54 protein-coding genes (2 of these 54 running past the window's edge) are annotated in these 57,671 nt (G+C 39.2%); 39 read left to right on the top strand and 15 right to left on the bottom strand.

Going from position 1 to position 57,671, the window contains the following annotated elements; translation table 11 throughout:
* From EQJ87_RS07080 to gltX, 10 genes are all read left to right on the top strand, one after another.
* Positions 1-134, top strand: partial view of a lectin-like domain-containing protein gene (locus EQJ87_RS07080; RefSeq protein WP_130123964.1) — the 3' end only. 2,173 nt of this gene lie to the left of the window's left edge; the window shows 134 of its 2,307 coding nt (coding positions 2,174-2,307); the start codon falls outside the window, past its left edge; it ends in the stop codon at positions 132-134.
* A 1-nt stretch (position 135) separates the two neighbouring features.
* Positions 136-774, top strand: a complete 639-nt coding sequence (locus EQJ87_RS07075) for a hypothetical protein (protein ID WP_130123963.1) — start codon at positions 136-138, stop codon at positions 772-774.
* A 12-nt stretch (positions 775-786) separates the two neighbouring features.
* The gene (locus EQJ87_RS07070) at positions 787-1,929 is read left to right on the top strand and encodes a hypothetical protein (RefSeq protein WP_130123962.1); all 1,143 of its coding nucleotides are present in this window, start codon (positions 787-789) and stop codon (positions 1,927-1,929) included.
* Between the two features lie 66 nt (positions 1,930-1,995).
* Positions 1,996-2,541, top strand: a complete 546-nt coding sequence (locus EQJ87_RS07065) for a hypothetical protein (RefSeq protein WP_130123961.1) — start codon at positions 1,996-1,998, stop codon at positions 2,539-2,541.
* A 2-nt stretch (positions 2,542-2,543) separates the two neighbouring features.
* Positions 2,544-3,830 carry a glycosyltransferase family 2 protein gene (locus EQJ87_RS07060; protein WP_130123960.1) on the top strand — a complete coding sequence of 429 codons (1,287 nt, stop codon included), beginning with the start codon at positions 2,544-2,546 and terminating at the stop codon, positions 3,828-3,830.
* Positions 3,827-5,950 carry a DUF6056 family protein gene (locus EQJ87_RS07055; protein ID WP_130123959.1) on the top strand — a complete coding sequence of 708 codons (2,124 nt, stop codon included), beginning with the start codon at positions 3,827-3,829 and terminating at the stop codon, positions 5,948-5,950. Before EQJ87_RS07060 ends, EQJ87_RS07055 begins: the two co-directional genes overlap by 4 nt.
* Positions 5,947-6,873 carry a glycosyltransferase family 2 protein gene (locus EQJ87_RS07050; protein WP_130123958.1) on the top strand — a complete coding sequence of 309 codons (927 nt, stop codon included), beginning with the start codon at positions 5,947-5,949 and terminating at the stop codon, positions 6,871-6,873. Before EQJ87_RS07055 ends, EQJ87_RS07050 begins: the two co-directional genes overlap by 4 nt.
* Before the next feature lie 112 nt (positions 6,874-6,985).
* Positions 6,986-7,537 (top strand): cysteine hydrolase family protein, encoded by a 552-nt coding sequence (locus tag EQJ87_RS07045; protein WP_130123957.1) that lies wholly within the window; start codon positions 6,986-6,988, stop codon positions 7,535-7,537.
* Positions 7,534-8,028: a cysteine hydrolase family protein gene (locus EQJ87_RS07040; RefSeq protein ID WP_130123956.1), complete on the top strand. Its 495-nt coding sequence runs from the start codon at positions 7,534-7,536 to the stop codon at positions 8,026-8,028. The genes EQJ87_RS07045 and EQJ87_RS07040 overlap by 4 nt, the downstream gene beginning before the upstream one ends.
* Before the next feature lie 128 nt (positions 8,029-8,156).
* Positions 8,157-9,605: a glutamate--tRNA ligase gene (gltX, locus tag EQJ87_RS07035; protein WP_130123955.1), complete on the top strand. Its 1,449-nt coding sequence runs from the start codon at positions 8,157-8,159 to the stop codon at positions 9,603-9,605.
* A 124-nt stretch (positions 9,606-9,729) separates the two neighbouring features.
* Here the strand turns inward: gltX and EQJ87_RS07030 are convergent, their stop codons facing one another.
* From EQJ87_RS07030 to EQJ87_RS07020, 3 genes are all read right to left on the bottom strand, one after another.
* Positions 9,730-10,578 (bottom strand): transporter substrate-binding domain-containing protein, encoded by an 849-nt coding sequence (locus EQJ87_RS07030; RefSeq protein ID WP_130123954.1) that lies wholly within the window; start codon positions 10,576-10,578, stop codon positions 9,730-9,732.
* Positions 10,579-10,706: 128 nt separating this feature from the next.
* A complete protein-coding gene (locus tag EQJ87_RS07025; RefSeq protein WP_130123953.1) occupies positions 10,707-11,417 on the bottom strand; it encodes a gamma-glutamyl-gamma-aminobutyrate hydrolase family protein in 711 nt (236 codons plus the stop codon).
* Position 11,418: 1 nt separating this feature from the next.
* Complete coding sequence (locus EQJ87_RS07020; RefSeq protein WP_130123952.1) at positions 11,419-13,710, bottom strand: Xaa-Pro dipeptidyl-peptidase; 2,292 nt, start codon at positions 13,708-13,710, stop codon at positions 11,419-11,421.
* Positions 13,711-13,882: 172 nt separating this feature from the next.
* Between EQJ87_RS07020 and gla the strand changes: the two genes are divergently transcribed.
* Positions 13,883-14,752 (top strand): aquaglyceroporin Gla, encoded by an 870-nt coding sequence (gene gla, locus EQJ87_RS07015; RefSeq protein ID WP_130123951.1) that lies wholly within the window; start codon positions 13,883-13,885, stop codon positions 14,750-14,752.
* Positions 14,753-14,809: 57 nt separating this feature from the next.
* Here the strand turns inward: gla and EQJ87_RS07010 are convergent, their stop codons facing one another.
* Positions 14,810-15,595, bottom strand: coding sequence for a CPBP family intramembrane glutamic endopeptidase (locus tag EQJ87_RS07010; protein WP_130123950.1), 786 nt, complete (start codon positions 15,593-15,595; stop codon positions 14,810-14,812).
* Positions 15,596-15,705: 110 nt separating this feature from the next.
* On the opposite strand from EQJ87_RS07010, the gene EQJ87_RS07005 reads away from it, so the two are divergent.
* The 5 genes from EQJ87_RS07005 to murC all read left to right on the top strand — a co-directional run bounded on the left by EQJ87_RS07005 (position 15,706) and on the right by murC (position 23,077).
* Positions 15,706-16,482 (top strand): CppA C-terminal domain-containing protein, encoded by a 777-nt coding sequence (locus EQJ87_RS07005; RefSeq protein ID WP_130123949.1) that lies wholly within the window; start codon positions 15,706-15,708, stop codon positions 16,480-16,482.
* 70 nt (positions 16,483-16,552) lie between these two features.
* On the top strand, positions 16,553-17,509 hold the full coding sequence (locus EQJ87_RS07000) for a serine hydrolase domain-containing protein (protein WP_130123948.1): 957 nt from the start codon (positions 16,553-16,555) through the stop codon (positions 17,507-17,509).
* Between the two features lie 133 nt (positions 17,510-17,642).
* On the top strand, positions 17,643-20,747 hold the full coding sequence (locus EQJ87_RS06995) for a DEAD/DEAH box helicase (protein WP_130123947.1): 3,105 nt from the start codon (positions 17,643-17,645) through the stop codon (positions 20,745-20,747).
* A 193-nt stretch (positions 20,748-20,940) separates the two neighbouring features.
* A complete protein-coding gene (locus EQJ87_RS06990; protein ID WP_130123946.1) occupies positions 20,941-21,549 on the top strand; it encodes a hypothetical protein in 609 nt (202 codons plus the stop codon).
* 196 nt (positions 21,550-21,745) lie between these two features.
* Positions 21,746-23,077, top strand: a complete 1,332-nt coding sequence (gene murC / locus EQJ87_RS06985; protein WP_130123945.1) for a UDP-N-acetylmuramate--L-alanine ligase — start codon at positions 21,746-21,748, stop codon at positions 23,075-23,077.
* 87 nt (positions 23,078-23,164) lie between these two features.
* Here murC and leuD read toward each other — a convergent pair whose 3' ends face one another.
* From leuD to argR, 6 genes are all read right to left on the bottom strand, one after another.
* Entirely contained in the window at positions 23,165-23,752 is a 588-nt protein-coding gene (gene leuD, locus EQJ87_RS06980) for a 3-isopropylmalate dehydratase small subunit (protein ID WP_130123944.1), read from the bottom strand.
* Entirely contained in the window at positions 23,752-25,125 is a 1,374-nt protein-coding gene (leuC, locus tag EQJ87_RS06975; RefSeq protein ID WP_130123943.1) for a 3-isopropylmalate dehydratase large subunit, read from the bottom strand. The genes leuD and leuC overlap by 1 nt, the downstream gene beginning before the upstream one ends.
* Before the next feature lie 41 nt (positions 25,126-25,166).
* The gene (leuB, locus tag EQJ87_RS06970; RefSeq protein WP_130123942.1) at positions 25,167-26,195 is read right to left on the bottom strand and encodes a 3-isopropylmalate dehydrogenase; all 1,029 of its coding nucleotides are present in this window, start codon (positions 26,193-26,195) and stop codon (positions 25,167-25,169) included.
* Entirely contained in the window at positions 26,192-26,977 is a 786-nt protein-coding gene (locus EQJ87_RS06965; RefSeq protein ID WP_223804518.1) for an HAD family hydrolase, read from the bottom strand. The genes leuB and EQJ87_RS06965 overlap by 4 nt, the downstream gene beginning before the upstream one ends.
* A gap of 2 nt (positions 26,978-26,979) precedes the next feature.
* Complete coding sequence (locus tag EQJ87_RS06960; protein ID WP_130123941.1) at positions 26,980-28,542, bottom strand: 2-isopropylmalate synthase; 1,563 nt, start codon at positions 28,540-28,542, stop codon at positions 26,980-26,982.
* Positions 28,543-28,976: 434 nt separating this feature from the next.
* A complete protein-coding gene (gene argR, locus EQJ87_RS06955) occupies positions 28,977-29,435 on the bottom strand; it encodes an arginine repressor (RefSeq protein WP_130123940.1) in 459 nt (152 codons plus the stop codon).
* A gap of 67 nt (positions 29,436-29,502) precedes the next feature.
* Between argR and argS the strand changes: the two genes are divergently transcribed.
* The 10 genes from argS (at position 29,503) to dinB (ending at position 43,012) form a co-directional block, all read left to right on the top strand.
* Positions 29,503-31,197 (top strand): arginine--tRNA ligase, encoded by a 1,695-nt coding sequence (argS, locus tag EQJ87_RS06950; protein ID WP_130123939.1) that lies wholly within the window; start codon positions 29,503-29,505, stop codon positions 31,195-31,197.
* A 299-nt stretch (positions 31,198-31,496) separates the two neighbouring features.
* On the top strand, positions 31,497-32,729 hold the full coding sequence (gene arcA, locus EQJ87_RS06945; RefSeq protein ID WP_130124613.1) for an arginine deiminase: 1,233 nt from the start codon (positions 31,497-31,499) through the stop codon (positions 32,727-32,729).
* A gap of 172 nt (positions 32,730-32,901) precedes the next feature.
* Entirely contained in the window at positions 32,902-33,969 is a 1,068-nt protein-coding gene (argF, locus tag EQJ87_RS06940; RefSeq protein ID WP_130123938.1) for an ornithine carbamoyltransferase, read from the top strand.
* Positions 33,970-34,197: 228 nt separating this feature from the next.
* Positions 34,198-35,778, top strand: coding sequence for a basic amino acid/polyamine antiporter (locus EQJ87_RS06935; RefSeq protein ID WP_130123937.1), 1,581 nt, complete (start codon positions 34,198-34,200; stop codon positions 35,776-35,778).
* 91 nt (positions 35,779-35,869) lie between these two features.
* Positions 35,870-36,814 carry a carbamate kinase gene (gene arcC, locus EQJ87_RS06930; protein ID WP_130123936.1) on the top strand — a complete coding sequence of 315 codons (945 nt, stop codon included), beginning with the start codon at positions 35,870-35,872 and terminating at the stop codon, positions 36,812-36,814.
* A 221-nt stretch (positions 36,815-37,035) separates the two neighbouring features.
* A complete protein-coding gene (gene arcC / locus EQJ87_RS06925) occupies positions 37,036-37,980 on the top strand; it encodes a carbamate kinase (protein ID WP_130123935.1) in 945 nt (314 codons plus the stop codon).
* A 234-nt stretch (positions 37,981-38,214) separates the two neighbouring features.
* Complete coding sequence (locus EQJ87_RS06920; protein ID WP_130123934.1) at positions 38,215-39,345, top strand: aminotransferase; 1,131 nt, start codon at positions 38,215-38,217, stop codon at positions 39,343-39,345.
* Positions 39,346-39,535: 190 nt separating this feature from the next.
* On the top strand, positions 39,536-41,029 hold the full coding sequence (locus tag EQJ87_RS06915; protein WP_130123933.1) for a basic amino acid/polyamine antiporter: 1,494 nt from the start codon (positions 39,536-39,538) through the stop codon (positions 41,027-41,029).
* A gap of 91 nt (positions 41,030-41,120) precedes the next feature.
* A complete protein-coding gene (locus EQJ87_RS06910; protein ID WP_130123932.1) occupies positions 41,121-41,612 on the top strand; it encodes a prolyl-tRNA synthetase associated domain-containing protein in 492 nt (163 codons plus the stop codon).
* 290 nt (positions 41,613-41,902) lie between these two features.
* The gene (gene dinB, locus EQJ87_RS06905) at positions 41,903-43,012 is read left to right on the top strand and encodes a DNA polymerase IV (protein WP_130123931.1); all 1,110 of its coding nucleotides are present in this window, start codon (positions 41,903-41,905) and stop codon (positions 43,010-43,012) included.
* Here dinB and EQJ87_RS06900 read toward each other — a convergent pair.
* Positions 42,954-43,613: a prepilin peptidase gene (locus EQJ87_RS06900; protein ID WP_130123930.1), complete on the bottom strand. Its 660-nt coding sequence runs from the start codon at positions 43,611-43,613 to the stop codon at positions 42,954-42,956. The two genes, dinB and EQJ87_RS06900, sit on opposite strands and share 59 nt — an antisense overlap.
* 166 nt (positions 43,614-43,779) lie before the next feature.
* Between EQJ87_RS06900 and EQJ87_RS06895 the strand changes: the two genes are divergently transcribed.
* Complete coding sequence (locus tag EQJ87_RS06895; protein ID WP_130123929.1) at positions 43,780-44,226, top strand: Dps family protein; 447 nt, start codon at positions 43,780-43,782, stop codon at positions 44,224-44,226.
* Positions 44,227-44,420: 194 nt separating this feature from the next.
* Here the strand turns inward: EQJ87_RS06895 and EQJ87_RS06890 are convergent, their stop codons facing one another.
* The 4 genes from EQJ87_RS06890 to EQJ87_RS06875 all read right to left on the bottom strand — a co-directional run bounded on the left by EQJ87_RS06890 (position 44,421) and on the right by EQJ87_RS06875 (position 47,386).
* A complete protein-coding gene (locus EQJ87_RS06890; RefSeq protein ID WP_130123928.1) occupies positions 44,421-44,807 on the bottom strand; it encodes a rhodanese-like domain-containing protein in 387 nt (128 codons plus the stop codon).
* A 45-nt stretch (positions 44,808-44,852) separates the two neighbouring features.
* Positions 44,853-45,818 carry an ROK family glucokinase gene (locus tag EQJ87_RS06885; protein WP_130123927.1) on the bottom strand — a complete coding sequence of 322 codons (966 nt, stop codon included), beginning with the start codon at positions 45,816-45,818 and terminating at the stop codon, positions 44,853-44,855.
* Positions 45,819-45,853: 35 nt separating this feature from the next.
* The gene (locus EQJ87_RS06880; protein ID WP_130123926.1) at positions 45,854-46,069 is read right to left on the bottom strand and encodes a YqgQ family protein; all 216 of its coding nucleotides are present in this window, start codon (positions 46,067-46,069) and stop codon (positions 45,854-45,856) included.
* Between the two features lie 165 nt (positions 46,070-46,234).
* Entirely contained in the window at positions 46,235-47,386 is a 1,152-nt protein-coding gene (locus tag EQJ87_RS06875; RefSeq protein ID WP_130123925.1) for an MFS transporter, read from the bottom strand.
* Between the two features lie 120 nt (positions 47,387-47,506).
* Between EQJ87_RS06875 and EQJ87_RS06870 the strand changes: the two genes are divergently transcribed.
* The 12 genes from EQJ87_RS06870 to EQJ87_RS06815 all read left to right on the top strand — a co-directional run.
* Positions 47,507-48,253 carry a LytTR family DNA-binding domain-containing protein gene (locus EQJ87_RS06870; RefSeq protein WP_223804517.1) on the top strand — a complete coding sequence of 249 codons (747 nt, stop codon included), beginning with the start codon at positions 47,507-47,509 and terminating at the stop codon, positions 48,251-48,253.
* Between the two features lie 326 nt (positions 48,254-48,579).
* Complete coding sequence (locus EQJ87_RS06865) at positions 48,580-49,350, top strand: hypothetical protein (protein WP_130123924.1); 771 nt, start codon at positions 48,580-48,582, stop codon at positions 49,348-49,350.
* Between the two features lie 20 nt (positions 49,351-49,370).
* On the top strand, positions 49,371-49,775 hold the full coding sequence (locus EQJ87_RS06860; protein ID WP_130123923.1) for a hypothetical protein: 405 nt from the start codon (positions 49,371-49,373) through the stop codon (positions 49,773-49,775).
* Between the two features lie 52 nt (positions 49,776-49,827).
* Positions 49,828-50,286 (top strand): hypothetical protein, encoded by a 459-nt coding sequence (locus EQJ87_RS06855; protein WP_130123922.1) that lies wholly within the window; start codon positions 49,828-49,830, stop codon positions 50,284-50,286.
* 187 nt (positions 50,287-50,473) lie between these two features.
* Positions 50,474-52,318, top strand: coding sequence for a translational GTPase TypA (typA, locus tag EQJ87_RS06850; protein ID WP_190289086.1), 1,845 nt, complete (start codon positions 50,474-50,476; stop codon positions 52,316-52,318).
* Positions 52,319-52,452: 134 nt separating this feature from the next.
* Entirely contained in the window at positions 52,453-52,704 is a 252-nt protein-coding gene (locus EQJ87_RS06845) for a DUF3165 family protein (RefSeq protein ID WP_130123920.1), read from the top strand.
* An 88-nt stretch (positions 52,705-52,792) separates the two neighbouring features.
* Positions 52,793-53,767: a class I SAM-dependent methyltransferase gene (locus EQJ87_RS06840; RefSeq protein ID WP_130123919.1), complete on the top strand. Its 975-nt coding sequence runs from the start codon at positions 52,793-52,795 to the stop codon at positions 53,765-53,767.
* A 111-nt stretch (positions 53,768-53,878) separates the two neighbouring features.
* Positions 53,879-55,066: an acetate kinase gene (locus EQJ87_RS06835; RefSeq protein ID WP_130123918.1), complete on the top strand. Its 1,188-nt coding sequence runs from the start codon at positions 53,879-53,881 to the stop codon at positions 55,064-55,066.
* Between the two features lie 135 nt (positions 55,067-55,201).
* On the top strand, positions 55,202-56,083 hold the full coding sequence (locus EQJ87_RS06830) for an Rgg/GadR/MutR family transcriptional regulator (RefSeq protein WP_130123917.1): 882 nt from the start codon (positions 55,202-55,204) through the stop codon (positions 56,081-56,083).
* A 70-nt stretch (positions 56,084-56,153) separates the two neighbouring features.
* Positions 56,154-56,804: a hypothetical protein gene (locus EQJ87_RS06825; protein WP_130123916.1), complete on the top strand. Its 651-nt coding sequence runs from the start codon at positions 56,154-56,156 to the stop codon at positions 56,802-56,804.
* On the top strand, positions 56,804-57,241 hold the full coding sequence (locus EQJ87_RS06820) for a hypothetical protein (protein WP_130123915.1): 438 nt from the start codon (positions 56,804-56,806) through the stop codon (positions 57,239-57,241). Before EQJ87_RS06825 ends, EQJ87_RS06820 begins: the two co-directional genes overlap by 1 nt.
* 261 nt (positions 57,242-57,502) lie before the next feature.
* A protein-coding gene (locus tag EQJ87_RS06815; protein WP_130123914.1) for an acetate kinase crosses the window boundary here: on the top strand, positions 57,503-57,671 show its beginning. Its footprint extends 1,052 nt past the window's final position; the window shows 169 of its 1,221 coding nt (coding positions 1-169); the start codon lies at positions 57,503-57,505; its stop codon lies beyond the right edge, outside the window.

The following is a 57,671-nucleotide window of genomic DNA, read 5'->3' as shown; positions in this document are numbered from 1 at the left end:
CTGGGGGAGCAATTGGTGGAATGGTAATTTCAGGAGTTCTTTGGACACTGATTCAAAAATTCTTGCCAGCTGGTTTATTTGCCTTCATTATCGGAGGAAAAAGACGCAAGAAAAAGGATGAGGAGGATAAATAAAATGAACAATTATTTTATTCGTCTTATGGACGCCTTGGAAAGACTCGAGCGCAACCTCTTCAAAATCAATGACCTCAAAAGAGAATTTGAGTATCAAGTGAACAAGCTGGTCAATAGACAAGCTTTATTCACAGCGCTTGTTCTTCCTATCGTGATACTTACTGTCTATACTTTAAATGGAAGTGGGATGTTTTCTAAAAATGTTCTTCACGAATCTGCAAGTGTGGTTGGTATCCGGATGTTTGGTGCAGGTTTTATCACATGGACTATTGGAGTACTATTGGATTTCTTCTTTAAATATTTGTTTTATAGAGACTATCTTCCAAATGGTAAAACAGAACACCAAAAAAAATTGATGCCTGCCTATGCACAGAAAAGAGAAGAAATTATTAAAAGTGTGCAACCTATCATTAAACAAGAGATTGAACCTTTAAATATTCCTGAAGAGTTTATTGACGTTCCAACAGTCAGTGTTTTGATGAACTATGTCAATGAGAAAAGGGTTGATACGCTTGATGAGGCTGTAGAATTATTTAAAAAAGAAAATACCTTGGCTTATCAAGAAAATAGACAATCACTACTTGAACGGTTCAAAGAAGCTGAACACGAAAATTTCTTAGTGGGGATTGAGGAAAATTAAGGAGTAACAAAAATGAATGCTAAAAAAGTAAAGATAGGAGTTCTATCACTTATAGCTATTCTGGCACTGGTCAGTCTATCCTTTAGTATGATAAAAGGAGCAAAGGCAGGTACAGATTCAGATATTCCAACTTACAGCGGTGTGGGAAATGGAGGTGCACTCTCTGTTCAAATCGGTGCGGCTAATTATCCTTACAATATCGCAGATTCAAGTTTGAGTGCTACTCAAGCAAGAATGACAGGGCAAAAATTGACCTCCAGTGCATCAGCAACAGATTCAGCTGGTAACTCACTAAACTTCAATGCAAGCTACAACAGTGGACTTTCAACCTCCGATGGAAACATCACGACCTCAAATATCAAAAGTGTGATTCAAGCATTAGATTTAACAATCAATGGAGTTGCCTTGACCCAGTATGTCAAGAGTCCAATAATCGTCAATGGAATCAAGTATTCGGGTTTTCTTGAGTCTGCCGAAGGCGCAACGATTCCTTATTGCACAATTTTGGTGAATGATTCTTTGCCGATGAATATTTATAATGCCAGCTCTCTGTTTATGACTCTTCCAGGTTTTGACTATGTGGGAGATGGTAACCAAGGAGTTGGAGCAATGGCTGATTTCAAAATGAGTACTTCTGATTTTGTTCGAGGGGCAACAAACTGGATTGGCTTATCAAACCTTAATCAAGCGCAGGATCAAATCAATATTACGATGTCAGGGCATGATATAACTTTGAGTGGGAAAACAAATTTTGCTGGGCTGGGAAATGTCCCTTATGAAATTAACTTGGATATTGAGACCAAAAAAGAAACAAATGCAACCGAACCAGGAGCACTAGATTTTCATGTTACGACAACACGTGCGAAAATCAACGGTGCTTCGGTAGATTCAAGTTTGGTTCTCAATACAATTTATAAGCTTGTTCAGAATCAAAATACTAACAATTTTATGACTTACACGGGTGGAGATGCTTTTGATTTAGATGTCGAAAAGATGCCAGGCGGTGCAAATTTGTATGAGAACGATAATTACGGAAACTCGACGTGGAAGAACAGTCGGATTCTGGTTGCTGTAAATTGGACAACGGGAACTTTCTATTATGATTATCCAGATGGTAGCGGAAGTCATAATGTCCCAATTGTATTGGATAACTAAATGATAAAAGAGGAGTTCAGATTTATTCTGAGCTTCTCTGCTATTATTGGTAATAATGAGAAAAAGATGAATAAATTAAACCTTTGGAGTAAATTACGAAACACATCGGGGAATAAAGCTGCACAGCGTTTTGTCCAAGATAAGTTTTATGAAAATGGAAGTAAAGTTTACAAGTTGGCACAAGCTCTAGTTGCTATTATTGGCTGGCTCGTTTTGCTGTTTCCTTTACTGATTATGATTAACTCTATTTTGGAAAAACCTTTATTTACTTTTATTTATCATTGGAGCGGTAAACAAGGACATATTTTCTTGACCTACATCAGCATTGTAGTTGTCGTGGGAATTTTGGTTTTGGGTACAGCGAGTTTTTTCCTTGTGCGCCGAAATAATCTCATGGAAATACAAAAATTAGCCGAGAAAAAATTTTATGATGAAGAAAAAAATAAGATACGTTTGGCTTTAATGGAAGAGCTTTACAGTGAACGGTTTGGGGACAAAACTTCGCGAGAAAGTGCTGGTTATTATGTTGTTTCACCTGAGCAAAATTTTCCTAAGAATTATATAAGAAGCCATTATAAAGAAAATGAAAATGAGCCAGAAAGGGCAGAGTAAAAATGAGAATAATGACAATTTTGTCTATGATTTTGCTACTTTATCCTTTGTTGGCAGCAATTTCATACACGATTGGCGGTTATTTATATAATTTTGTTTATAAGGGCAATTTAAAAAAATTTCATAGAATGTCAGTAGAAAAAGAGCCGTTCATCACAATTATGGTTCCAGCTCACAATGAAGAAGTGGTCATTGAAGATACGATCAACTATCTGGCTCATGAGATGAATTATCATAATTATGAAATTTTGGTGATAGATGACGCTTCAACAGATTTGACCGTCTCTATCGTACAACGTTTAAAACTGTATATTCCTAATTTACGCTTGATTCAGATTGTAGAAAATCACGGGAAAGCCCATGCCTTTAATGTTGCAATGGCTTTTGCCAAAGGGGAGTTCGTTCTTTCAAATGATGCAGATACTACACCAGAGCCCGATGCGCTATGGAAGTATATGAACTATTTTTTGGACAGCCGTTATCAAAATACGGGTGCTGTCACGGCAAATATGGATACTCAAAATCGCAATGGTCTGCTTGAAAAATCAACCACAGTAGAATTTTCATCAATCATGGGCTTGATAAAACGCGCTCAGCAAGGGACTCTTGGCTCTGTTTATGCATTCAATGGTGCAAATACAATGTATCGCAAAGCAGCAGCATTGGATGTGGGTGGTTTTAGGCAAGATCGTGCAACGGAGGATATTTCGATTGCTTGGGATATGCAGTATAACGGTTGGCGGGTTTATTTTGCTCCGGAAATCATGTTTTATATGAATATTCCTGATAATGGGATTGATTTTTACCATCAACGTTTGCGCTGGGCAATGGGTGGAACAGAGTCTTTGATTGATAATTTTTGGCGTATTATGCGTCATCCGATTAAACGGATTGAAAAAGTAGTGATGCTCTTTGATCAAATGAGTAGTATTTTATGGTGTTTGTACTATTTTTTCACGACAATCACAATGACAGTGAATGTTGTGTTATTTATGATTATTGGGGAGTATAGCTCGGCAAGTTATACTTTTGAAAGTTTTGTTATTTTTCTTTCGTTTATGGTTGTTTTTGGACTGAGTCAGTTGATTTTGGCTCTTATACTTGATAATGATGGAGCAAAATTGAAGTATCTCTTATTTGCGCCTTTATATCTTCTCTTTTTCTGGCAAATTAACGTTATCACTGTTGTAAATACCTTCTTTTCGGCGATTAAGAGTACGACGACTTATGAATCTAAAGGGAACTGGAAGTCGCCTAAGCGGGTAAAGATAAATAAGGACGAAAAATGAAACATTCAATAAAATTTCCTAAACACCTTATAAGAAAGCTGTTAGCTTTGTTTGTGACAGGGCTTATTTGTGTGGTGACTTATTATTTTGTGCATAATTTGAGTAAGTATGTTCCGATTTACAGCGGTGATGATTTGCGTTATGGCTATGTTTATCATGGAGGAAGTCCCGCTTCGATGCCACGTATTACGACGCTTTCTCAGTTTATAAAATCAGTAGTTTTTCACTTCTTATGGTGGAATGCACGTTTTCCAGCGATTGTGGGAGAAATGATTGCACCGATGTTGAAACAAACGACTTTTTCGATAATCACAAGTGTGTTTTATTTACTAACAGGCTTAATGATCAATCTGACGGCTTTGGGACGAAAGGTTTTGATTCGTCCTCACCTTTTGGCGTTAACTTACTTGATGATGTGGCTATTGATCCCAGGGTTCGGCATGGCTGTGTTGTGGCATTCTGGTGCGCCTAATTACTTATGGATTGTGCCAATCTATCTCTTATTTTTGCTTCCTTATATTTATAATTCAAAGCCAAAATATCCAGCCTTTCGTTTCTTTTTTGTGGTAATTATGGGAATTCTGGCTGGAACTTCTAATGAATTAGCTGGCCCTCAGGTCATTATTGTCGCCTTCTTGTTGTCATTTTTTGACAATAAAAACTTTGAGGCGGATTGGAAATGGGTGGGTTTGATTACGGCTAGTGTTGCTGCTTTCATTGCTATTTTTAGAGATATGATTGGTGGAGAATCGGCTGGTGCTTACGGGACAGGGAAGGTTTCGTTGGGTGAAATCAGTCAAAATACGCTCCATTTCTTGGGATTGATTATTTTGATTGATATTTTATTGGTGGCTTTTTTGGTTGTTTATCGGAAAGTACAGACTGATGAGATGTTGCCTTTTAAAATTCATAGGCATTTGTTTATTGGGGTAGTGTTTATGATTGGTGGTTTTGCTGGGATTGGTGCTTTAGTTATTTCTCCAGTCATTAAGGGAACTACAATGTTTTCTGACTATATCTTTTTTATGGTGGCCTTTGTGAATCTGGTTCAGGCTGTTTTGGAAATTCGTCATCGGCAGTTGGTTTATCATCTTTTCCTTGGTTTTGTTGCTTTTGGCTTGATTTTTATCGCTTTTCCCAAGTATGAAACTTATCTCAGTACGGTGCAAAAGCAGTCTAATCTCGTATATACGGGGACGCAATTGGGACTGCAGGCACAAAAGGACAAGGAGAAAAATAAAGAGCTGGCAATACCAGATTTGGGTTATTTGGCTGACGATAGTCCCTTTGCTGGGGGTTATGTAGGGTGGTATTCTAAAACCAACTTTATGAACATTTGGTATGAGCGCAAATACGGTGTAAAAAAGGTGACTTTGGGTTACAAGGGAGAGATTTTGGCCAATCCGGTCACTCCGGACTTGTTCGTGGTGGCTGTTGAAGGAGTGTATAATACTTATCTCAATCCTACCATGCAAAAAATAGCGAATTGGTGGTATGCTTTGGAGTCTGGTGCGACAAGAGTATCGGCGGAGACAAAGAAGCGTACGACTACTCCAAAGGTGAAATCAGTGGTTGATAATCAAGTGAATACCAATCCAGCGATGCGGGAGTTAATAATTTATTTTTATAATCCGCAGGGAGAAAATGTTGGGAAACAACAGATTTTGTCTTATCCAGGAACGAATTTTGATATTAGTTGGTTAAGGGTGACGGGTTATCACCTGGGAGCGTCCACCCCTAGACGCTATAAATTCACTTCTGCTAAGGAACAGACTTTATCAATTCGGGTTTATCCTAATCGCCAAACGTTTACGATTCAGTATAATCTGGGAGAGAAGGCCCTGTCGAGTGAGTTGGTTGAGGGCTTCACGGGGGAAAAGATTCCAGCTCATTTGCCTTATGGTTATAAGGCTGCGCGAGCTAAAGCATTGTCGCAGAAGATTCCCGCTACTCAATCTTCTGAAGCTCTGGTTATTCAGGTGGTTCAAAAGCCCTTCTGGCAAAGATTACCAGAATTTTGGCCATTTTATTTGATTCTGTTTGTTTTTGGTGTCTTTTTGGCCCTAGACAGAACTGTACTTGTATTAAGAAAATCGAAGGAGGAGAAAAGCGTAGGATGAAAAAATTATCACTCGTCATACCTTGTTATAATGAAGAAGAAGGATTGCTTTTATTTTTTGAAGAAGTGGAGAAAGTCCGCAAAAATTTGCCCTTGGAATTTGAATACTTATTTGTAGATGACGGTTCTACGGATGGAACTCTGAAGGTTTTGCGTACGTTAGAAGCGGAGCATTCTGAAGAGGTACATTATCTGGCGTTTTCTCGAAATTTTGGGAAAGAGGCAGCTTTATATGCTGGTTTACAAGCGTCAACTGGTGATTATGTGACGCTCATGGATGCCGACTTGCAAGATCCGCCTGAACTTTTATTAGAAATGTATGCTAAAATTCAAGCTGAGGAAGTCGATTGTGTGGCGGCAAGGCGGTCTGACCGTTCTGGGGAACCTTTCTTGCGGAGTTTGTTTTCACGTTTATTTTATCGGATTATGAATCTTATCAGTTCAACACCGGTGATTGATGGAGTGCGTGATTTTCGGCTGATGACGAGGCAAATGGCGGATAGTATTTTGGAACTATCGGAGTACAATCGGTTTTCCAAGGGGTTATTGACTTGGGTGGGTTATCATACGGAATATGTGGCTTATGAGAATCATGAGCGTGTGGCGGGAAAAACTTCATGGAATTTTTGGAGCTTGCTGCGCTACTCGATTGATGGTTTTATCAATTTTTCGGAGGTGCCTTTGATTATTGCGACTTGGAGTGGGATTATTTCGACTTTTCTGTCGCTTTGTGCCATCGCTTTTTTGATTATTCGTCAGCTGTTCTTTCATCATTCGGTTAGTGGTTGGACTTCGCTGACTGTGATTGTCATCTTTTGTTTTGGTTTTACTTTGATGATGTTGGGGATTATTGGAAAATATATTAGTAAGATTTTTCTTGAAACGAAGCGCCGCCCGATTTATATTGTAAGAGAGAAAAAATAGTGCCGAGGCGCTATTTTTTACTGACGGACTTGTCAGTAATTTTGCTTACTGTTATAATGAGCGTAAAGGTTTACTGACAGAATTAACATAAAATTTGTAAGGAGAAAAGGATATGAAACAGGCGCTTTTGGTTATTGATGTGCAAAATGATTATTTTGCTGGAGGGAAAAATGAGCTTTATCAACCAGACTTCGCACTAGTGCAGGTCAATATGCTGGAGGAGAAATTTTTGGCTGAGGGGCAGCCGATTATTTACATTCAGCACATTAAGCACTGGGCACAGGCGGATTTTTTTGAGGTGGGGACGACTGGAGCGGAGTTACACGCGGGCCTGAAAGCTGATGAACATTCGCTGGTCATTGAAAAACATTTTCCTAACAGTTTTTTGGAAACGGAGCTGCTGGAAAAATTGCAAGAATTGGAAGTTGACCAACTGGTGATTTGTGGTATGATGACGCAGATGTGTGTGGATTCGACGACTCGCGCAGCAAGAGAGCTTGGTTTTCAACCAATTTTGGTGGGTGATGCAACGGCGACTAAGGATTTAACTTTTGCTGGGAGAAGGGTTGCGGCGGAAAATGTCCAGCTGGCCTTTCTATCCAGCCTGCAAAATTTTGCGCAAGTCGTGACAGCTGCTAAATTTTTGGAAGGTGGAATTGGATGAAAACGGCTGATATTTTGTTAGTCATTGATGTGCAAAAAGGGGTTTGCGAAGGAATTTTTAGACGCAGTGAATGGCTTTCGCAAATCAATCAACGAATTGCTGCTTATCGTGCGGCTGAGAAGCCAATTTGTTTTATCCAGCACAATGAAATTGGACTCGAAAAAGGAACAAGCGACTGGGAATTAGTGCCAGAGCTAGCTGTGCAAACGGGTGATTATTTTGTGAATAAGACTCATGCTAACGGATTTTATAAAACTGAGTTACAAAATCTGCTGGCGGAGCTGTCGGTGAAATCTATCGAGTATTGTGGGGCGCAAACGGAGTTTTGTGTCAACACGACGGTGGTTTTTGCTCATGGGCTGGCTTATGAAAATGTCATGTGCCACGGGGCCACGTCGACTTTTGATAATGATTTTCTGAGCGCTGAGCAAACGATTGATTTTTATGAAAATCATCTTTGGCAGCAACGCTTTCTTGAATTTTTGAATTAGCTTTTTTGGGCAGACTGGCTGATTTTGTGGTAAAATAGAGAGGATTGTAAGGCAGATGAATGGCCTGAAAAACAATAGATTTGCTGCGAAGCAAAGTTAATCAAATCATTGAGGAGAATTGGATTAAAATGAACGAAAAAATCCGCGTCCGTTACGCACCGTCACCAACTGGGCTTTTACATATCGGGAATGCCCGTACTGCCCTGTTTAATTACCTTTTTGCCCGTCATCATGGGGGTGAGTTTATCATCCGTATTGAAGATACTGACCGTGAACGTCATGTTGAAGATGGCGAACGTTCACAATTAGAAAATTTGCGTTGGTTGGGAATTGACTGGGATGAAAGTCCTGAAACACATGAAAATTACCGTCAATCAGAGCGTTTGCCTTTGTATCAAAAATATATTGATCAATTGCTAGCCGAAGGGAAGGCTTATTATTCATATAAAACGCCTGAAGAGTTGGAAGCAGACCATGCGAAGCAAGAAGCAGCCGGAATTCCACCGCACTATATCAATGAATATACAGGGATGAGTGATGATGAAAAAGCGGCTTATATCGCTGAGCGTAAAGCCCAAAATATCACGCCTGTTGTTCGTATTAAAGTGGATGAAAAAGCGATTTACACTTGGAACGATATCGTGAAAGGTGATATTGAGTTTGAGGGAGGCAACATCGGTGGTGATTGGGTTATCCAAAAACGCGATGGCTACCCAACTTATAACTTTGCCGTAGTTGTTGATGACCATGATATGCAAATCTCACACGTGATCCGTGGGGATGACCATATTGCAAATACACCTAAACAATTGGTGGTTTACGATGCGTTGGGTTGGAAAGCACCAGAATTTGGTCATATGACTCTGATTATCAATTCTGAAACTGGTAAAAAATTGTCAAAACGTGATACAAATACGTTGCAATTTATCGAGGATTATCGTAAAAAAGGCTATATGTCTGATGCGATTTTCAACTTTATCGCCCTTTTGGGTTGGAACCCTGGTGGCGAAAAAGAAATCTTTTCTCGTGAAGAATTGATTGAACTTTTTGATGAAAAACGCTTGTCTAAATCTCCTGCGGCTTTTGACCAAAAGAAATTGGACTGGATGGACAATGAGTACATCAAGAACGCTGATTTTGCTGACGTGTTTGAATTGGTGAAACCTTTCCTGATGAATGCTGGACGTTTTGACGAACGTGCTGAAGAATTGGTCAAACTTTATCAACCGCAAATGAAATCTGCTGACGAAATTGTCGAATTGACAGAATTGTTCTACGGTGATTTCCCAGAATTGACAGATGAAGCGCGTGAAATGTTGGCTGCGGAATCAACACCTGTCGCCCTTGCAAGTTTCCGTGCGAAACTGGCAGAACTTTCAGAAGCTGAATTTACGCCAGAAAACATTTTCCCACTGTTCAAAGCAACGCAAAAAGAAACTGGTGTCAAAGGAAAAATGCTTTGGATGCCGATCCGTATTGCTGCTTCAGGCTCAATGCACGGCCCAGAATTGCCAGAAACAATTGCTTTACTTGGTAAAGAAAAAGTGTTGGCACACTTGGATGCTGCGATTAAATAATATTAAAAATGCTGACGAAAATGATTTTTTTCAAATCCGTCAGCATTTTCTCTACCAAAATTGATTTACGTCAGTAAAATCTCTGTAAATTTGCACAAAAAAACTCGTCAGTGACGAGTTTTTATTATGATTTAAATTGATCAGCGGCTGGAATGTGGCTGTCTTTGAAATATTTCTCTGACAACTTTTTCAAAGTGCCATTTTCATAGAGTTTTTTCAATTCCACATTCAAATCTTTTTGTAATTGACTTTGGCTATTGTCCAAAACAAAATAATCATATGTTTTAAAGTCGGGCTGTTTGTTCAAATCTGTCGGGATGGTGTCCACAAGACCAGTAATGGCGTGTTCTTTGACAAGATTTTCAGCCGCCGCTTTTGAGGCAAATAAGAAATCAATCTGTCCGCTAGAAATTGCTGAGAGGCGGTCGGTCAAGGCGCGTTGGCTGTATTTCACATTGATTTTTTTATCAGGGTGTTTGCTGTTCCAAGTGTCAAACATATCGCCATAATTGGTTCCTGTTGGAATTTCAGTGGTTTTTCCAGCCAATTGTGAAATCTTAGTAATGTTTTCTTTAGAAGTTGAGAAGATCGCGTCAATCCCTTGACGGACAGGATAAGAAAAGAGATATTTTTCTTCGCGCGCTTTTGTCTTCCCGAAGTTATTGGCTGCAATTTGCGCCCGACCGCCATCCAAAGCAGTCAAAATCGCATTGTCATCATAAACTTTGAACTTAAATTTGTAGTCCTTCATGTCTTTGTCAGCGGCTTTCAAAATGTCATATTCAAAGCCAGTCATTTTACCGTCGACGCTGTATTCATAAGGAACAGAAGAACCAGAAGTCGCCACTGTTACGGTGGTCACTTTTTGTGAGGCTGTTTTTGATTGCAAATTTTTTTGAGAAGAGCAGGCTGCCAGAAGAGCCACTGAAGCAAGGCCCAAGGTTGCGAGACTTATAATTTTAAATTTTTTCATTGTGTTTTCTCCCTGTTAAATTCTGCAAACCAATTCATTTGCAGATTACGATATTAACATATTCATAATATTAACACAATCTTAAAAAAACCGCCATAAAAATGATTTATGACAGTTTGAAAGTTTTTTTATAGACTACCATCGGCAAAAAGTTGAAAGATTTTTTGATCAAAAGCTTCGGTTGGCCAAGTACATTCAGGGTGCCATTGCACTGCTAAAATCCCTTTTTCTTTATTTTCAATTGCTTCTACCAAGCCGTCTGTTCCATGAGCGATTGCGGTCAAGCCCTCACCCAACTCTTTGACCACCTGATGATGAAAAGAGTTGACGAGGTAATGCTCAGGCAAAAAATTTAGACTGCTGTCTTTGGCAACCGTCACTTGATGAGTCGGAATTTCTTGAGGAGTTGGACTTTGGCGATGCTTGATTGTGCTAGAAGTTTGACTCAAATCTTGATAGAGACTGCCACCAAAATAGACGTTCAAGACCTGCAAGCCTCGGCAAATTCCAAAAATTGGTTTCTCGGCGGCAAGTGCAGCTTCAATCGCTGCAAATTCAAAAGCATCGCGTTTTGGATCCGTTGTTTCCAAGAGAGAATGAGGTTCTTCGCCATAAAAGCGGGGACTCACATCTGCACCGCCCGTCAGCACAATTTTATCAACGAGTGCCAGATATTTTTGGGCATTTTCAGGCTTATCTACAGGTAAAATTACCACCGTATGCCCCAAATTTTGAAAAGCATCAATGATTGATTGACGGGTGTAGCTGACCTTATTCCACCAAAAGGGTGTTTTTTCCACGGTATTATAAGGTGTTCCTAAAATTCCAATAATCGCCATATTAAGCTTCCTCGCTTTCAGTTGGAATAATCAATTTTGATTGAGAAAGGTCAATATCATAAGTTACTTCTCGGTTATCGCGTACCGTATGCTCGAAATCAGTGCTGTAAAGAATAACCCGCAAGTGATCGGTCTTTTCTAAATGATAAATCGTTGGTTGCAAGTCAAATTTCACTGTAAACCATTCGTCAGCAGCAATTGAATTTGTTGTCAGTAAATGTTCATTTTGCAAATTCAGGAAGCCTTTAGTAATCAGCTGATAAGGACTCTTGACCAGAGGGAGTTCCACCAAATCATCAAGCATAAAATTACGTCCCCGATCCAGCACTTTGAAATCTTTTACGCGCGCGCGATCTTCAAGACGCTTTTTCTCACCGAAATCTAAGATTTGTGCTGAAAGTAGTCCTTTGGTATCGTTTAATTTTAAACGTACTTCCAGTTGGACAGGGCCGTTGATTGTAAGGGAATTCGGTAATTCGAGGTCAATCACTGCCGCATTTGCCTGCTTTTCAAATAAATCTTTCTTAAAAACGTTAAAATCTTTACTATAACGATCAAAACGTGCGTCATCATAGTGATTTTCAAATTGGGCAAAAGACACAGCCGTTTTTCCTAAAGGAAGTTTGACTTTCTTAGAAGCGCCAAAGTGATCAAGCGACAACCAGCTTTGTTCCTTAGCATTTTCTTGTAAAATGACAGCTGGAAGCTCAAGATTTAACTCTTTTCCGAGTAATTTTGCGACAAAATAAGCATTGATTGTTTCGGAGAAATCAATAGACTGCCAAGAATTCATGTAAATATGCGCACCACGGTGCAAGAAGGCGTGTTTAGCGTGTTCGGCAGGTAATGCTTGCCAGTAGTTGTAAGCTTGCTCTGGTGTGACGTTCCAGTCCTGCAATCCATGCACAATCAAAACGTCAGCCGCTACTTTATTGATATTGGTTAAATAATTACGGTCATGCCAAAATTGATTGTAATCCCCCGACTGACGATCTAAAGCGGCAGTCATTTCAGCAAGTCGTTTTTCGTAAGCAGCGTTACCTTTGAGATAGTCAGCTCCGTCAAGATTTCGAGAATAAGTCAAAGCAGCTAAAACATCCAAGTCTTCACCAGGGTAACCACCGGGTGAGCGAACTAAACCATTTTCCCGATAATAGTTGTACCAAGAGCTGATGCCCGCTTCAGCCAAAATGACCTCAAGTCCATCAACCCCTGTGCTTGCAGCTCCATAAGCCATTGTCCCCAGATAAGATTTACCTGTCATGGCGACTTTACCATTTGCCCAAGTTGCTTTGATTTCGTGCGTTTTTTTGCGGGAAGTGTAAGCACGAGCTCTGCCGTTGAGCCAGTCAATGACTGCGGTCATGCTATAAATTTGCTGATAATCTCCTGAAGTTTGGAAGCCATCAGAAGCTCTTGTTCCTACACCAGCTACATAGATTGAGGCAAAGCCACGTGCTAAAAAGTAATCATTTAGAGAATATGTCCAGCCGTGGGTGAAATGGTAAGGCGCTTTATCAACGGTTGGTTTGTCTTCATTTTCATAAACTTCTTGTTTAGGGAGTTGAGTTTCGAGCTGAATATCATAAATTTCTTTTTCTTCCAACGCAACATTCATGTTGTGAAGGGCCGCATCGTTAGCGATATCGTTTGTTCCCAGATGGTAAGGACTGGCGGTCATGACAACGGGTAATTGACCAGCGAAAGGTGGCCGAATGATTTGAATTTTGATGAGGTCATTTTTCCCTCGTTGCTCAGTGTCAACCGTACTTTCCACCCAGACGGTTTCACGGATGAGCTGAGTGGTATCGAAACTTGCGAGGGATTTGTCATTGAAGAAATGATAGCGATTGTCAAGCGGTAAAAGCCCTTCTGAGACCCAGTGTTCAACCAAAATCATTCCTGATTTGCGGCGACTACAAAGGAGGAGATAGAGGGCAGAAATCAGACTCTCAGAAGAAAGTTCATCAGTAATTTGCGGAAGATTGACCTCTTTTGCAAAGGCAACTGCTTTGTCAAGCTCAAAATCAAAATTGGGTACGAAATCGAGGAGCTGTAAGGCAATTGTCCAAAAAATTTCCCAATCAAGTGAATCAGAAGAACGTAAAAATGCTGTAACATCAAGTGTTTTTGTCGCCTGTAAGACTGTTAAGTCAATTGGGCTTTGAATGAGAAAATCTTTTAAAATTTTCTTTTCGTCCCAGAAAACAGACCAGCGGAAACCCAATTGATCAAGTTCAGCTAATTTTTCATCAAAGTTTTTATCCACAATTGAAAAGTGATTAAAGCGCATTAAGAAACCTCCGTAAAATAATATGATAATTGTTGTTATTATAGCAAATTTTCAGCAAATAAACACGATTGAGACAGCTTTGTTTTTTTATTAAGATAGTTGTCGGAGCGCGTATTTTTTGGTATAATGTCTGAGGTTATTATATAAAAAAACTTTGGAGGACTCCACAAACATGGATGTTACATGGACAGTGAAATATATCACTGAATTCATCGGAACTGCCCTGCTCATCATCATGGGTAATGGTGCCGTTGCAAACGTTGAGCTTAAAGGAACTAAAGCTCATGCACAATCTTGGTTGATTATCGGTTGGGGCTATGGCCTTGGCGTAATGTTGCCAGCTATCGCTTTGGGTAACGTGACTTCACAAATCAACCCAGCTTTCACACTTGGACTCGCAGCTTCAGGACTTTTTCCTTGGGCACACGTTGCTCAATATATTATTGCACAAATTTTGGGTGCGATGTTCGGACAATTGATGATCGTAATGGTTTACCGCCCTTACTACCTCAAAACAACTAATCCAAATGCAATTCTTGGTACTTTCTCAACAATTGACAATGTCGATGATAATGATGAGAAAACACGCACAGGTGCTTTGATTAACGGATTCTTGAATGAGTTTCTTGGCTCATTTGTGTTGTTTTTTGGTGCGATCGCGGCGACAAATATCTTCTTTGGTAGCCAATCAATCACTTGGATGACAAACTATGCTAAACAACAAGGGGCAAACGTTGCCTCATCAGACACAGTGAACCAAATCTGGGCTTCTGTTTCAGGTGCGTCAGCTTCTAAAATGCTTGCTCACTTGTTCCTTGGTTTCCTTGTAATGGGACTTGTTGTTGCGCTTGGTGGACCTACAGGACCTGGTCTTAATCCAGCTCGTGACTTTGGACCTCGCCTTCTTCACAGCCTTTTGCCAAAATCAATTCTTGGTGAATCTAAAGGTTCATCTAAATGGTGGTATGCTTGGGTACCAGTTGTAGCACCAATTCTTGCTGCACTTGCTGCCGTTGCTGTATTTAAAATGATTTATCTTTAATTTTAAATAAGAAAAATTACTGACGAAAATTTACGTCAGTAATTTTTTTATTTTTTTTTATTTAATCAAGAAAGTCAGCGCAAGGCCAAAGAAGTTCCACAGAAAATGAATTCCAAAATTGAGATAAAAATTACGATATTTAGCATACATTCCCGTCAGAACAAGACTCATCAGTCCATAAGTTAACCAGCTGTACAGGTCGCTTGGGCCGTGCATAAAGGCAAAGAGGAGTAGGGCGCAAAGAAAGGCGAGCAGCTTTTGCTTTTTGAAGACCAGTTCAAAAATACCTACGCGATAGACGAGTTCCTCCAAGAAAGCAGCGCCTAGTGTCTGAGCAGAAAACACGGCTAAGGGAATCATTTTTTGTAATTCATCCAAAGCTGCTTGATTTGCGGTAGTAGGGCTTTGTTTGGTGATTTGAGCAAAAAATCCAGTCAAAAGTGAAACGAGGAAGATTAAAAGAAAACCGACGACCATTTTAGGCAAAGAAAAATACTTCCAATGAAGCTTTGGAATCAAATCATACTTGCGTGCGATAAGATAAGAAAGCAGTAAAGTAAAGAAGAAAATGACAAAGAAAATGACAATATCGAGGCTTGAAAAATGCTGACCGTCAGCGAATAAACTACTGACGAAAGTAGGAAGGTTAGACAAGAAGAAAAGGGCGAGCCAAATGCTTTTATGATAAGCAAAAAGAAGACCAACGGCGCTCAAAATAATTGTCGTCAGTAAAAAAGGAAGCTGAAAAATGCTGACGGAAATTCCTGCGCATATCAAAGCTAAAAAAAAGACGACTAACCAGCGGTATTTAGCTAAAAATTGAAGTTTTTCTGAATGATTCATTAACATATTGTACCACATTTCATATTCGGACGATTAAATCATTGATAATTTCGGGGAATTTTGCGAAAATAAGAGTAGTATATTATCAAAGTAAATCATTGGAGGCTAAAATGGGCGAGATTATAAATCATATCACCGCTTTTCAACCTGTTTATCGGATTCTACACCGCGAGGATAACCTTGACTTTTTCCGTGATGTTTTCGGCTTAAAAGTTTTGTGCGAAGAGGGCGCAATGGTAGAGCTTGGCGGGCATAAAGCAAAGGAAGTTCGGCTGCAAGTCGAAGAATCACCGGGTTTTCGATCAGTTAGAGGGTTGAAGAAACACGGACGGACAATCATCAAAGCGAATGGTGTAGAAATTGAACAATTGTTGGTGCGCCAACTAGATAAAATTTCAAGAGTTTTTCAAGCTAAAAATGGTTTAGCTTTTGAAGCGATTTCGCCAGAAAATGGAATCTTTTTGATCACGCCAGATTTACTGACGGATTTGTCAGCACTGACAGAAATTAGTAAAAGTGATTTGGCCCTTGAAAAAACAGATTTTGTTGGCCTGTCAGATTGTGAAATCATTGCGATGGACTTAAACGTGGTGGATGATGAAGTCATCAAAATTTATGAAAACATTTTTGGTCTTGAAAAAACGGGTGGTATTTTTACTTTTCCAGTGGTGACCTTACAGCTCAAAGTGGAAGAAAGTGAAGATTTAGCAGCCTCAACACATGAAGTTCTCGATCTTGAAATTTTAGTGTTCAAAATTGATAAAAACTTTGACCTCCTCGCTTTTGCCAATCAGTTTTCTGAAAAACATCAAACTTATCTTGATGCTTCTGCAAAAACTTTTTCTTTGGAAGTTCCAAATCATGCAGAACTTTGGTTTGTAAAATAAAAGGCTAAAACGAGCGAATCCCTGTTCTTTTGAGAACGGGATTTTTGGTGGTTCAAGTGAAGGGAGCAAAATGAAAAAGCAACAAGAAATTTTAGCTAAAATCCAAGAATATATCCAAGCGGGCGTTTTTCCTGGAGCTGATTTTGCGCTTCTTGAGAAAAATGAAGTTCATGAATTCATTCAAGGCAACGCGGCAATTTTTCCAGAGAAAATCACACTCACAAAAGGGAAAAACTGGGATCTCGCTTCGGTCACGAAAGTTGTTGGTACGGGTACAGCGGTCATTGACTTGATTTTGGCGGGGAAGTTGGAAGTGGACGCTCCTTTGCAAGACTACTATCCCGAATTTGCTGACGCCTCTGTCACTTTACGTCAGTTGCTGACGCATACTTCGGGCATTGATCCTTACATCCCCAATCGCAATCAACTCAATGCGTCAGAGCTGACCGAAGCAATCAATCACATCAAAGTGACGGCAGATAAAACTTTTAAGTATACCGATATCAATTTTATTTTGCTTGGCTTTCTTTTAGAAAAATATTATAACGCCAGTTTAGATCAGATTTTTTCCACACAAATTTTTGAAAAATGGCAGATGACAAAGACAAGATTTGGCCCTGTCAAGCACGCTGTTCCAACCAGCCAGACGACTCCTGTGGGCAGTGTTCATGACCCAAAAGCTCAAGTCTTAGGCGTTCATTGTGGTGCTGCGGGGCTCTTTGCCCCTATGGAAGATTTAATTAAGTTTTGTCAAGCTTATTTTGCTGACGAAAAGTATTTTGCACTCCAAAAAAATTACGCCAAGGGTGCTAAAAAACGTAGCTTGGCTTGGGATTTAGCAAGGGAAAATGAAGAGTGGTTATTGCATACTGGTTACACAGGCACCTTTATTTTACTCAATCCCAAAGGACAAAAAGCCGCCATTTTTCTTTCAAATCGTGTCCATTTGAAAGATGAACGAGAGAAATGGATTGAACAAAGAGATGATTTGATCAAACTTTTACTAGAAAGTTTAACCGATGAATAAAATCGGTTTTTTTATTTCAGAAGCTTTTATTTTATAAAGAAAGGATTCTCCAAAGGAATCTGTGCAAAAAAGCCTAAAAAATGGTATAATATACGCAATTTTGGGAATGACAATCGAGGAAAACAAATAAATTATGAGTAGAATGATGCCAGCGCGCGTGCGAAGTGAGGGAATTGCCCTTTATGCAGAAGGATTTCTAAATGATCCAATCGAAACCGACTTCAAATTAAGTGCAGAAATTGATAATGAGCAAGTCGTTTATGATTTGGATGGCGCTCAAGATTATTGTTCCTGCGCTATTTTTCAGCAAAACCATCGCTACTGCAAGCACATTGCGGCAATGGAAGAACATTTAAAAAATCGGGAACAAGAAGCACCAGTAAAACAAGAAAAAGAGGCGATTTCTCCAGAACGTTCGGCTTATACCGGAAATACAAGTTTTCTTGATGCTTTGAATGGCGAAACTCAGCTTAATTTTAATGCAGATCGTTATTCAATTGAAGTTCAAATTGAGGATAATAGTCAGCTTTACGACCATTTTTCAATGGATTATTTTTTGTATTTTGATTTGCGCTTAAAAAGTGAAAAATTGGGCCGTTCTTATGTAATTAAAGATATTCCTTATTTCTTGCGTGCCCTTAAAAATCAGGGGCAATATTCGCTTGGTTCCCTGCACTATGTTGATCTTTTCTTTGATAATTTTGATGAAGCCAGTCAAGATTTTCTCAGTTTTCTTTTAAAAATTGACGGAAAATCAGATGAAAATTTTACTAAATCTTTATATATCAAAAATGGTCGTTACCTCAATATTCCCTTTTTATTTTTGGAAGAAGCGATGGATTTAGTGTCGGTTTTAGAGGACTATCAACTCAAGATTTCTGGAACAACCGTTAACTACTTCACTTTCATTCCACTAGATCATGAGTCAGAACTCTTTCAATTTAAAGTGGAAAGTCAGCAGGATTTTATTGAATTAAAATTAGCTAGTGAAGATTATCATAATTTTTATGATTACTCACTTCTTTATGCGAATCACATTTTTTATAAGCTGACTCAGGAGCAACGTCGACTCTTATTAGTTTTGGAGAAACAATTTTCTCAAGAAACTCAAATTAAATTTTCATATGCCGATAAGGATAAACTTGCACAGGCTTTGCAACAACTGGCAACTCTAGGACAAATCTCAGCTCCAGAGCATTTTGTTGTACGCGATTTTGATGCTGATTTTTACTTTGAGATGGCCGATAAAGAAACGCTTCAGCTGAAAATCAAGTTCGACTATGGTCATTTTTTCATTGATAGTTTTCATGATTTAGAAACCTTAGAGTTTTCTCGAGATTTACGAAAAGAACAGAAAATATTTGCACTGATGGAACGTTTTTCATTTCCAAAATCATTTAATTCGACAGTGAATATTTCACAGGCATTGACTGAAACATTTTTCCTAAAAATTTTGCCTGCTTTCAAAAAATTAGGAAAGGTTGAACTTTCGGAAAATCTGAGTGACTTGTCTATGGATGATATTCCAGATATTCATATTGATAGTAACGGCGGTTTACTTGATATTTCCTTTGATTTACCACATATCGCTGAAACCGAATTTGCCAATGTTATTGCGAAACTTCAGGAAAATGCAGAATTTTATATTAGTGAAAGTGGTAAATTTTATCACTTTAACGAAAAATTTGATCATTTGAAGAAAGCTTTGAGAGAACTTGACGATCAGTTCGTGATTAAGGGGAGCAGTATTCAAGTTAGCGTCAACCGAAGTTTCCAGATTTCTAAAATATTTGAAAATATCTCTGGCGCTTCTTTTTCTGAGAAATTCAAATCATTATACGAGCATTTGACACAGCCAGAAACATTCCCTTATGAAAAACCCGACCACATCAAAGCTTCCCTTCGTTCTTACCAAGAAACAGGAGTGCGTTGGATGAGTATGCTCACGCACTATCAATTGGGAGGAATTCTTGCTGATGATATGGGACTTGGAAAAACGGTACAGGCCATTACTTTCTTGTTATCCAATCTGAAAAAGGGTGAGAAAGCACTGATTACGGCACCAGCAAGTTTAACTTACAATTGGGCGAGTGAATTTGAGAAATTTACCGATGAGATTGACTTTGTGGTTGTGGATGGAACAAGAACCGAACGTTCAGAGCAAATCAATGGAGAACACCAGATCTACATCACAAGCTACGGGAGCTTTTTGAAGGATTTTGAAGATTATCAAGATAAAAAATTAAACTATCTGTTACTTGATGAAGCTCAAGTGGTTAAAAATTATAGTAGTAAAACGAATAAATCCTTATCAGCTTTGAATGTTGAGCATACTTTTGCGATTTCTGGAACGCCACTCGAAAATAGAATCGAGGAAATCTGGGCAATTTTCCAAGTGGTCATGCCAGGATTTTTACCACGCCGTGAAAAATTTAATAAAATGTCACCGTCAGTTATCTCACGCCTGATTCGTCCGTTTATCATGCGACGTAAAAAAGAAGATGTACTTGAAGAGTTACCTGAAAAAATGGAAATCACGCTCTATAATAATCTTGCAGACGATCAAAAAGTGATTTATTTGGCCCAACTTGAGTTGATGCAACAACAAGTCAAGGAAATGGATAGTGCTGCTTTATCTCGTTCGCGTATCGAAATTTTGGCTGGAATCACGCGTCTGCGCCAAATCTGTAACACGCCAGCCCTCTTTATGGAAAATTATCAAGGGACTTCTGGTAAAATGGAACGTTTACGTGAATTACTAGAACAAATCAAAGCTTCTGGACATCGTCCACTGATTTTTTCACAGTTTACGAAAGTTTTTCCACATATCGAAAAATTGATGGAAGAACACGGAATGACAGCTTACAAACTGACCGGCTCAACTCCAATCAAAGACCGACTTTCAATGGTGCAGGCTTTTAATGCGGGTAGTCGGGATGCCTTTTTGGTTTCGCTCAAAGCTGGTGGTGTCGGCTTGAATTTGACCAGCGCAGATGTTGTGATTTTAGTGGACTTGTGGTGGAATCCAGCAGTCGAAGAACAAGCAATCGCGCGGGCACACCGCATGGGACAAAAAAATACGGTTGAAGTGATTCGAATGATTACTCAAGGGACGATTGAAGAAAAAATTATGGAGATTCAAGAGCGTAAAAAAGATTTAATTGCGAATGTCTTGGAGGGTGATGCTGTCAATAAAGTGCTAAGTGAAGCAGAAATTCGTGAAATTCTCGGAGTTTGACTTTAAAAAACTGAAAAATTAAGCTATAATGAATAGTGGAACATTGGCACGTGGGTTAAAATTAAGTAGAATTTAATCATTGAAATGTAAAACTACTTTTCAGTCGGGTTTCTTTGGTGTTTCAATAATCATTTTAATTTTAATAAATAGACAAATAATAAAGTAAATAAACTTAAAAAAAGTAGGGCAAAAAATGGTAGAAAGAAGAAAAGTCATATTTCCAGTGGTTGGCGATGATGAGGTCCTTCAAAAAGACACTCGGGTCATCTTTACTAACCAGCAATTGCTGACTAGAAATCCAAGTCTGCAAGATGAAGGAACGATTGGCAGCACTGTAAATACTGCGCCAAAACCAGAAGCAAAGCGCTCGGAAAATTTCAAACCGTACAAGGCAAGAACAAGCTTCAGCACACAGCATCGACCACTCAACTCAAATCATAGTGGAGTAAGTTCTTATGACAAAATGCCGAAAAAAACGAGTGTTGATGAGTCAAAAGAGCGGGCAAAACGAGCAGCTGCAACATTACCAAAGCCACCGAAACAATATGTTTCTCCGTTAGAGCGTGACAAAGAAGACTTGACTGTACGCCGCTCAAGTTCGGCAATTCTGAATAAACGTCCAACATTTAATGATAATCCAATTCAGGATATGAAAAAACAAGGCTTGAACGTTTCAGACGCAGTGTCTAAGTCAGGGATGAAAAAAGCTGTTCCACGTAACAGTGAGATGCCTGTTGATGCACAAAAAGGAACTTATTTTGAAAATAAGCGGAAAAATATTTTTGACCGCGGCATCGTTTAAGCAATGAAGAATTTCGTCAGCAATTTTTCGAGTTGCTGACAGCAAATTTTTAGCAAAATAAATTTTAACTGTAAGAAAAGAAGGGGAATTTCTATCAGTTATTGACAAGAAAAGTGAAATTAAACTGACGTAATTCATTTTATGGCAGAGATTTTACTGACGTATTTTTTGTCAGTGATTTTTAGGATATTTTATCATGGAAAAAACATATCATTTTACCGGTATTAAAGGTTCGGGCATGAGCGCACTTGCATTGATGCTCCACCAAATGGGCAAAAAAGTTCAAGGTTCAGACTCAACAGACTATTTTTTCACCCAACGTGGACTTGAAGAAGCTGGAGTGTCACTCTTACCTTTTGACGAAAAAAATATCAAACCAGAATTTGAATTGATTGCGGGAAATGCTTTTCGTGATGACAATAATGTCGAAATCGCCTTTGCTCACAAAAATGGCTTTCCTTTCAAACGCTACCATGAGTTTTTAGGGCATTTCATGGAAGATTTCACAAGTATTGGTGTTGCTGGAGCACATGGTAAAACTTCGACTACAGGGATGCTTGCGCACGTCATGGCCAATATCGTGGACACTTCTTACTTGATTGGTGACGGAACAGGTCGTGGAAATGCAGAAAGTCAATATTTTGTCTTTGAATCTGATGAATATGAGCGTCATTTCTTACCTTACCACCCAGAATATACGATTATGACCAACATCGACTTTGACCATCCTGACTACTTTGAAGGGATTGAAGATGTCACAGCAGCTTTCCAAGAATATGCAAATAATATTAAAAATGGAATTTTTGCTTATGGTGAAGATGTGAATTTGCGTCAATTGACTGCTAAAGCTCCGATTTTCTACTATGGTTTTGAAGCTAATGATGATTATCGTGCGGAAAATCTGATTCGTAGCACTCGTGGTTCATCTTTTGATGCCTACTTCCGCGGTGAAAAAATTGGTCACTTTGTTGTGCCAGCTTATGGAAAACATAATGTCCTCAATGCTTTGTCTGTCGTTGCTGTGTGTCACAATCTCGGGCTTGATATGAACGAAGTGGCTGATCATTTGTTGACGTTCCGTGGTGTAAAACGTCGTTTTACAGAGAAAAAAGTTGGAGAAACAATTATTATTGACGATTTCGCACATCATCCAACGGAAATCGAAGCAACACTTGATGCTGCCCGTCAAAAATATCCAGATCGTGAAATTGTTGCGGTATTCCAACCGCATACTTTTACCAGAACGATTGCCTTTGCAGATGAATTTGCTGCTGTTTTGGATCATGCGGATACAGTTTATTTGGCGCAAATTTACGGTTCAGCTCGTGAAGTTGACCACCATGAAATTACAGCGCAAGATTTGGCAGACAAAGTGCGCAAACCAGCAAAAGTGATTGATTTGAATAATGTTTCGCCTTTGCTTGACCATGACCGTGGCGTTTACGTCTTTATGGGTGCTGGAAATATTCAAAAATATGAACTTGCTTTTGAGCAATTGCTTAGCCAAACTTCAACGAACCTACAATAAAAAATAATAGAAAAAACGCTGACGAAATGCTATTTATCACATTTCGTCAGCGTTTTTTCTATTTTAAAGTTACGTCAGTAAAAAAGTTCAACGGTAGGCAGGCATCTTTTGCTCATAAGCAGTAATGTCCGTTTCGTAAGCGAGGGTAACGCTGATATCGTCCAAACCGTGCATCAATTTGTGTTTCCAAGTACCATCAATTTCAAAAGGAAAGACCTCATCCCCAACAACGATAAGCTGATGTCCCAAGTCAATTGTCAATGCTGTCGTGCTGGTCAGATTGGCCAATTTTTCCAGAACTTCGCGAGGTTGTCGAATCGGCAACAAACCATTTTTGAGCGCATTGTTATAAAAAATATCGGAAAAAGATCCCGCAATGACAGCTCGAAATCCAAAGTCAGCCAAGGCCCAAGCAGCGTGTTCTCGTGAAGAACCAGAACCAAAATTGTCCCCAGAAACCAAAATCGAAGCCTTGCGATAAGCTGGATTGTTCAAGATAAAATCAGGATTTTCAGAGTAGTGATCATCCAGATAGCGCCACTCAAAAAATAAATTCTTACCAAATCCTTTTTTATCAATCGCTTTTAAAAACTGCTTAGGGATGATTTGGTCAGTATCAATGTTATCATTCATCAGTGGAACGCTTGTTCCTTTGTAAATTGTAAATTTTTCCATTAAGCCATTCCTCTCACATCTACAAATTTGCCATGAATCGCAGCTGCTGCAGCCATTGCGGGACTACAGAGATGCGTACGTGCATTATGGCCTTGGCGGCCTTCAAAATTTCGATTAGAAGTTGAAGCGCAGTGGACTTGTTCGGGAATTTGGTCAGGATTCATTCCCAAACAAGCAGAGCAACCTGGATCACGCCATTCAAAACCAGCTTCTGTAAAAACTTTATCCAAACCAAGCGCCTCGGCTGCTGTTTTGACCGGCCGACTTCCTGGAACGACAATTGCTGTGATATTGCTTGCGACTTGCTTTCCGGCGACGAATTTTGCAGCTTCTACTAAATCACTCAGGCGCGCATTGGTGCAAGAACCAATGAAAACATAACCTAAGTCAATTTCCTCAGCCGTTTGCCCTGGTTTCAAGTCCATATAGCGATAAGCACGTTCGTCATTAAGACTGTGTATTTCAGGAAATTCTAAACCAAATTCCATTCCCATTCCGGGGTTAGTACCCCAAGTCACCATCGGAGCCAAATCGCTCACATCCACACGCAAAACCTTATCATAAACAGCATCTTTGTCAGAAACGAGCGTTTTCCAATCGGCGATAGCGGCAGGAAGATCCTTAGGCGCTTGCGGGCGTCCTTTGACATAGTCAAATGTCTTTTCATCAGGATTCATCAAGCCGATTTTCGCTCCGAATTCAATGGACATATTGCAAATCGTCATGCGCTCTTCCATACTTAAGTCTGAAACAGCTTCGCCAGTATATTCAACAGCGTAGCCAACGCCAGCGTCAACGCCATATTTGGCAATAAGTGCCAAAATCATATCTTTGGAATAAACACCATTTTGTCGATGTCCAGTAAATTCTACTTTCATCCGTTTAGGTTTGACTTGCCAAAGTGTTTGGGTGGCTAAGACGTGTTCGACTTCACTTGTGCCAATCCCAAATGCGATGGCTCCAAAGGCACCATTTGTGGCGGTATGGGAGTCCCCACAGACAATTGTTTTTCCTGGTTGAGTACGTCCAGATTCGGCAGCGACCATGTGACAAATCCCTTGTCCTGAAGCGCCGTGGAGTTGAGCAGTAATGCCAAATTCTTTGACATTACGCGTGAAAGTATCAATTTGATTTTTAGAAATCAAATCATGAATATCATAAATGTCTTTTGTAGGGACATTGTGATCAATCGTACCATAAGTCAAATCAGGACGGCGCACTTTGCGTCCGGTGTCACGCAGCCCTTGAAAAGCTTGTGGACTGGTCACCTCGTGAATGACGTGTAAATCGATATAAAGGAGTTGAGGTTCACCTGCGTTGCCAGCGACAACGTGGCGATCCCAAAGTTTGTCAAAAATTGTTTTCCCTGCCATAATATTCCCTCTTTTCCATAGGAGCAGTAACTTCAAAAATGTTATAGATGATCAATAATTGCGGCAGTCATTTCGGCTGTCGTTGCTTTTCCACCAAGATCCTGAGTGAAGATATCTTTGGAAAAAGCTTGTTCTACGGCGTTTTCAATCCGCTCAGCCAGAGCAATTTCATGAAAGCTTTCGCGGAGCATCATGGCGATAGAGAGCACCATGCTCACAGGATTGGCAATACCCTTGCCTTCAATATCGGGTGCTGATCCATGGATTGGCTCATATAAGCTGACTCCTTGATCGCCGTGGGAGCTAGAGGGCATCACGCCAAGAGTTCCAGCAAGGCTAGAAGCTTCGTCAGTTAAAATGTCACCAAAGAGATTTTCAGTGACAATCACGTCAAATTTTTGCGGATGAGTAATCAAAAGCATCGCGCAAGAGTCCACCAATTGATGTTCGAGTTGAACGTCAGGGTATTCTTGGGCAATTTCATCAGCAATTTTGTGCCAGAGTTTAGAAGTGGCCAGCACGTTTTGTTTGTCCACGGAGGTCACACGCTTGTCACGTCCACGAGCGGTTTCAAAGGCAAAACGGATAATTCGACGAATTTCGTCAGCGCTGTATTCATTGATGTCAATCGCATTGTCAGCATTTAACTCGTGTTTACCAAAATAAATCCCACCAGTCAACTCACGAATCACCACAAAATCAACATTTTCAACATTGCGGATTGGCGAGAGGTTCTGAAGTTTTTTGTGGATTTTCAGTGGGCGAACATTTGCATAAAGTCCAAGAGCTTTACGTAGGGCTAAAAGACCTTGTTCAGGACGTACGGGAGCATTGTTGTATTTGGGATGACCAATTGCTGCTAGTAAAATAGCATCCGCTTGTTTGGCGGCGTTCAAAGTTTCTTCGGGCAAAGGATTGCCAAAGTGGTCAATGGCGATTCCGCCAAAATCTCGAGGATCGATTTCATAAGTGAAAGTTGTATTTTTGCTGGCTGCTTTGAGGACAGAAAGACCAGCGGCCATGATTTCTGGGCCGATTCCGTCACCAGCAAGGGTTACGATTTTGTTCATTGTTGTATTTCTCCATTTTTTAAGATGTTCTCTTCTAAGAATAAGGCGACACCGTCTTCGTCGTTTGTTGCTGTGATTGCAGTTGCCACTTTTTTAAGGGATTCTGTGGCATTTTCCATAGCTACACCAAACGAGGTAGCAGTCAGCATCTCTAAGTCATTATTGTCATCTCCAAAAGCAATAAATTCTCTATTTCCGATGATTTTATTTAAACTATTGGCTTTGGAAACGTTCGTTTGCATAATTTGGCACAATCGAGCTTTATCTGTCAAAACACCAGAGCTTTCTTGAGGTAATTTGTTGAGAAAATATTCTGAAATAGGTGTTTCACTACAAACGATTACTTTCAAAGCCTCGTCAAAGCTTAAATTTTGAAAATCCACTAACTTACAAACCCAACCATAGTCTTCCCAAGCATCAAAGTTGGCAAAAAGCTGATTATCAATTTCAAGACAAATCTTATTATATCCATTTATTTTAGCGACTTTTTCAATTTCTAAGACGGTTTTTTGGGGTAGACCATGCTGATAAAGTACTTTTCTGTCATGTAAAACGAGTGCTCCATTGTAGCAAATAATAGGATTATCTTTCAGACATTCAGGTAGAAGTTTATAGATATCACGCGGTGGACGGGCAGTTGCAACGATGATTTGATAGCCTAGATTTTTGCAACATAACAAAGTATTTGCCGTTCGTTGTGAAATTGTTTTATTGGTTCTCAATAGAGTCCCATCAAGATCGGTAACAATTTTTCTAGGTATTTTTATTTTAGAGTAGTCCATATTCAAATTCCAGCGTGTGCTGAAATGACTTTTTGACTGCCTTGCTTGTTTTCCTTTTGAACCAAAATATTGGCATTGAAGTAAGCTTTTGCAGAGGCGGCAAGGACGTCGTAATCACTTCCTGTGGCATTGAAACACGTTTGGCTAGTGGGATTAGTGACGGTGACGTGGACTTGAGCTTGAGCATCAATGCCATTGGTGACAGCATCAACATTGTAAGAATCGAGCTTGATGTCGTGTTGGAAGAAGTGGTCAATGGCTTTGAAAATAGCATCGATTGAACCAGAACCAGTAGCAGTTTGAGAGAGAATTTCATCTTCTTGATTTTTCAAGCTGACAATCGCTTTGTGCGAATTTTCGTCAGTATTATTGTCAAAGCGAACATGGTCAAATTCAAAACCTGTAGGATTTTTGATGATGACTCCACTGACCAAAGCACGAATGTCGGCGTCAGTAATTTCTCTCTTTTTATCAGCCAGTCGTTTGAATTTTGCAAATAAAGTGTCAATATCAGAAGTTTTGTAGCTGATTCCGAGAGCATTGAGTTTTTCGGTAAAAGCATGACGTCCAGATAGCTTGCCAAGTGGGAGGGCATTATGCGTCAAGCCAACAAGTTCAGGCGTGATAATTTCGTAAGTCAAGGCATTTTTGAGAACACCATCTTGGTGAATACCAGATTCGTGAGCAAAAGCATTTGCACCGACAACAGCTTTGTTTTTAGGAATGGCAATACCTGAATATTGAGAGACAAGTGCCGCTGTATTGACTGTCTCAGCAAGATTTAGGGGACTTTGAGCTTCATAAAAATCATTTCTGATATGCAAAGCAACGGCGATTTCTTCTAAAGCAGCATTTCCAGCACGTTCGCCAATCCCGTTGACCGTTCCTTCTACACGACCAGCACCTGCTTTGATGGCAGCAAGCGAATTGGCCACAGCCATCCCCAGATCATCGTGGCAATGAGGACTGAAAATAATCTCGCGTTCAGAATGAATGTTATTGATTAAATAAGTGAAAATTTCGGTAAATTCAGCAGGAGTTGTATAGCCAACGGTATCAGGAATATTGATGTAAGTTGCACCAGCATCTACTGCAGTTTGGACAGCTTTGAGTAGAAACTCACGATCGCTGCGCGTGGCATCCTCAGGGGAAAATTCGATGACATCAATTTTTGAACGAGCATAACTGACACATTCTTTAATGCTTGCTAAAACTTGTTCTTCGGTCATTTTTAGCTTATATTGCAAATGAATCGGGCTTGTTGCAATAAACACGTGAATTTGTGGATGTACGGCATCTTTGACAGCTTCATAGGCCTTGTCAATATCTGAAATGACACAACGTGCAAGACCAGTTACACTCGTTGTTTTCAAGCTTCTAGCAATTTGTTGGACTGCTTCAAATGAATCGGGACTGGCTGCTGGAAAGCCAGCTTCGATGACTGTAATTCCCCATTTTTCAAGTTGCTTAGCTATCGCAACTTTTTCATCAATAGAAAAGCTCACGCCCGGTGTTTGCTCGCCATCACGCAGAGTGGTGTCAAAAAATTCAATTTTTCTTGTCATAATTATGCTCCAAATCTTTAATAAAAAAATGTCCTTCAATATTTGAAGGACATTTTGATTGCCCTTCAAATGACTCACGCCAAAGAGGACTCACACGTTTAGTAGATTTAATCAATCTAACTAGCGCGAGCCCTCTTTTGCAACAACAATGTGTTCAGTGAATATGCCATCTGAAGTTCCAACTTTCTTTTGAATAATTTGTAGTATATTCTTTATTTTCTCATTTGTCAAGCAGAAAGATGAATTTTCTGAAAATTTATTTTTTATGATAAATACGATTGAGAAAAGGATTAGAAAACAAAAAAATTCAAGCCACAGGAGTGTGACTTGAATAAAGGGGTTTATGAAGAAATTATTTAGGGAGTAAACACATTATAAATGTAATCGCTTAAATAAAGCTTAATCTTATAAAAATAAAATAAGAAAAATGGGAATTAACCCATTAAAATATATTTAATCTCTCCGGTTAAGACGGTAGCGTCTTTTTCAGAAGCACAAATAACAAGTAAAGTATCTGCTCCGGCAATTGTTCCCAAAATATCTGTGCGATTGTCTCGCTCATCATCTAGGGCATTTGCTAACAAATCAGCCTCGCCAAGTTTTGTCCGAATCACCACCAAAGCACCGACGCAAGAGGCAGAAAGAACGAAATTATAAAAATATAAATGTAAATCAGAATTGATTTTTTCATTTCCAGACGTTAAAAACGAGTAAAAACTTTCGCCCTTATCTCTTTTTTTAATGATATTTAATTTTCTGATATCACGGGACAAAGTCGCCTGAGTCACTGTCACACCACGTTCTAAAAGCAACTCTTGCAATTCTTCTTGTGTGGAAATCTTGTTGTTTGTGACAATTTCCTTAATAATTTCTAAACGGTCGTCTCTCTTCATAGCATAATTATACCATACAATGTAAAATATATTGACAAAATTAGGTTTTTTTCTGTATAATTAGTGAATGGATGAAAAACAATTAGTAAGCCAAGCACTGTCTGCTGCACTCGACGGTAACCTTGGAGCAGAACAAATCACAGCTATGATCGAAAAACCAAAATCATCAGATTTGGGTGACCTAGCATTCCCAGCTTTTCAACTGGCAAAAACGCTTCGTAAAGCACCACAAGCGATTGCCGCTGAAATTGCTGAAAAAATTGACACAACAGGATTTGAAAAAGTTATTGCCGTTGGGCCTTATGTAAACTTTTTCTTGGACAAAAATGCCACAGCTTCAGCCGTCATCAAAAATGTTTTGACAGAGGGCGCACAGTATGGTGCTGAAAATATTGGTCAAGGGGGCAATGTCCCAGTGGATATGTCCGCACCAAATATTGCTAAACCTTTCTCAATCGGCCATTTGCGCTCGACAGTTATCGGGGATTCTATTGCCAAAATTTATGAAAAATTGGGCTATCAACCGATCAAAATCAATCACTTGGGTGACTGGGGTAAACAATTTGGTCTTTTGATTACAGCCTATAAAAAATATGGCGATGAAGCAACAATCACTGCTAATCCAATCGACGAACTTTTGAAACTCTACGTACAAATCAACGCTGAAGCTAAAGAAGACCCAGCCGTTGACGAAGAAGGACGTGAATGGTTCCTCAAAATGGAACAAGGTGACGAAGAAGCGCTCCGTATTTGGAAATGGTTCTCTGACGTTTCACTGATTGAATTTAACCGAATTTATGATAAATTGGGTGTGTCCTTTGATCACTACATGGGCGAAAGCTTCTACAGTGATAAAATGGATGCTATTGTTGACGATTTGGAAAGCAAAAATCTCTTACATGAATCAAAAGGGGCTTTGATTGTTGACCTTGAAAAATACAACCTTAATCCTGCTTTGATTAAGAAAACAGATGGTGCAACGCTTTACATCACGCGCGATTTGGCAACGGCTGTTTACCGTAAAAATACTTTCAACTTTGTGAAATCACTGTATGTTGTTGGTGGTGAGCAAGCCAACCACTTCAAACAGCTCAAAGCTGTGTTGAAAGAAGAAGGCTACGATTGGTCTGACGATATGACGCACATTCAGTTTGGGATGGTTACACAAGGTGGGAAGAAATTCTCTACGCGTAAAGGTCACGTCGTTAAACTTGAAATGGCACTTGATGAAGCTGTTGAACGTGCTGAAAAACAAATCGAAGAAAAAAATCCAAACTTGGCAAACAAAGAAGAAGTTGCACAACAAGTTGGGGTTGGTGCCGTGAAATTCTACGATTTGAAGACTGATCGTAACAATGGTTATGACTTTGATTTGGACGAGATGGTATCATTTGAGGGTGAAACGGGGCCTTATGTTCAATACGCTCACGCTCGGATTCAGTCTATCTTGCGTAAAGCAAACCGCCCAGTTGATCTTGAAAATCTTTCAATCACTGTTTCTGACGCTGAAGCTTGGGAAATCGTGAAATTCTTGAAAGAATTTCCAAATATTGTCAAACGTGCGGCGGATAATTATGAACCTTCAGTCATTGCTAAATATGCAATTTCATTGGCTCAAGCCTTTAATAAATACTACGCTCACGTCCGTATCTTGGAAGATAACGCTGAATTAGATTCACGTTTGGCGCTCATCAGTGCAACAGCAATTGTTTTGAAAGAAGCTTTGCGTTTGCTCGGTGTTGCTGCTCCTGAAAATATGTAAAATACTTTTTAAATATCCTGCTGACTAAAATGATTTTTTAGTTGGTAGGATATTTTTTTTATATTTCATTTGCGAAACATTTCACGAAAAAGTTTTCTAAGAAAATAGTGAGAAAACGCGTAGTGGCGGGATTATGCATAAAATGTAAAATTGTCAGAAAATAAAAAAACATAAAAAACTACGAAAAACGCTCTAAAATGCTAATGTTAGCGCTTGACAAAAAAGAAGCGGAGTTGTATAATTTCCTTGTAAACGATTCCAACAATACTAAGATTGGAACGGGAAAGGATACACAACAAATGAACAACGGAATAAATGTCAACTCAGAAATCGGGAAATTAAAATCAGTTCTCCTTCATCGTCCAGGTGCTGAAGTAGAAAATATTACCCCAGATACAATGCATCAACTTTTATTTGATGATATTCCTTATCTCAAAATTGCTCAAAAAGAGCATGATTTCTTCGCTCAAACATTGCGTGACAATGGAGCAGAAACAGTTTATATTGAAAATCTTGCTACTGAAGTGTTTGATGCTTCATCTGCTGTTAAAGGTGAATTTTTGGATCGCTTGTTGCATGAAGCGGGTTACCGTCCAGGCCGTACTTACGATGGTTTGACTGAATACTTGACTTCAATGGAAACAAAAGATATGGTCGACAAAATTTATGCAGGTGTTCGTAAAAATGAATTGGATATTCCACGTACAGCACTTAGCGACATGGCTGGTTCTGACGCTGAAAATCATTTCTACCTCAACCCATTGCCAAATGCATACTTCACACGTGACCCACAAGCTTCAATGGGTGTCGGAATGACAATCAACAAAATGACTTTCCCAGCGCGTCAACCTGAAAGCTTGATTACAGAGTACATCATGGCTAACCACCCACGTTTCAAAGACACACCAATCTGGCGTGACCGCAATCACACAACACGTGTTGAGGGTGGAGATGAGTTGATTTTGAACAAAACAACTGTTGCAATCGGTGTTTCTGAACGGACTTCATCTAAAACAATTCAAAACTTGGCAAAAGAATTGTTCGCTAATCCATTGTCAACATTCGACACAGTATTGGCTGTTGAAATTCCACACAACCATGCGATGATGCACTTGGATACAGTATTTACAATGATTAACCACGACCAATTCACAGTATTCCCAGGAATTATGGATGGTGCAGGTAACATCAATGTCTTCATTCTTCGTCCTGGTAAAGATGGTGAAGTTGAAATCGAACGAATGAACGATCTTAAATTGGCACTTAAGAAAGTCCTCAACCTTTCAGAACTTGACTTGATTGAATGTGGTAGTGGCGATCCAATCGCAGCACCACGTGAACAATGGAATGACGGTTCAAACACACTTGCGATTGCACCAGGTGAAATCGTGACTTACGACCGTAACTACGTGACTATCGAACTTTTGAAAGAACACGGTATCAAAGTTCATGAAATTCTTTCAAGCGAACTTGGTCGTGGACGTGGTGGGGCACGTTGTATGTCTCAACCATTGTGGCGTGAAGATATCTAATAGCAAATCATCATATTTCTAAGAAAATGATGATAAAAATGAGAGAAATTACTGACGCATTTATTGGCAGAGAAAAATTGCTGACGAAAGCGTCAATAATATAGAGAAAATGCTGACGAAAAGTTCAGCGACAAGCTAATTTAGAAAAAATAGAACAAAGGAAGAAATTATTATGACATCACCATACATCACAAAAGCAAACGTAAATTCAGTATTCCAAGGTCGTAGCTTCTTGGCTGAAAAAGATTTCACACCAGCTGAAATCAACTACCTTGTTGACTTTAGCCTTCACTTGAAAGCTTTGAAACAACAAAATATTCCACATCGTTATCTTGAAGGAAAAAACATCGCTTTGCTTTTTGCAAAAACTTCAACTCGTACTCGTGCAGCGTTCACAACTGCTGCAATTGACCTTGGTGCTCACCCAGAATACCTCGGTGCAAACGACATCCAACTTGGAATTAAAGAATCTACTGAAGATACTGCTCGCGTACTTGGCTCAATGTTTGATGCGATTGAACGTCGTGGTTTCTCACAAGAAGAAGTTGAAGATTTGGCGAAATACTCTGGCGTTCCTGTATGGAATGGTTTGACTGATGATTGGCACCCAACACAAATGATCGCCGACTTCATGACAGTTAAAGAAAACTTCGGCCACCTTAAAGGCTTGACACTTGTTTACGTTGGTGATGGCCGTAACAACATGGCGAACTCACTCATCGTAACTGGTTCTATGCTTGGTGTTAACGTGCATATCGTAGCGCCAGACTCACTTCACCCAACTCAAGAAGTAATGGATATCGCCAACAAATTTGCTGAAAAATCAGGCGCTAAACCACTTGCAACTTCAAACATCGAAGAAGGTGTTAAAGGCGCAAACGTGATTTATTCAGACGTTTGGGTATCAATGGGTGAATCTAACTGGGAAGAACGTGTAGAATTGCTCACACCTTACCGTATTACAATGGACATGATGAAAATGACTGGTAATGCTGACGAAGATGGCAAACTCATCTTCATGCACTGCTTGCCTGCCTTCCACGACACAGAAACTGAATACGGTAAAGAAATCAAAGAAAAATACGGCCTGACAGAAATGGAAGTCACTGACGAAGTTTTCCGTTCTAAATACGCGGTTCAATTTGAAGAAGCAGAAAACCGTATGCACTCAATCAAAGCGATTATGGCTGCCACTTTGGGTAATCTCTTTATCCCAGCAGTCCCAGAAGATTTCAAATAATAAAAAAAGAGGAAGAAAGAATTTGTCAGCCGCTTGAACAAGCCAACAGCACAGAGAAATTACTGACGGATTCAATTGACGCAGAAAAATTACTGACGAAATTGAATGGAAGCAGAGAAAATGCTGACGGAATTGTCAAAAGTGCTGACAAACTTTGATTTACGTCGTTCAAAGCAGTCTAAGCAAAATTAGACTGTTTTAACGATTGAAATCAATGAGAGGAATAATATGGAAACAGAAAATAAAAATGGAATTGGACTAGCAGCCCTAGTCGCAATCATTGTTTCTGGTGCAATTGGTGGTGGGGTATTCAACCTTTCAAACGATTTAGCTACAGGAGCAACACCAGGTGGCGTTATCGTTTCTTGGATCGTTATTGGTTTTGGTATTTTAATGTTGGTTTTATCCCTCAATCATTTGGTGGTTAATAAACCTGAACTTTCTGGGGTGTCTGATTATGCACGCGCTGGATTTGGAAATATGGTCGGTTTCATCTCAGGCTGGGGCTATTGGTTGTCTGCTTGGGCGGGGAACATTGCCTTTGCCGTTTTGATGATGACTTCAGTAGACTATTTCTTCCCTGGCGTCTTTCAAGCTAAAAATGGCTCACTGACTTTCCTATCAGTCATTGTCGTATCACTCGTTTCATGGGGACTGACCCTACTTGTTATGCGTGGCGTTGAAGGAGCAGCAGTTATCAATGCTGTCGTTCTTGTCGCAAAATTAATTCCTTTGTTCGTCTTTGTGATTGCAGGGATTGTTACTTTCAAAGCTGGCGTATTCAGTGCTCATTTCTGGCAAAATTTTGTTGCTAACACAAACGCAGATGGCGTCATCAAGAGCCTCACTTGGTCAAATATGACGGGTGGAGACCTCTTTAGCCAAGTCCAAGGATCACTTATGGTCATGATTTGGGTCTTTGTTGGTATCGAAGGAGCCGCAATGATGGGTGACCGTGCCAAACGCAAATCTGATGCAGGGAAAGCCTCAATCTTAGGTTTGATTGCTCTTTTGGTGATTTACATCTTGCTCTCACTTCTACCTTACGGCTTTATGAGCCAACAAGAATTGGCTAACACAGGACAACCTGGTTTGGTTCACATCTTGAACGCGATGGTTGGTGGCTGGGGTGGCTCACTCATGGCAATCGGTCTCGTTATCTCCCTCTTGGGTGCTTGGCTCTCATGGACAATGCTTCCAGTTGAAGCAACCCAACAATTATCTGATCAAAAATTACTTCCAAGCTGGTTTGGTAAACTCAATAAAAATGGTGCACCAAGCAATTCATTGCTCTTGACTCAATTGATCGTCCAAATCTTCTTGATTGTTACTTATTTTGTTGCAGATGCTTACAATGTCTTTGTTTACCTTTGTACAGCAGTAATCATGATTTGTTACGCTTTAGTTGGACTCTACCTCTTTAAATTAGGAATCCAAGAAAAGAAAACAAGCAACATTATCATCGGGTTCATCGCAGCAGCCTTCCAAATCGTTGCCCTTTACTACTCAGGATGGCAATTCGTATGGCTCTCACTCATTCTCTATGCAGTCGGCTTCATCCTTTATGCTTTAGGCAAAAAAGAATACGGCAGCAAAATGAGCGGTGGGGAAATGATTTCAGCAGTTATTCTGACTGTTTTGGGAGTCTTGGCTATCTTTGGCGTATATGGCAACTGGTTAGGCCTTCAAGATGCTCTTGGAATTGACGGAAATACCCTTCTTGTAGCGGTAGTTCCACTGATTATTGTTACTTTCATTGTTTACTTTGTTGTTCGTGGTGACATCAGTAAAAAAGAAGTAAAAAACTAGCAAGAAGAAAGGATAGAGTTCACATTTGAGGACATACTAAGAGAAATTAACTCTTGGAACTTCAAAAAGAAGTGAAACTCATAGCTTAATTATGGTAAGACGTATTGTCGTAGCGCTTGGTGGAAATGCTATTTTAACAACAGATCCATCAGCACAAGCGCAGAAAAAAGCACTCGAAGTAACTGCAGAACAATTGATGCCATTGATTGAGGGTAACGACACAGAAATGGTCGTAACTCATGGCAACGGGCCACAAGTTGGTAATCTTCTTTTACAACAATTAGCTGCGGATAGTGAAAAAAATCCAGCAATGCCCCTTGACAGTGTAGGAGCGATGACCCAAGGAGAAATCGGTTTCTGGACAGCTCAAGCATTCACAAGAGCAATGGCAAATCATGGTTTATCAGCTTATCCAGTCATTTCAGCAGTCACTCAAACACTGGTTGACGAAAACGATCCAGCCTTCAAAGACGCAACTAAACCAATCGGTCCTTTCTATACAGAAGAACAATTGCCAGAAATCCAAGCTCAGTTTCCTGAGTGGGAACTCATGGAAGATGCAGGTCGTGGCTACCGTCGTGTTGTGCCAAGTCCAAAACCTTTGGAGATCATTGAAGCTAAAGCTTTTGCACCAATCTTGGCATCAGGAAGCTTACTCATTGCCTCTGGTGGCGGTGGAATTCCTGTCGTAAAAGACGGAAATGGCTACAAAGGAGTTGAAGCAGTTATTGATAAAGACTTCTCTGCAGCAAAACTTGCCGAAATGGTTGAAGCAGATGAACTTTTGATTTTGACTAATGGTGGAGATGTTTTCCTAAATTATGGAAAACCAGACCAAGTTCATCTGGATACAGTCAGTGTCGCTCAAATGCGTACTTATATTGATGAGCAACGCTTTGCCAAAGGTTCAATGGGACCAAAAGTTGAAGCAGCGGTAAGCTTTGTTGAACGCACAGGAAAAATTGCGACAATCACAAGCCTTGACAATGTTGAAAACTTTGTAAAATTTGGTAGCGGAACAAAAATTGTTCCCTGAAATAAGCATAAGGATAAGTGATGAGGCGACAGCAAAAAGATGAAGAGGGTCCTGAAAACTGCAGGAATACCCCTCTGTCTTAAATTGCCAGCTCTCAAAAACGAAATTTGAAACATGAGAAACTAAGATAAGGAGATGACTTTCAGTACCTTATCTAGCGTTAGAAAAGACTGATTTTCTAACGTTTTCAGTTTCTTATATTTGAAGGAGAAAAGAAATAAATGGTAAGACGTATCGTTGTAGCGCTTGGTGGGAATGCCATCTTGACAGATGACCCAACAGCAAAAGCACAAGAACAAGCCTTGGTGACAACAGCTGAAAAATTGATTCCTTTAATTAGAAATAATGACGTGGAAATGGTTGTCACTCATGGTAATGGTCCACAAGTTGGCAATTTATTGTTGCAACAATTGGCAGCAGACAGTGCCAAAAATCCAGCAATGCCACTTGACACGGCAGTTGCGATGACCCAAGGTCAAATTGGTTTTTGGATGGGACAAGCCTTCACGCGTGCCTTAATCAAAAATGATATGGAACGTGTTCCTGTGATTTCAGTTGTAACGCGGACAGTAGTTGATTCTAAAGATCCAGCTTTTGAAAAACCAACAAAACCAATTGGTCCATTTTACGATGAAGCGGGTGTTGCAGAAATGCAAGCTCAATATCCAGATTGGGTATTTGTTGAAGATTCTGGGCGTGGCTACCGTCGTGTTGTTCCAAGTCCAAAACCAACCCGTATCGTTGAAGCAGCAGCGATTAAACCATTGATTTCATCAAGTGTTTTAGTTACTGTATCTGGCGGTGGTGGTATTCCTGTTGTTGAAACAAGTGAAGGATACGAAGGCGTTGAAGCTGTTATCGATAAAGATTTTTCAGCCGCTAAAGTTGCCGAACTTGTGGAAGCTGACAATCTGTTGATTTTGACTGCAGTTGATAATGTTTTTGTCAACTTCAACAAACCAGACCAAAAGAAACTTGAAACAGTGACAATGGCAGAAATGCAAGCTTATATTGATGAAGAACAATTTGCCGCAGGCTCAATGCTACCGAAAGTACAAGCTGCAATGGAATTTGTAAACCGTACTGGTCGTCCTGCAACAATCACATCTTTGGAAAATCTGGAAGACTTCTTGAACAATGATTCAGGAACAAAGATTATCCCTTAAATCAAAAATGCCGCATTTCTGATGTGGCATTTTTTGCTTAGAGAAAAAAGTAATTGATAAAATACAAACTATCTGACATTTTCTCAATAAATATTGTACAATTAACTTATGATAAAAATGCATGATTATTTAAGTTGTCTCAAAAAGCAGACGAATAGATAAATGCATAAAAATAAAGAGAGGAAGACAAATTCTCAAACTTTTTCGAAAACAGGAGAATTTGCATACAACAGTATGGAACTTACACAATTTGGATGTGAAGATTGGCTTAATGTCTGGGAAAAATCAGCGAAGATAGATATTGCTCAATCAACGATTGATTCACTAACCTTAGAAGAGATTTTAGCATTTGAAGATGACGGCGGCAAAGCTTTCATGGAAAACCTGATGAAAGAAAAATTCAGCTATGGCTGGATTGAAGGCTCGCCCGCTTTCAAATCAGAAGTTGCAAAGCTTTACACTAGAGTCCCTGAAGACAATATCCTATCTACTAATGGGGCGACTGGTGCCAATTTTATGGCCATTTTGGGTTTGATTGGTCAGGGTGATCATGTTATTGCTCAATATCCTTCTTACCAACAACTCTATGATTGGCCAAAAACTTTAGGAGCACAGGTAGATTATTGGGAAATTCGTGAAGAAAACAATTGGTTACCGGAACTTTCAGAGTTGCGCCGCTTGGTTAAGCCTAGTACAAAGCTCATCTGTTTGAATAATGCAGCTCAGCCCACAGGAGCGATTATGAGTCCGAAATTTCTGGCTGAAGTTGTGGAAATTGCTCGGAGTGTTGATGCATATATCTTGTGTGATGAAGTCTACTTACCACTTGATGAAACGACAGACTATCGTCCAATTGCTGATATGTACGAAAAGGGAATTTCAACCAACTCCATTTCTAAAACTTACTCTGTCCCAGGCATTCGAGTGGGTTGGGTTGCAACGCAAAATCGAGAACTTTGCGATGAATTTAGAAAAATTCGGGATTATACCTTAATTTGCACAGGGGTCTTTGATGATGCTGTAGCGGCTTTGGTCTTGAAACACAAAGATAAAGTGCTTGCGCGTGCTCGCAAAATTGTCAAAAAGAATCTAGCGATTTTGAAGGAATGGGTGGAAAATGAACCGCTGGTTTCTATGGTCTTCCCTCATGATGTTTCCGTGAGCTTTGTAAAATTTGAGCAATTGGATCCAGCGCAAACAGAAGATTTTGCTATCCAACTTTTGAAAGAAAAAGGTGTTTTGATTATTCCGGGAAATCGCTTTGCATTACCGGGTTATGCTCGGATTGGTTATTGTACGGATGAAAGCACGCTACGTCAAGGTTTGCAGGCCTTGTCGGATTTCTTGCGAGTATATCAAGCTTAAAAAAACCAAAAATTTCACAGGTTCTATTTGGAAAAAATGCATAAAAAATGTATAATAGAAAAAGTAGAAAGTATAATTATAATAAAAAGAATATATAATGATCTCTATATTCAGAGGTCATTTTATATTGATTGATGAAATTATACAACTTTTTAATTATATTTATAATTAAAAAATAGAAAGTAGGAAAATGGAAAATAAGAACGAAAAAGGAATAGGCCTTTTTGCACTCGTTGCGATTATTATTTCAGGAGCAATCGGTGGGGGAGTATTTAATCTCGCTAATGACTTAGCAAGTGGAGCAACTCCCGGCGGTGTTGTTGTTTCTTGGCTCTTTATTGGTTTTGGAATGTTGATGTTGGTTTTGAGTTTTAATCGTTTGATTCGATTGAAGCCGACATTATCTGGAGTATCTGACTATGCACGAGAAGGTTTTGGAGACTTTGTCGGATTCTTGTCGGGCTGGGGTTATTGGATTTCAGCGTGGACAGGAACAATCGGCTTTGCAGTTCTGATGATGACCTCTGCGGACTATTTCTTTCCCGGAAAATTTGCTGAATCAAATGGCTCGCTAACGATTCTCTCTGTAATTATTGTCTCTGTAATTTCTTGGATTTTGATGATTTTGGTTGACCGTGGTGTTGAAACGGCAGCAATTGTTAATGCGATTGTCATGGTTGCCAAGTTGATTCCTTTGGTTGTGTTTGCTATTACGGGACTTGTTTTATTTAAAGCAGGAGTTTTCAGCGAGCATTTCTGGCAGACTTTTACGACAAATTTTGCGGCGGACGGTTCAATCAAAGGTTTTGTTTGGCACGCCATGTCTGGAAGTGGGTTGCTTGATCAAATTAAAGGATCTTTGATGGTTATGGTTTGGGTCTTTGTCGGTATCGAAGGTGCTGCAATGATGGGAAATCGAGCTAAGAAAAAATCAGATACAGCTAAAGCAACAATCATTGGACTTTCTGTACTACTTGTTATCTATATTCTTTTATCTTTGCTTCCATATGGTTATATGGATCAAGCGACATTGGCAAATGTTAAAGCGCCAGGTCTGGTCTATATTTTGAATGATATGGTCGGCGGCTGGGGTGGAACTCTGATGGCTGTCGGTTTGATTGTTTCATTATTGGGTGCTTGGCTTTCTTGGACGATGCTTCCTGTTGAGGCGACTCAACAACTGGCAGAACAAAAACTCTTGCCAGAATGGTTTGGAAAACTTAATAAGTATCATTCACCAAGTAATTCATTGATGATTACTCAAATTATGATTCAAATCTTTATCATTATTACTTATTTTGTGGCGAATGCTTATAATGTCTTCATTTACATGGCGACTGCTGTTATCATGATTTGCTATGCTTTGGTTGGAGCTTACCTGTGGAAACTGGGCGTTGAACAAAAGTCAATAGGGAATATCTTGATTGGTTTCTTTACATTTGCTTTTCAAGCTTTAGCACTCTACCTTTCAGGTTGGCAATATGTTTGGTTGGCGATGATTTTATATACGGTTGGTTTTGTTTTATTTGCACGGGCCAAAAAGGAAAATGGCCAAAAAGTCAGCAAGAAAGAAGGAGGAGCGATGTTGCTTATAACGCTTCTAGCTCTTTTGGCGCTTGCTGTATTGATACATGGTGGAAATGCAGGTTCTGCCCTTGATCTTCGTAGTTTACTAGGGTTCTAAATTAACAAATCAGGCTAAATTTGATAAAATAAGGTTAGATTTTTAAGGGAAGAGATTTTTTTGGAGTAATTTTAAATGATGGAGAGAAGTGATGAGAAATTTTACAGAAGTAAAAGATTTAATGACTGAACTTTCGATTCCTTATGAGATTGTGGAACATCCAGCAAGTCATTCGACTGAAGAATCTGATGCGTTCATTGAAGGCCATGAAGGCTGTCGTTCCAAAACTTTAGTTCTAGCGAATAAAAAATCAACTCAGTTTTATATGATTATAATGGATGATGCAAAGCGGGTTGAGATGGATCGCCTGAGTGAACTTTTGGCGGTGAAACGTCTGCACTTTGTATCGGAAGAACGCCTAGAAGAAATGCTTGGATTGAACTCTGGAATTGTGTCTTTGTTTGGTCTGGTTGGGACGAGTTATGATAATATGCATATTTATTTTGACCAACAAATGCTGAACGAACACAAGATTCAAACGTTCCACCCTAATGACAATACAAAAACACTCTTTTTTGAGATGGATGCTTGCTTTAGCATTTTGAAGTCTCAGGGTTATGACTATGAAATCATTAACTTATGAACGGAAAGTTCTTGCTTAGGCAAGGGCTTTTTTTGATTTTTAATGTCTGAATCAAAAGATTAGTCCAGTTTTTGCTTTATGGTTTGATTATTATCATCTGCTAAAGAAAGGACTGCGAAACAAACGGCTTCTTTGCTTTGAGTGGGGAATTCACTGAGTGGTTTTTCACTTAGAATTTGGAGGTGAGAGAACTATGCTAGATTAGAGAGGATTACAGTTAACAATCGGCTTTTTACTCCATCAAGTTATTGTTAAATAGATATGGATTAAGGGTATGCTATAATAAAATTATGTTAATCTTTCCGCTTATCAATGATACATCGCGAAAAATCATTCATATCGATATGGATGCCTTTTTTGCGTCAGTTGAAGTGCGGGATAACCCTGAACTAAAAGGAAAACCGGTGGTGATTGCTAGAAATCCTCTGCAAACCGGTGGACGAGGAGTTGTTTCTACTTGTTCTTATGAGGCGCGTGCATTTGGAATTCACTCAGCAATGAGTGCAAAGGAAGCTTACGAGCGCTGCCCACAAGCGATTTTTATTTCGGGAAATTATGAAAAATATACAGCAGTCAGTAAGCAAGTAAGGGCGATTTTTGGACGTTATACTGATGATATTGAGGTAGCTTCCATTGATGAGGCTTATCTGGATGTGACAGAAAATAAAATTGGCTCACAGTCTGCGGTAAAAATTGCTAAATTGATTCAGCATGATATTTTTGTGGAGCTTGGGCTGACTTGTTCAGCAGGTGTTTCTTATAATAAATTTCTGGCGAAGATTGCTTCAGACTACAAAAAGCCGCATGGTTTAACCTTGATTATGCCTGATGAGGCACAAGAATTTTTAGCTCAGTTACCTGTTGAGAAATTTCACGGAGTCGGAAAAGCAACGATTCCTAAGTTGCACGCTTTGGGTTTGTTCACAGGCAAAGATTTGCAAAAGGCTGATCCAGTTGATTTGGCGGCGCATTTTGGAGTCTATGGCTGGGAACTTTATCAAAAAGCGAATGGAATTCATCCATCAAAAGTGAAAAGTCATCGTGAGCGTAAATCGGTGGGTAAAGAGCGAACTTACGGAAAGTTGTTGTATCTGCCCGATGATATTAAGGTTGAATTGGGGCGGATTTCAGAAAAGGTCGCTCAGGCACTGAAAAATCATCAACTTAGAGGAAGCATTGTCATTTTGAAATTACGCTATTCAGATTTTACTACACTAACGAAACGAAAATCTTTGGGTGAACAGGTTCAAAATGCTGAAGAAATTGCTCAAATTGCTCAGCAGATTTTTGAAGAAATTGATTATGATGAAAGTTTAGGGGTCAGACTTTTGGGAGTGACGCTCACAGGATTTGGGGCGCAAGCAGCAACATTAGATATGCAATGGTCAGAAACGGAATGAATGGGATTTCAGTCCGTTTTTTCCTTAGAAAATAATAGAAAATTCCTAGTAAACTTGCTAGTTGGATAAGCCATATTTCTTGGAGGAAGCTGAGGGCAAATGATGCTGTAAAGAGCCATAAAAAGTCACCACTTCCTATTTTGAGGTCAAAGTATTCGGCAAAAATGGCCAAAATGAGCCAACAGTAAGGAGGAAATGCTGACGGAAAAAGGGAGATAAATATTATGGCAAAAATAAGCCAAACACCGAGTGGAAAGCTATGCTGACGCAAATCAAAAATCGATAAGATAAGTGATAAAAGCAGCAGTAAAAAAGCAGGTAAATCCAACCAGTTCCACCAAGCAAATAGAAAAATCCAGCCACAAGAAAATTCCAAGAAGAAATTTGTCAGTGGAATTTTACTATGACAAAATCGGCAACGTGATCGTGAGATAAGTTGGGAGAAGAGCGGAATTAAATCACGAACGGCGAGCATTTTTTGGCAACTGTCGCAATGTGAACGACCGAAAATAATCGATTCGCCAGTAGGAAATCGCTCAATAATCAAACCAAAAAATGAACCAAAAACAGTTCCAATAAGAAATAGAAAAATACTGTCCATGCCATACTATACGTAAAAAATTTCCAAAAGTAACAGCTCTAAACAAATAAAAACAAAAAAATTGAATTGTTTGGAAAAAGACTCTCATTGGTTTATAATATAGTTATAGAAAAATTAGTATTAAATGTAAATATGACATTTAATTTTAAAAAAATGGAGGTTATTTATGTCAAATGAAAACACACAAGAAGTCTTGAACCAAACGGTTGCTGATCTGTTTAAAGCATCTGTCCTTGTTCACCAAGTGCATTGGTATATGCGTGGTGCAGGATTTTTGACACTTCATCCTAAAATGGATGAATTAAAAGATCAATTGGATGAGGCTCTTGATGAATTTGCTGAACGCCTGATTACCATTGGTGGTTCGCCACTTTCAACCCTTGCTGAATACGAAGCAACTTCAAAAATCAAAATGACGACTGCAAAATGGGGGAAATCTAATGCAGAACGTTTGCAAGAAATTTTGACTGCTTACAAATATTTAGCAGAAGTTTTCAAAAAAGGCATCAAAGTTGCTGACGAAGATGGTGATGATGTGACAGTCGACTTGTTCACAACCGCACTTGGCGACATTGAAAAAACAATTTGGATGCTGGATGCAGAATTGGCCTAAGTAAAAAATCCGTCAGTAATTTCTCTGACGGATTTTTGAATAGAGAAAATGCTGACGTAAATTTTTTTCCACAAAACACGCAGAGAAAACGCTGACGCAACCTATTTTTTCCACAAAATATGCAGAGAAAATGCTGACGTAAATCATTTTTCCACAAAAAAAGTAGCCAAAGCAATTTTGACTGCTTTTTATTTTTAAACACCAGTTTTGGTTTTGCCTTTCCAAGAATTTAACCCATTTTTAAGGATATAAACTTCTGGGAAGCCTGCTTTTTTGAGTGTTTTTGCAACTTTTGCTGCAGCAACTGGACGGCCAGTTTCGTAAATCAAAACAGGTTTGTGTTTGTTTAAAGCGTTGAGACTTTGTTCGATTTGAGCTGAAGGAAGGTTACGCGCACCAAAAATGTGGTTCACGCGAAATTGATTCGTTTCGCGAATGTCAACGAGCTGTGAAGTCGCCATTAAGCGAGCAAACTCAGCTTCGTCAACCAATTTTGCATTGCGACGCAGATTCCAGCGGGGATAACCAAACATTCCGATAAGAACCAAGACGAGTATAATATCAATGATAATAATGAGCAAATTTATTCTCCTTTAAGATAGAAATTGAGCATACAACCTGCTCAATTATTTAAGTTTCAAAGCAAGGCTGGCAGCACCAATGATTCCGGCGTCATTACCAAGCACGGCAAGCTTAATTTTTGTTGTCGCCCGAACTGTTGAGAAGGCATATTTCTTGAAATAAGCTTCAACTTTTTCACGTAAAAATTCACCCGCAGCAGAAACGCCACCACCAATGACAATTGAATCAGGGTTCAAGGTAGAGCCAAGATTTGCACAAGCAAAACCAAGATAGTAAGCAAATTTATCCACAACCGCAAGGCTAAAGCTATCGCCAGCTTCCGCCGCCATGAAAATATCTTTAGAAGTGATTTCTTCACCATTGTCAATGGTTGCCTTCACAGCAGAGTCGCCTTCATATTCTTCGGCAAATTGGCGAGCCAAACGAACAATTCCTGTCGCTGAAGTCACTGTTTCCAAGCAACCACGATTGCCGCACGTGCAATCAAAACCAGCAGGATCAACACAAATGTGTCCAATTTCACCACCTGCACCAGCGACACCGTGGACAAGTTCGCCAGCAGCGATAATTCCGCCACCCACACCAGTTCCGAGAGTGATAAAGACAACATCTGGATTATTTTCACCCGCACCGACCCAGCGTTCGCCAAGAGCCGCAACATTGGCATCGTTATCCAAGATGAAAGGTAGACCCACACCTTCTGCGATTGGTTTTCCGACCTCTTGAACCCCAGCCCAGTTGAGGTTGAAAGCTGCTTTCACAGTTCCTTCAGCAATGTTTACTGATCCAGGTGTCCCCATACCAATACCAACAAAATCAGATTTATCAAGCTTATAAAGGGCCAAACGATGATTGATTGCTTCGATAATGTCAGGAACAATGTGTTTTCCATCTTCCAAAATGTTTGTTGGAATTGACCATTTATCTTGGACTTCACCTTCAAGCGTTAAAATTCCAAATTTGATAGAAGTACCACCGAGGTCGATACCGATAATTTTACTAGCAGTCATTAGATTTCTCCTTAATTGGCAATAAAAAAGAACATTTATTCGCCTTTTAATTTTTCACTTTCAATTCTCTCCTCGCGCGTCAAAATCAGCCGAGCAGTCAAATAATTATGATCACTTTTTTCAAAAATACCCGCTTCAACCATTTTGGATAATTCAATCTGCATAAAAGCAATGGCATCCATTCGATCTGGAAAAAGATTAACATAACCATATTTTTTCAACATTTCTTGCACGTCATAGAGAGTTTTCATTCTTATATTTTACCGTAATTGAAAGCGGTTTTCAAGTCTGGGTACATCTTTGCCTAAAAGTTTTTTCTTTGGCAGTTCCAGACCGTCCTAAAATTTAGGCAGATGAGTGGTCGATATCTGCTTTATTCTGTCCTCAAAAAATAAACCGCCCAAAGCTTAGGCGATTTATACTGATTTTTCTGTTTTTTGATAAATTTTTAAACAAAGTAAAATGAGCGCTATTGCAAATAAAAACATCACCAAAGGGTAAAGTCCAAAGCCCAGTTGCTCAAAGAGCCATCCCACGGGAATAGGTAAGAAAAACATTCCGAAATTTGCAAAGGCCATATTAAAGCTAATCACTTTTTGAGCCACGCCTCCTGAATAACGATTATAGACTTGTTTCATTCCCAAAGGATAGAGCGGCGCTAAGCCCAGACCGAGCAAAATTCCCGAGCAATACTGAAGGCTAACATAAGGGAAGAAACCAAGCAGTGCCCCAAGAAATAAGAAACTTGTATGAACCAGCACGATGGTTCGGCCTGTCCAAAATTGAGCAGTAAAACCTGTCAGAAATCGTCCAATAGTCAAGCCTGTCCAATAAAAGGAAGTAATTGCAGCACCTACAGCCAAAGAAAGATGTAAATGTTCCACCGCAAAACTCGAATAAAATCGTCCAACCAAAAGCTCTAAAGCATAGAAAAAGTAAAAGAGGGGGAGGAGGAAATGATGAAACTTTAATTTTTCATTTGATTTTTCTTCTTGCTGAACCTCTGCTTTTTCGCGAAATTTATCTCGGGTAAAATAGGCAAGGAGAAGAATCAAAATTTGGACAATGGTGATTATCCAAACCCCAAGCTGCCAACTACGACCAGGTTGCACGGCAAAAGTCATGATAAATGAACTCAAAGAAACGCCAATACCATAAAAACCGTGAAGAAAATTTATCAGGCTATTGCTAAAGTGTTTTGCAGAAAAATCATTAACCGTAATATCAATAGACCCTTGTCCAAAGCCAAGAAAAAGGCAAGAAATCAACATATAAGGTGTGGTTTGCCCAAATCCCAGAGCGAAGAGACCAAATATAGTAAGAAGGGTGCTAAAAAGAATAAAACGATCAATTGTCCACCGTTTGGCTAAAAAAGGATAGACAAGCGTTGAGCAAAAAGAAAAGCCAAGCTGAATAGCACCAAAAATACCGATCATATCAATGGAAAACCCATAGGTTTGGCGAATGGCAGGCCAAGCACTACCCATCACAGAGTCAGGCAATCCTAGACTAATGAAGATGATAAAAACGATGAAAATTAGAAAGGGAGAAAGCTTTTTTGTAGTCATGATTTCATTATAACAAAAAAATAAGAAAGCGCTTATCGAAAACGACTGCGTCAGAGATTATATGTGTTATAATATCTAACAAATGAATATGAAAATCTATATTTTTCTATGTGAAGATTATTGGGAGAAGAATTTATAATGGCGAGTATTATGATTGATGCTGAGTTCCATGCAAGTAATCGCCTTGAGCGCTTTGTCTTTAAGGCCCAAGAAGAGCTTGAAATCAGAGAAAAAGTTTATTCAACGAGGGTATTTTATAATCATGAAGATTCTTTTAGGTATCTCAAAACTTTTTGTGATGAGGTAAAAGTGTGCTTTATAAAAGTTGCAACAAAACAAGAGTTGGAAATTTTGAAACGTATGCAAACTGTAAAAACCAAGGCTTTTTTCGTCATTTATACGGATAATTCAGAGTTGGATAGGGAATTGCTCGCCCTTACAACTCTACCTTTATGGACTCACATGACCTTAAGAGGTAACGACGAAAATGAAATACAGTCATTGGTTAATAGAGTTTTAGCTTATAATTTCACGAACAATCTCAAAACAGTAGAAGTCAGTGGTTATCCGATTGCACTAGATTCAGTCCTCTATATTTTGGCGGATAAAACTCATCGAAACTATCTAAAAGCTGTTACCAAGGATAATGAGTGCCTTGTTCGGGGAACGTTGCAAGAAGTAAGGATAGAGTTACCAGAATTACTCTCGCTTGGACGAGGGCTTTTGGTAAATCCTAAGAAGATTCGCCGAATAGAAGAAGATGGTTTAACATTATGTTTTGAAGAAAGCTTGAAGAAAATAAAAGCGCCTGCGGTCTGTAAGTCACAACTGAAAGTGTTGAAACAAAATTCAGAGTGGATAAAATAATCATCTTTTGAAGAGATGATTATTTTTACGCTAAAAATACAGTTTCATCACAGAAAAATCGATTTCGTCACAAAATTAATGAAATTGAACGAAAAATCCTTTAAATATAAAATGTTAAGAGCTATAATAAATTTATAAAAATTAAGACTAAAAAGAAACGAGGATAATCCAATGGAAAGTTAAGAAAAGTACTAGCTCAAAGTAAAGTATAAAAAAGACAAGAAGGAAATTTAAAAAATGGAAACTCATTGCTTGTGTAAGTCATAATTTAGAACTCATTTCTGAATTAGTGACTTACATACTAACTCAGAAAAGGAGACTTTATTATGAATACGAAAAAAATATTTATCGGAACACTTGCAATCAGCGCACTTTTTACTGCTGGACTGACTGTAAAGGCGGATGATACAGTAGCACCAAATGTTGATGTAGCATCAAATGGAGATGTAAACTTGATTGTACCAGATAATGCAGATAAGGTTATTACTGATACGGAAAATCAAGTAAAATATGTAGTGAATGATGCGGCTGCTTTAGATAGTGAAAATGGTGGAGATGATTTTGTGGTACCAGTAACAGTAGATAGTCAAGTGACTTCTGACACAGAGGACACCACTTCTGGTTTAACAACATACACAGTGGACTTGGCACAAGCAGAAGTCACAAACGATGATTCTGATGGTGTTAATTTAGGTGCTATTGTTTTGGGAGGGGTTTTTGGAACGAAAGCCTCAGCAGCGACTACGTTTGATAGCCATAGCTCAGCTGCTGGCTGGGAAAAAACAGGCGGTGTCAAATTTAGACTAGCAGTTCATTGGAAAATCATAGATAGCTATTTCGTAAACATTACAGACGTATCTGGGGGATATTCTATCTATGATAGTAGCTTACACGTCACAGATGGTAAGGTGGTATCTCAAATGGGATTTTATACACAAAAATTCCAAAGAAGTACGGGATCTCAAAACTCTTGGAGTTATAATACAGGGTTCACAAAGATGCAAAAAGCAGGAAATAGGGAGTCAACGACTTATAGTGCAAAAGTTTGGCATGGTTCGAGTAGTTGGACTTATAAGTTAACAAATCAGCCATTTTAGAGCGTAGAGGTGAAAAAATCATGATTAGAAAAATAAACTTTGCACTTCTGGGGCTATTCTTGCTGTCCTACTTTACTCCTTTTTATGTCTATAGTTCTAATATAAATGGGCATCATATCAAACAGGTACGTTATGGCATTCAGCTAATCACAGATTTTCCTTTACAGTTCTTGATTGCTATTTTACCAGTAATTTTGTATGTTTCGCAGAGAAAGAGATGGACTAAAGAGTTGCGTCTTTTCCTTGTTGGATCTGGTTTTGTTTATCTATCATGGGTAATTTTTAGTACCAATATTTTTAATATCCCTTGGCAGATATTTATAAACTTTATTCAACAACAAATGAGCTATACGGGATTTGGTTTCTATTTGAATTTGATTTTGGGTCTGTTGACTTTTGCAGTAGCTTGCTTGAGAAAAGGGTGAGAATATCTAGAAAATATTCAGTTTTATCTTTTAGTGGGTAGGAGGTTAATCTATGAAAGTAAAATTATGGCAGTTGATTTTAGCCTTTGTGGTCTGGGTAGGGTTGATGTTTCTACCCGCCACAGTTAATCAGGATAAGGTAGCTAGAACATTCGATTTTTCTAAAAGCCGCGCGAACTATTTTTATTTTCTTGGGACGCAGGAGCAAGTGACCAGTGTGATTCTAGTGCTTTTATTCATCATAATCATTATCGGGATTCTACGGAAATGGCAAAGCACGAAATATTTTTCACTTAGTTTCATGGTTGTGTATGGCTATGGTATGTTTTTGAATGTAGTTTTGAGTCGGATTCCTGAAGGAGTTCCTTTGAAATTTGCTTTGTCCTTAGAAATGTTTGAGGGACTTTGGCGCATCTTTGGTCTGGGATTCTTCTTGACCAGTCTTGTCGGGATAGTTTTTGCGATTTTGTTGTTTGTTTATGTGCTAAAATTCAAAAAAGACATGGTATAACAGGGCAGTCAACGATATTTTTCTTTTGAAAGATTATTTTTTAAAATAACATAAAATTCTAAGGAAAAACTTCTTAGAATTTTTCTTTTTAAAAAATCTTGTAAACGTATGCAGTGGAAGGGATTTGCACCTTTTATAAAAGTGTGCTACAATGGTCTGGAATATACGAAAGTTAGGTATGATAAAATTGACTAAATTACGCGAAGATATTAGAAATGTCGCTATTATTGCCCACGTCGACCACGGTAAAACTACACTGGTTGATGAACTCTTGAAACAATCACACACTTTGAGCGAACGCACTCAATTGGCTGAGCGTGCTATGGACTCAAATGCACTTGAGCAAGAACGCGGGATTACTATCCTTGCTAAAAACACAGCCGTTGAATATAACGGAACACGTATCAACATTTTGGACACACCAGGTCACGCGGACTTCGGTGGAGAAGTTGAACGAATCATGAAAATGGTTGACGGTGTTGTCCTCGTCGTTGATGCTTATGAAGGAACAATGCCTCAAACACGTTTTGTTTTGAAAAAAGCTTTGGAACAAAACTTGACTCCAATCGTTGTTGTTAACAAAATTGATAAACCTTCTGCTCGTCCAGCAGGTGTTGTCGATGAAGTTCTTGAACTTTTCATCGAACTTGGTGCGGATGATGATCAATTGGACTTCCCTGTGGTTTATGCTTCAGCAATCAACGGTTCTTCATCTATGTCTGATAATCCAGCAGATCAAGAACACACAATGGCCAACATCTTTGATACAATCATTGACCACATTCCTGCGCCAGTTGATAACTCTGATGAGCCTTTGCAATTCCAAGTTTCACTTTTGGACTACAATGACTACGTTGGACGTATCGGTATTGGACGTGTTTTCCGTGGAACAATCAAAGTTGGCGACAATGTTACTTTGTCTAAACTTGACGGCACAACTAAAAACTTCCGCGTTACTAAATTGTTTGGTTTCTTCGGTCTTGACCGCCAAGAAATCCAAGAAGCTAAAGCTGGTGATTTGATTGCCGTTTCTGGTATGGAAGATATCTTCGTTGGGGAAACTGTAACACCTTCTGATAATGTTGAACCATTGCCAGTATTGCACATTGACGAGCCTACTTTGCAAATGACTTTCTTGGTTAACAATTCTCCTTTTGCTGGTCGTGAAGGAAAATGGGTCACTGCTCGTAAAGTTGAAGAACGTTTGGTTTCAGAATTGCAAACTGACGTTTCACTTCGTGTTGAAAACACGGATTCTCCTGATAAATGGATCGTTTCTGGTCGTGGTGAATTGCACTTGTCAATCTTGATTGAAACAATGCGTCGTGAAGGCTATGAGCTTCAAGTTTCACGTCCTGAAGTTATCATCAAAAATATTGATGGTGTGGACTGCGAACCATTTGAACGTGTGCAAATCGATACACCTGAAGAATACCAAGGTTCAATCATCCAAGCGCTCTCTGAACGTAAAGGTGAAATGCTCGATATGCAAAACGTTGGTAACGGTCAAGCACGTTTGACATTCCTTGCGCCTGCACGTGGTTTGATTGGTTTCACAACTGAGTTCATGTCAATGACTCGTGGTTACGGAATCATGAACCATACCTTTGACCAATTTATGCCAATGGTTAAAGGAACAATCGGTGGACGTAGCCGTGGTGCTTTGATTTCTATGGATCAAGGTCAAGTTACAGCTTACGCAATGGGTTATGTACAAGAACGTGGAACTTTGTTTGTTCAAGCAGGTACAGAAGTTTATGGCGGAATGATTATCGGTGAAAATTCACGTGATAATGACTTGACTGTAAATGTGACAAAAGCAAAACAACAAACGAACGTCCGTTCATCAAACAAAGACTCTACGTCTGTTTTGAACGCTTCTAAAATCTTGACACTTGAAGAATCACTTGAATTCCTCGGTGACGACGAATACATGGAAGTAACGCCTGAATCAATCCGTTTGCGTAAACAAATTTTGGATAAAGCCATGCGTGAAAAAGCTTCTAAAAAGAAAAAAACAAGTGACGACTAATTTTTAAAAGAAGTTGAGCTTGATTTTCACTCTAAATTTTTTGACGCCTAGAGAAATTGCTGACGGAAATCGCATTTGAACTTTCGTCAGTAATTTCTCTGCTTTTGAGTACATCATCTAAAGAAAGGAGAACAATGTTTTATATCATTCTGTTGATTTTAATTGGCTTTGCGTATTTCTTTTTGATGCCCAAAGACGTGCGACGGAGTATGGATATTTTCTTCTTTGCGGGGATTGGCGTATTGATTATTGCCTTTGCGCTGGCTCAAGCCTCAAGGCATCAAACTTTCCTTGTGGAAATTTTGGGCATCATTGCTTTATTGGTGGTGACAGTCAGAGCCTGGCGTGAGCTGGGGCGGCTGAAAAGTCGGAGAAAACGAAAATGAGCTGTTGATGAAAATTTCCTAAAACAGCTAGAAAAAACTGTCATTTGTTGACAGTTTTATTTTGATTTTGTAGAAATGGAGAGAACTCATGAATATGGAAAAAGTGGCCCAAGCGTTTGAACTTGTGGTGGCAAATATAATGACGCTTTCTGAGAAATTGGATACGGATTTTTATGATGCTTTTGTGGAGCAGAATGCGGCTTTTCTGGATGAATCAGCGGCTGAAAAATCAGAGAAATCACTGACGGAATCAGAGAAAATGCTGACGGATTTGTCGGCGAACAACCAAAAGCTTCGTCAGCTTGATTTGACAGCAAAAGAATGGCAAAAACTTTTTCAATTTGTCCTACTGAAAGGTTCACAAATTGCACCCTTGCAAGCCAACCATGCGATGACACCTGATGCTATTGGTGTAATTTTCAATTTTATCATTGAGCATTTGCACCCTGCATCGGATTTACGTGTGTTGGAACTGGGTTCTGGTACGGGAAATTTGGCAGAAACTTTACTGGTCAATCTCGATAAAAAAGTGGAATATGTCGGTTTTGAAATTGATGATTTGCTTTTGGATTTGTCTGCTTCGATGGCAGAAATTATGGGCAGTCAAGCCGAATTTATGCAGCTTGATGCGGTACAAAAACGGCTGATTGAACCAGCTGATGTGGTCATCAGTGATTTGCCAATTGGCTTTTACCCTGATGATGCGACGGCAGCTACTTTTGAAGTGGCAAGTCCAAGCGGGCATACTTTTGCGCATCATTTACTGATTGAGCAAGCTTTTAACTACCTCAAAGAAGGCAGTTTTGCGATTTTCCTTGCGCCAGAGGATTTGCTGACGAGTGGCCAAGGCCCGCTTTTGAAAGAGTGGATCAGTAAGCACGGTAGCGTTATGGCGGTGATTACATTGCCAAAATCTTTGTTTAATGCAGATGCTAAAGCGATCTATGTCCTCAAAAAAGGTCCAGCCGCTCACGCAACTTTTGCGCATCCTTTGTCATCATTGACCGATCGTGAAAGTTTGGCTGCATTCATGAAAGAATTTACAAAAACAGTCAAATTATGAAAAAAACTTACTGACAGTAAAAAGGTCAGTAAGTTTTTGTTAAATCCCAAAAGCAAATAAATTTGTGTTATAATTTAATCGTATTTTAAATTCAAGGAAGGTTTATTAAATATGACTAAAACATTAGCAGTCAACGCCGGTTCATCATCGATGAAATGGCAAATGTATGAAATGCCAGAAGAAAAAGTATTAGCGAAAGGATTGATTGAGCGAATTGGTTTAAATGATTCAATCATCACTGTCAAATATGGCGACGAAAAAGAAGAACGTGTGTTCGATATTCCAAACCATACAGAAGCCGTACACGTTTTGCTTGACGACCTCAAACGTTTGAAAATTGTTGAAGAATTCACTGAAATCACAGGTGTCGGTCACCGTGTGGTTGCCGGGGGTGAAATTTTCAAAAAATCAACTGTCGTTACACCAGAAGTTCTCCAACAAGTCAAAGATTTGTCGGCGCTTGCTCCTTTGCACAATCCAGCCAATGCCGCAGGAATTGAAGCTTTCTTGAACCTTTTACCAGATGCTACATCAGTAGTCGTTTTTGACACCGCCTTCCACACGACGATGCCTGAAAAAGCGTTCCGTTATCCACTTCCTAAAAAATATTATACGGACTATGCCGTTCGTAAATATGGCGCTCACGGCACTTCACATATGTTTGTTGCCAGAGAAGCCGCAAAATTATTGGGTAAACCAATCGAAGAAACAAAAATCATCACAGCTCACATCGGAAATGGTGCATCTCTCACGGCCGTTGCCGGTGGAAAATCTGTGGACACTTCAATGGGCTTCACACCACTTGCTGGGGTGATGATGGGGACACGTACAGGTGAAATGGATCCTTCTGTTTTCCCTTACCTCATTGAAAATGCGCCAGAACTCAACGATGCACAAGATGTTGTTGATATGATGAACAAACAATCAGGACTTTTTGGCGTTTCAGGAATTTCATCAGATATGCGTGACATTCTTGCGGCAAAAGCTACAGATCCAGATGCAAAACTTGCGTTTGAAATGTACGTTGACCGTATCCAAAAATTCATCGGGCAATATTTGGCCGTTTTGAACGGAGCAGATGCCCTCGTTTTCACAGCAGGAATCGGAGAAAATTCGCAGCCTGTTCGTGAAGCAGTCCTTGCTGGTTTGACTTGGTTTGGCATTGAAGTTGACCCTGAAAAGAATGTTTTCGGTGCTGAAGGTGAGATTTCTAAACCAACTTCTCGCGTAAAAATTTACATCATTCCAACCGATGAAGAATTAGTCATAGCGCGTGATGTTGAAGCACTTAAAGCTTAAAAAACGAAAAAAGATGTTGCAATTTTGCAAGGTCTTTTTTTGTTTCCTCTAATTTTATCAAAGTATTGAAAGTAAAAATAAAAGTGCTATAATAAACCTGATAAGATAGCGGTTACATAAGGTGGAGGGAGAAGAATGCTTAAAGGATTTGGAAAAACATTTCATGCGATAAGGAAATCGAAACATTTATCTCTGAGTAAAGTTGGTGGCAATGAAGTATCAAAAGCACAGATATCACGTTTTGAAGCGGAAAAAAGTGAACTTACTATTGAAAAATTCTTTTTCCTACTTCATAATATGAGAGTAAGTTTGGATGAGTTTGAAAGTATCTATGAAGATTACAGCTTGTCTGACGAGTATCAATTTAGACAAAAACTGATTGCGGCTTATGACAGCAAAGATGTCCATAAGTTACGCAAAATGTATGTTGAATGTGAACGAAAAATGCAACAGCAACCAGAAAATATCTATGCTGCATTGACAGCAACGGTGGTGAAAGTATTTTTGAATTTAGTTGTAGGAAATGTAAAATTTGATCCATATGAAATTAAGCAAGTGCAAGATTATTTGTTAGCAGTTGAAAATTGGGGTCGCTATGAGTTTTGGGTGTTTGGTAATGTTATGACAATACTAAAAGATGATGTAAGAGATAGCTTAGGAAGTATTGCGATGGGAAAAGGGGAGTTCTATCAGGTGCTACATACGAATAAACGTTTTGCTATTCGTACCTTCCATAATCTTGCTTCTGTTGCTCTTGAAAGAGGAAATTTGGAACAGGCTTTAAAATATTTGAACCATTTGGATAGAATGAATATCTCGAATGATTACTTATATGAAACATTGCTAATTAAATATGCAAAGGGTCTATATGCCTATCGTAAAGGGGTTATAGAAGGTTTAAATGAAATGGAAAAGAGTATTGAAATATTAGAAGAACTAGGCTGCATAGAGAAAGCGCACTCAATGCAAAAGGAACTTAAAAAAATTCTGGAAGTTGTAGATAAGGAAAAAGAATAACTTTGCTCTTGTTTTCTTTGTTATGGAAGAATAAAATGAGGTTAACAAATATCAAAGGAGATTAATAATTATGACAATCAGCAAAAATTCAGTAGCAATACTTGCTGTACTTTCGTTTGGGGAAGTTGTTGGAGTGGGAGAAGTGGCTCATGTCTCTGCTTCAACGGCTACATCTCAAAACCTTCTTACAGATACTTCAACTGACCAAATTACAAATCAAGTTAATCGTGAATTTGCCAATTTAAAGGATTCGGATAAGGTCACTCCACAATCAGCGGGAGGTTATATTTATAGCGCAAGCGGCGTTCTTGACTCAACAGCTGTGACGGTAGCTCAAGCTAAAGCAACAATTGTTGCAAATTATGAAGCTAGTTTACAAAAGGTCAGTCTCAGATCGATTGGGATTGTTGCGCTTAGTGCAAGTTATCCCGTGACAGCAAAGGCACTTAGTCCAGGGGATACTTATTATTCTAATGCTTTTTCTGGCTCGGGATGGAATTACTCTGGATATAAATTCTATAACACAAGCGGAAGTCATAATATGTTATGGGAGAATGTTAACGCCTCCGGGCAAGTCATGGATGCTGGTGGAACAGTCCTTAAATATCTTGGAGCAGATGCATCATTCGTCAGTGTGTATAATCCTTACAGCATCTATATGATTTACGGAATCCAAAATGCAGGTTCATCAGGAGCGTTTTATGTTGTAACAGGACAATAATGATGAAAAAAAGAAAAATTATTTTATTTTCTGTGTTAATGATACTAAGTTTTTGTGGTCTCTCAGCTTGTGGTGGACAAACAACGTCCTCGGCAAAAAGGCCGATTTTATCCTCAAAAAGTGTTGTTAAGAAATCAACTTACAGCCAAGTGAAAAACCAGACGATAAACAATGCGTTGCGCGCTTATCCCACGCTTGCAGATTTTGATAAAGCGCTCTCTTATCCAGCTTTAAAAGCCCTTCACATTGATGAGACTACAAGGCTTATCAAGTTGAGTAATAATGGCAAAGCTGGCGGTTGGATTATTGTAAAAAAGGGAACACCAGATGATGCAACCGTAAGCACGGATAAGGACGGCAAGCCCGTTAAAGCCAATGATTCACGAGGAGCAACGGTCGGAGAAATTCGTCAAGCATTCAAAAGCTATAAGCGATAAAAATAGTAAAATCTGTCACAGTTTCTGACAGATTTTTTGTTTGCTAAGATGGGACTCAAACGAATAGTAGGTCTAAAATGAAAAAAAGATTAAAATATGATATACTAACAATATAAAACGCATACATTTTGTATCACTAGAGTTTGGTGCGCTAGAAATTTCAAAGAAAATGAAAGACAGAAGAGTAGCGCTGCTATCAATCTGCCTTTTTCTACGTTTGAAATTCCTGACGAGCCATCCTCATATCTTGAAGGAGTAAGTATGGAAAAAACACTCGCTGTCAATGCAGGCTCATCATCTTTAAAGTGGCAACTTTACGAAATGCCAGAAGAAAAGGTTATTGCTAAGGGAATTTTTGAACGCATCGGTTTACCTGATTCGGTTTCTACGACAAAATTTTCTGGCGAAGAACACGTTAGAAAACAAGATA

It is taken from the genome of Lactococcus sp. S-13 (genome assembly GCF_004210295.1).
Lineage (GTDB): Bacteria > Bacillota > Bacilli > Lactobacillales > Streptococcaceae > Lactococcus.
Note: the sequence above shows the minus strand (reverse complement) of the source record. Positions and strands in the feature narration are given on the sequence as shown.

Coding starts and splice junctions, on each gene's coding strand:
- EQJ87_RS07075 (WP_130123963.1), top strand. CDS start 136: ATGAACAATTATTTTATTCGTCTTATGGACGCCTTGGAAAGACTCGAG.
- EQJ87_RS07070 (WP_130123962.1), top strand. CDS start 787: ATGAATGCTAAAAAAGTAAAGATAGGAGTTCTATCACTTATAGCTATT.
- EQJ87_RS07065 (WP_130123961.1), top strand. CDS start 1,996: ATGAATAAATTAAACCTTTGGAGTAAATTACGAAACACATCGGGGAAT.
- EQJ87_RS07060 (WP_130123960.1), top strand. CDS start 2,544: ATGAGAATAATGACAATTTTGTCTATGATTTTGCTACTTTATCCTTTG.
- EQJ87_RS07055 (WP_130123959.1), top strand. CDS start 3,827: ATGAAACATTCAATAAAATTTCCTAAACACCTTATAAGAAAGCTGTTA.
- EQJ87_RS07050 (WP_130123958.1), top strand. CDS start 5,947: ATGAAAAAATTATCACTCGTCATACCTTGTTATAATGAAGAAGAAGGA.
- EQJ87_RS07045 (WP_130123957.1), top strand. CDS start 6,986: ATGAAACAGGCGCTTTTGGTTATTGATGTGCAAAATGATTATTTTGCT.
- EQJ87_RS07040 (WP_130123956.1), top strand. CDS start 7,534: ATGAAAACGGCTGATATTTTGTTAGTCATTGATGTGCAAAAAGGGGTT.
- gltX (WP_130123955.1), top strand. CDS start 8,157: ATGAACGAAAAAATCCGCGTCCGTTACGCACCGTCACCAACTGGGCTT.
- EQJ87_RS07030 (WP_130123954.1), bottom strand. CDS start 10,578: ATGAAAAAATTTAAAATTATAAGTCTCGCAACCTTGGGCCTTGCTTCA.
- EQJ87_RS07025 (WP_130123953.1), bottom strand. CDS start 11,417: ATGGCGATTATTGGAATTTTAGGAACACCTTATAATACCGTGGAAAAA.
- EQJ87_RS07020 (WP_130123952.1), bottom strand. CDS start 13,710: ATGCGCTTTAATCACTTTTCAATTGTGGATAAAAACTTTGATGAAAAA.
- gla (WP_130123951.1), top strand. CDS start 13,883: ATGGATGTTACATGGACAGTGAAATATATCACTGAATTCATCGGAACT.
- EQJ87_RS07010 (WP_130123950.1), bottom strand. CDS start 15,595: ATGAATCATTCAGAAAAACTTCAATTTTTAGCTAAATACCGCTGGTTA.
- EQJ87_RS07005 (WP_130123949.1), top strand. CDS start 15,706: ATGGGCGAGATTATAAATCATATCACCGCTTTTCAACCTGTTTATCGG.
- EQJ87_RS07000 (WP_130123948.1), top strand. CDS start 16,553: ATGAAAAAGCAACAAGAAATTTTAGCTAAAATCCAAGAATATATCCAA.
- EQJ87_RS06995 (WP_130123947.1), top strand. CDS start 17,643: ATGAGTAGAATGATGCCAGCGCGCGTGCGAAGTGAGGGAATTGCCCTT.
- EQJ87_RS06990 (WP_130123946.1), top strand. CDS start 20,941: ATGGTAGAAAGAAGAAAAGTCATATTTCCAGTGGTTGGCGATGATGAG.
- murC (WP_130123945.1), top strand. CDS start 21,746: ATGGAAAAAACATATCATTTTACCGGTATTAAAGGTTCGGGCATGAGC.
- leuD (WP_130123944.1), bottom strand. CDS start 23,752: ATGGAAAAATTTACAATTTACAAAGGAACAAGCGTTCCACTGATGAAT.
- leuC (WP_130123943.1), bottom strand. CDS start 25,125: ATGGCAGGGAAAACAATTTTTGACAAACTTTGGGATCGCCACGTTGTC.
- leuB (WP_130123942.1), bottom strand. CDS start 26,195: ATGAACAAAATCGTAACCCTTGCTGGTGACGGAATCGGCCCAGAAATC.
- EQJ87_RS06965 (WP_223804518.1), bottom strand. CDS start 26,977: ATGGACTACTCTAAAATAAAAATACCTAGAAAAATTGTTACCGATCTT.
- EQJ87_RS06960 (WP_130123941.1), bottom strand. CDS start 28,542: ATGACAAGAAAAATTGAATTTTTTGACACCACTCTGCGTGATGGCGAG.
- argR (WP_130123940.1), bottom strand. CDS start 29,435: ATGAAGAGAGACGACCGTTTAGAAATTATTAAGGAAATTGTCACAAAC.
- argS (WP_130123939.1), top strand. CDS start 29,503: ATGGATGAAAAACAATTAGTAAGCCAAGCACTGTCTGCTGCACTCGAC.
- arcA (WP_130124613.1), top strand. CDS start 31,497: ATGAACAACGGAATAAATGTCAACTCAGAAATCGGGAAATTAAAATCA.
- argF (WP_130123938.1), top strand. CDS start 32,902: ATGACATCACCATACATCACAAAAGCAAACGTAAATTCAGTATTCCAA.
- EQJ87_RS06935 (WP_130123937.1), top strand. CDS start 34,198: ATGGAAACAGAAAATAAAAATGGAATTGGACTAGCAGCCCTAGTCGCA.
- arcC (WP_130123936.1), top strand. CDS start 35,870: ATGGTAAGACGTATTGTCGTAGCGCTTGGTGGAAATGCTATTTTAACA.
- arcC (WP_130123935.1), top strand. CDS start 37,036: ATGGTAAGACGTATCGTTGTAGCGCTTGGTGGGAATGCCATCTTGACA.
- EQJ87_RS06920 (WP_130123934.1), top strand. CDS start 38,215: ATGGAACTTACACAATTTGGATGTGAAGATTGGCTTAATGTCTGGGAA.
- EQJ87_RS06915 (WP_130123933.1), top strand. CDS start 39,536: ATGGAAAATAAGAACGAAAAAGGAATAGGCCTTTTTGCACTCGTTGCG.
- EQJ87_RS06910 (WP_130123932.1), top strand. CDS start 41,121: ATGAGAAATTTTACAGAAGTAAAAGATTTAATGACTGAACTTTCGATT.
- dinB (WP_130123931.1), top strand. CDS start 41,903: ATGTTAATCTTTCCGCTTATCAATGATACATCGCGAAAAATCATTCAT.
- EQJ87_RS06900 (WP_130123930.1), bottom strand. CDS start 43,613: ATGGACAGTATTTTTCTATTTCTTATTGGAACTGTTTTTGGTTCATTT.
- EQJ87_RS06895 (WP_130123929.1), top strand. CDS start 43,780: ATGTCAAATGAAAACACACAAGAAGTCTTGAACCAAACGGTTGCTGAT.
- EQJ87_RS06885 (WP_130123927.1), bottom strand. CDS start 45,818: ATGACTGCTAGTAAAATTATCGGTATCGACCTCGGTGGTACTTCTATC.
- EQJ87_RS06880 (WP_130123926.1), bottom strand. CDS start 46,069: ATGAAAACTCTCTATGACGTGCAAGAAATGTTGAAAAAATATGGTTAT.
- EQJ87_RS06875 (WP_130123925.1), bottom strand. CDS start 47,386: ATGACTACAAAAAAGCTTTCTCCCTTTCTAATTTTCATCGTTTTTATC.
- EQJ87_RS06865 (WP_130123924.1), top strand. CDS start 48,580: ATGAATACGAAAAAAATATTTATCGGAACACTTGCAATCAGCGCACTT.
- EQJ87_RS06860 (WP_130123923.1), top strand. CDS start 49,371: ATGATTAGAAAAATAAACTTTGCACTTCTGGGGCTATTCTTGCTGTCC.
- EQJ87_RS06855 (WP_130123922.1), top strand. CDS start 49,828: ATGAAAGTAAAATTATGGCAGTTGATTTTAGCCTTTGTGGTCTGGGTA.
- EQJ87_RS06845 (WP_130123920.1), top strand. CDS start 52,453: ATGTTTTATATCATTCTGTTGATTTTAATTGGCTTTGCGTATTTCTTT.
- EQJ87_RS06840 (WP_130123919.1), top strand. CDS start 52,793: ATGAATATGGAAAAAGTGGCCCAAGCGTTTGAACTTGTGGTGGCAAAT.
- EQJ87_RS06835 (WP_130123918.1), top strand. CDS start 53,879: ATGACTAAAACATTAGCAGTCAACGCCGGTTCATCATCGATGAAATGG.
- EQJ87_RS06830 (WP_130123917.1), top strand. CDS start 55,202: ATGCTTAAAGGATTTGGAAAAACATTTCATGCGATAAGGAAATCGAAA.
- EQJ87_RS06825 (WP_130123916.1), top strand. CDS start 56,154: ATGACAATCAGCAAAAATTCAGTAGCAATACTTGCTGTACTTTCGTTT.
- EQJ87_RS06820 (WP_130123915.1), top strand. CDS start 56,804: ATGATGAAAAAAAGAAAAATTATTTTATTTTCTGTGTTAATGATACTA.